Source organism: Verrucomicrobiia bacterium, from assembly GCA_035765895.1.
Taxonomy (GTDB): Bacteria; Verrucomicrobiota; Verrucomicrobiia; order Limisphaerales; family DSYF01; genus DSYF01.
The window spans coordinates 1-44,069 of sequence record DASTWL010000052.1 but is presented as its reverse complement, the minus strand read 5'-3'; the positions used below and the strand labels follow the sequence as shown (position 1 = coordinate 44,069).

The 44,069-nt window shown below is 63.1% G+C and carries 33 protein-coding genes and 1 pseudogene; 33 read left to right on the top strand and 1 reads right to left on the bottom strand.

What is annotated here, in order from left to right; genetic code table 11:
• From VFV96_10990 to VFV96_10870, 25 genes and pseudogenes are all read left to right on the top strand, one after another.
• On the top strand, window positions 1-762 hold a 762-nt coding region (locus VFV96_10990), incomplete at its 5' end, for a serine/threonine-protein kinase (GenBank protein HEU5070920.1).
• 54 nt (window positions 763-816) lie between these two features.
• A complete protein-coding gene (gene gatB, locus VFV96_10985; protein ID HEU5070919.1) occupies window positions 817-2,466 on the top strand; it encodes an Asp-tRNA(Asn)/Glu-tRNA(Gln) amidotransferase subunit GatB in 1,650 nt (549 codons plus the stop codon).
• A 2-nt stretch (window positions 2,467-2,468) separates the two neighbouring features.
• Window positions 2,469-3,263, top strand: coding sequence for an endonuclease/exonuclease/phosphatase family protein (locus tag VFV96_10980; protein ID HEU5070918.1), 795 nt, complete (start codon window positions 2,469-2,471; stop codon window positions 3,261-3,263).
• Window positions 3,264-3,437: 174 nt separating this feature from the next.
• Complete coding sequence (locus VFV96_10975) at window positions 3,438-4,223, top strand: prepilin-type N-terminal cleavage/methylation domain-containing protein (protein HEU5070917.1); 786 nt, start codon at window positions 3,438-3,440, stop codon at window positions 4,221-4,223.
• 24 nt (window positions 4,224-4,247) lie between these two features.
• Window positions 4,248-4,646 carry a hypothetical protein gene (locus VFV96_10970; protein ID HEU5070916.1) on the top strand — a complete coding sequence of 133 codons (399 nt, stop codon included), beginning with the start codon at window positions 4,248-4,250 and terminating at the stop codon, window positions 4,644-4,646.
• A 101-nt stretch (window positions 4,647-4,747) separates the two neighbouring features.
• On the top strand, window positions 4,748-5,161 hold the full coding sequence (ndk, locus tag VFV96_10965; protein HEU5070915.1) for a nucleoside-diphosphate kinase: 414 nt from the start codon (window positions 4,748-4,750) through the stop codon (window positions 5,159-5,161).
• Between the two features lie 135 nt (window positions 5,162-5,296).
• Window positions 5,297-5,437, top strand: a complete 141-nt coding sequence (locus tag VFV96_10960; protein ID HEU5070914.1) for a hypothetical protein — start codon at window positions 5,297-5,299, stop codon at window positions 5,435-5,437.
• A 12-nt stretch (window positions 5,438-5,449) separates the two neighbouring features.
• A pseudogene (locus tag VFV96_10955) lies at window positions 5,450-6,001 on the top strand (DUF3826 domain-containing protein).
• A gap of 379 nt (window positions 6,002-6,380) precedes the next feature.
• Window positions 6,381-7,079 carry a response regulator gene (locus tag VFV96_10950; GenBank protein ID HEU5070913.1) on the top strand — a complete coding sequence of 233 codons (699 nt, stop codon included), beginning with the start codon at window positions 6,381-6,383 and terminating at the stop codon, window positions 7,077-7,079.
• A 56-nt stretch (window positions 7,080-7,135) separates the two neighbouring features.
• Window positions 7,136-9,091, top strand: a complete 1,956-nt coding sequence (locus tag VFV96_10945; GenBank protein ID HEU5070912.1) for a response regulator — start codon at window positions 7,136-7,138, stop codon at window positions 9,089-9,091.
• 55 nt (window positions 9,092-9,146) lie between these two features.
• Complete coding sequence (gene kaiC / locus VFV96_10940; protein ID HEU5070911.1) at window positions 9,147-10,883, top strand: circadian clock protein KaiC; 1,737 nt, start codon at window positions 9,147-9,149, stop codon at window positions 10,881-10,883.
• Complete coding sequence (locus VFV96_10935; protein HEU5070910.1) at window positions 10,880-11,173, top strand: circadian clock KaiB family protein; 294 nt, start codon at window positions 10,880-10,882, stop codon at window positions 11,171-11,173. The genes kaiC and VFV96_10935 overlap by 4 nt, the downstream gene beginning before the upstream one ends.
• On the top strand, window positions 11,170-17,277 hold the full coding sequence (locus VFV96_10930) for a PAS domain S-box protein (GenBank protein HEU5070909.1): 6,108 nt from the start codon (window positions 11,170-11,172) through the stop codon (window positions 17,275-17,277). The genes VFV96_10935 and VFV96_10930 overlap by 4 nt, the downstream gene beginning before the upstream one ends.
• A complete protein-coding gene (locus tag VFV96_10925) occupies window positions 17,274-20,084 on the top strand; it encodes a PAS domain S-box protein (protein ID HEU5070908.1) in 2,811 nt (936 codons plus the stop codon). Before VFV96_10930 ends, VFV96_10925 begins: the two co-directional genes overlap by 4 nt.
• Window positions 20,081-20,473 (top strand): response regulator, encoded by a 393-nt coding sequence (locus VFV96_10920; protein HEU5070907.1) that lies wholly within the window; start codon window positions 20,081-20,083, stop codon window positions 20,471-20,473. Before VFV96_10925 ends, VFV96_10920 begins: the two co-directional genes overlap by 4 nt.
• Window positions 20,470-22,539, top strand: coding sequence for a response regulator (locus VFV96_10915; GenBank protein HEU5070906.1), 2,070 nt, complete (start codon window positions 20,470-20,472; stop codon window positions 22,537-22,539). Before VFV96_10920 ends, VFV96_10915 begins: the two co-directional genes overlap by 4 nt.
• Window positions 22,540-22,668: 129 nt before the next feature.
• A complete protein-coding gene (locus tag VFV96_10910) occupies window positions 22,669-24,270 on the top strand; it encodes a peptide chain release factor 3 (GenBank protein ID HEU5070905.1) in 1,602 nt (533 codons plus the stop codon).
• A gap of 148 nt (window positions 24,271-24,418) precedes the next feature.
• Window positions 24,419-25,024: a TetR/AcrR family transcriptional regulator gene (locus VFV96_10905; GenBank protein HEU5070904.1), complete on the top strand. Its 606-nt coding sequence runs from the start codon at window positions 24,419-24,421 to the stop codon at window positions 25,022-25,024.
• Window positions 25,025-25,114: 90 nt separating this feature from the next.
• A complete protein-coding gene (locus tag VFV96_10900; GenBank protein HEU5070903.1) occupies window positions 25,115-28,303 on the top strand; it encodes an efflux RND transporter permease subunit in 3,189 nt (1,062 codons plus the stop codon).
• Window positions 28,300-29,475 (top strand): efflux RND transporter periplasmic adaptor subunit, encoded by a 1,176-nt coding sequence (locus tag VFV96_10895; GenBank protein ID HEU5070902.1) that lies wholly within the window; start codon window positions 28,300-28,302, stop codon window positions 29,473-29,475. The genes VFV96_10900 and VFV96_10895 overlap by 4 nt, the downstream gene beginning before the upstream one ends.
• Complete coding sequence (locus VFV96_10890) at window positions 29,472-30,947, top strand: efflux transporter outer membrane subunit (protein ID HEU5070901.1); 1,476 nt, start codon at window positions 29,472-29,474, stop codon at window positions 30,945-30,947. Before VFV96_10895 ends, VFV96_10890 begins: the two co-directional genes overlap by 4 nt.
• Before the next feature lie 216 nt (window positions 30,948-31,163).
• Window positions 31,164-32,213 carry an ROK family protein gene (locus tag VFV96_10885; GenBank protein ID HEU5070900.1) on the top strand — a complete coding sequence of 350 codons (1,050 nt, stop codon included), beginning with the start codon at window positions 31,164-31,166 and terminating at the stop codon, window positions 32,211-32,213.
• A 68-nt stretch (window positions 32,214-32,281) separates the two neighbouring features.
• Window positions 32,282-32,503, top strand: coding sequence for a DUF433 domain-containing protein (locus tag VFV96_10880; protein HEU5070899.1), 222 nt, complete (start codon window positions 32,282-32,284; stop codon window positions 32,501-32,503).
• The gene (locus tag VFV96_10875) at window positions 32,500-32,832 is read left to right on the top strand and encodes a DUF5615 family PIN-like protein (GenBank protein ID HEU5070898.1); all 333 of its coding nucleotides are present in this window, start codon (window positions 32,500-32,502) and stop codon (window positions 32,830-32,832) included. The genes VFV96_10880 and VFV96_10875 overlap by 4 nt, the downstream gene beginning before the upstream one ends.
• Before the next feature lie 41 nt (window positions 32,833-32,873).
• Window positions 32,874-34,772 (top strand): ABC-F family ATP-binding cassette domain-containing protein, encoded by a 1,899-nt coding sequence (locus VFV96_10870; GenBank protein HEU5070897.1) that lies wholly within the window; start codon window positions 32,874-32,876, stop codon window positions 34,770-34,772.
• Window positions 34,773-34,917: 145 nt separating this feature from the next.
• Here the strand turns inward: VFV96_10870 and VFV96_10865 are convergent, their stop codons facing one another.
• The gene (locus VFV96_10865; protein ID HEU5070896.1) at window positions 34,918-36,345 is read right to left on the bottom strand and encodes an alkaline phosphatase PhoX; all 1,428 of its coding nucleotides are present in this window, start codon (window positions 36,343-36,345) and stop codon (window positions 34,918-34,920) included.
• Window positions 36,346-36,541: 196 nt separating this feature from the next.
• On the opposite strand from VFV96_10865, the gene VFV96_10860 reads away from it, so the two are divergent.
• The 8 genes from VFV96_10860 to VFV96_10825 form a co-directional block, all read left to right on the top strand.
• The gene (locus VFV96_10860; GenBank protein HEU5070895.1) at window positions 36,542-36,769 is read left to right on the top strand and encodes a hypothetical protein; all 228 of its coding nucleotides are present in this window, start codon (window positions 36,542-36,544) and stop codon (window positions 36,767-36,769) included.
• 23 nt (window positions 36,770-36,792) lie between these two features.
• Window positions 36,793-37,515 carry a zeta toxin family protein gene (locus VFV96_10855; protein ID HEU5070894.1) on the top strand — a complete coding sequence of 241 codons (723 nt, stop codon included), beginning with the start codon at window positions 36,793-36,795 and terminating at the stop codon, window positions 37,513-37,515.
• A 49-nt stretch (window positions 37,516-37,564) separates the two neighbouring features.
• Window positions 37,565-38,959 (top strand): argininosuccinate lyase, encoded by a 1,395-nt coding sequence (gene argH / locus VFV96_10850; protein HEU5070893.1) that lies wholly within the window; start codon window positions 37,565-37,567, stop codon window positions 38,957-38,959.
• A 7-nt stretch (window positions 38,960-38,966) separates the two neighbouring features.
• Window positions 38,967-40,247 carry a hypothetical protein gene (locus tag VFV96_10845; GenBank protein HEU5070892.1) on the top strand — a complete coding sequence of 427 codons (1,281 nt, stop codon included), beginning with the start codon at window positions 38,967-38,969 and terminating at the stop codon, window positions 40,245-40,247.
• Window positions 40,248-40,634: 387 nt separating this feature from the next.
• Window positions 40,635-41,081, top strand: a complete 447-nt coding sequence (tnpA, locus tag VFV96_10840; GenBank protein ID HEU5070891.1) for an IS200/IS605 family transposase — start codon at window positions 40,635-40,637, stop codon at window positions 41,079-41,081.
• A 491-nt stretch (window positions 41,082-41,572) separates the two neighbouring features.
• A complete protein-coding gene (locus VFV96_10835; protein ID HEU5070890.1) occupies window positions 41,573-42,700 on the top strand; it encodes a phytoene/squalene synthase family protein in 1,128 nt (375 codons plus the stop codon).
• A gap of 30 nt (window positions 42,701-42,730) precedes the next feature.
• Entirely contained in the window at window positions 42,731-43,264 is a 534-nt protein-coding gene (locus VFV96_10830; GenBank protein HEU5070889.1) for a hypothetical protein, read from the top strand.
• Window positions 43,265-43,346: 82 nt separating this feature from the next.
• A partial coding sequence (locus VFV96_10825) for an alanine racemase (GenBank protein HEU5070888.1) occupies window positions 43,347-44,069 on the top strand: 723 nt, incomplete at its 3' end.

The window sequence follows — 44,069 nt, the reverse complement described above, 5'->3', positions numbered from 1 at the left end:
GACGGGATTTTCTACTACGCGATGGAATACCTCGACGGCTTGAATCTGGCGGACCTCGTGGCGCGCTACGGCCCGCAACCCGAAGCGCGCGTGATCCACATCCTGCGGCAGGTCTGCGGCTCGCTCGGCGAAGCGCACGTGCTCGGGTTGATTCACCGCGACATCAAGCCTGCCAACGTGCTGCTCACCGACCGCGGCGGCGTGCCGGACAATGTGAAGGTGCTCGACTTCGGCCTCGTGCGGCATTTCGGGCCGAACGCCAGCGAGGCGAACCTGCCGGAGTTCGTCGGCACGGAAGGCATCGTGGGCACGCCCAACTTCATCGCGCCCGAGGCGATCGAGAATCCGGATGCCGCGGACGCGCGCAGCGACCTTTATTCCGTCGGCGTGCTCGCCTACTTCCTGTTGACGGGGCATTACATCTTCGAGGGCGCCACCATTGCAGAAGTGTGCCGGCAGCATCTCCACGAATCGCCGGTGCCGCCGGGTCAGCGCAGCGGCCGGCCGATTGAACCGCAACTGGAAGCGCTCGTGATGCGTTGCCTCGCCAAAGACCCGGCGGAACGTCCGCAATCCGCCGCGGAACTCAGCACGGCGCTGGCCGCGTGCCCCGCGGCGGAGCAATGGACGCCGGCCCAACGCTGCGCGTGGTGGGCCGCATATCGCGAAACGCCGCTCCCGCCGTCTCCCACTGCCGGCCGACCGGCGTCTTCAACGGCCGAGAAAACCGTGAAAATTGCCATCGACGACCGGACGCCGTAAGCGAAAATCCGTGTTTCATCCGTGTTTCATCTGTGGCTAAATCGCCGCGCCAACATGGAATACGAAGCTGTCATCGGGCTCGAAACTCACGTCCAGCTCAAGACCAAGTCAAAGATGTGGTGCGGGTGCGCCAACGCGTTCGGCGCGCCGCCAAACACCAACGTCTGTCCCGTCTGTCTCGGCATGCCCGGCGTGTTGCCCGTCGCCAATGAGGAGGCCCTCCGCCTCACCGTGCTCACCGGCTACCTGCTGAACTGCGAGATTCCCCGCTTCGCCAAATTCGACCGGAAGAATTATTTCTATCCCGACTCCGCCAAGAACTACCAGCTCACCCAATATGACAAGCCGTCCACGGCGAACGGCCATGTCGAATTTGAATTCAGTGGTAGCGGGACTGTTGTTCCGCCTGAACCCACCCCTTACCCCTCCCAGGAGGGGAACCAATCAGCGGGGGCGCCTAGCCCGGCTCCACTCCTTGGAGGGGGCGGGGGTGGGTCGGTTCAAGCTGAGAGGATTGGCTCTGGCCTTGCCCGCGTCCGCATCACCCGCGCACATCTCGAAGAGGACGTCGGCAAGAGCACCCATTTCGAGCGCAACAGCGGCGTGGATTTCAACCGCGCGGGCGTGCCGCTGCTGGAAATCGTCTCCGAGCCGGACATCACCAGCGCCGACATGGCCTACGAGTATTTGAATGCGCTGAAGGAAATCCTCCAGCAAGGCGGCGTGTCCGACTGCGACATGGAGAAAGGCATGGTCCGCTGCGACGTGAACATCAGCGTGCGGCCCAAGGGCACGAAGGAACTCGGCGCCAAGATCGAGATCAAGAACATGAACAGCTTCTCCGGCGTGCGCCGCGCGGCGGAGTATGAAATCGCGCGCCAGATCGCCGTGGTGTCCAAGGGCGGCAAGCTCATCCAGTCCACGCGCCGCTGGGACGACGTGGCGGGCATCACCGAGGAGATGCGCACGAAGGAAGACGCGCACGACTACCGCTATTTCCCTGAGCCGGACCTGATGCCGTTCGAGCCGACGGATGCGTGGCTCGCCGAGGTGAAGTCGCGTGTGGTTGAGCTGCCGCTGGTGCGCAAGCAGCGTTTCATGCGCGATTACCAGTTGCCCGCCGGTGACGCCGAAGTGTTCAAGGCGAACGTGGAACTCGGCAATTACTTCGAACAGATCGCCAAGCAGGCGAAGAATCCCAAAGCCGTCGCGAACTGGGTCATTAACAATTTGCAGGCGAAGATTGCTGAGAGTAGCAACCGACCCACCCCTGACCCCTCCCAGGAGGGGAACTCATTTGCGAGCACGTCCGATTCAGCTCCCCTCCTTGGAGGGGATGGGGGTGGGTTCGGGTTGGCCAGCCTGAAGTTCAAGCCCGAGCAACTACTGGAACTCGTCGGCTTGGTGGAAGCCAAGACCATCAGCAACTCCGCCGCGCAACAGGTCTTCGCCGAGATGTTCGAGACCGGCAAAGCGCCCGCCGCCATCGTGCAGGAGAAGGGCCTCGCCCAGGTTAGCGACGCCGGCGCCATCGAAAAGATTTGTGACGAAGTCATCGCGGCAAACCCTGGCCCCGCAGCCGACTTCAAAGCGGGCAAAGTCGCCGCGCTCAATTTCCTCAAGGGCCAGGTGATGAAACTCTCCAAAGGCAAAGCCAACCCCGGCGTCGCCGGTGAGATTCTGGAGCGGAAGTTGAAAGCGTGAGAATGTTTCTCAATTCCCTGCTGTTGCTGCTGGTGCTCATTGGACTCGCCGGCTGCGCGACCCAGACTCCCACGGCGCCGACCCCGCGTTTTCGCGTGATGACCTACAACATTCATCACGGCGAGGGCCTGGACGGCAAAGTGGATTTGGAGCGAATTGCCCGGCTCATCCGTCAGGAGCGCGCGGACATCGTGGCGTTGCAGGAAGTGGATCAGGGCGTGGCACGCACGGCGCGGCGCGATTTCCCGGCGGAACTGGCCCGCCTCACCGGCTTCACCTGCGTGTTCTCCAACAACTACCCTTTTCAGGGCGGCCAATATGGCAACGCCGTTCTCTCACGTTTTCCGGTGAAACGCTGGACAAACCGGCATTACCAGATGCTGCGCCCGAATGAACAACGCGGGCTGCTCCAGTTGGAACTCGACGTGGACGGGCGCGCGGTCGTGTTCCTGAACACCCACATTGACTACCGGGCGGACGACGCCGAGCGTTGGTCAAATGTGGCGGAGATCGAGGCGGTCGCGCGGCAATATGCCGGACGGCCGATCATTCTCTGCGGCGATTTCAACGACACGCCGGGCAGCCGGGTGTATCGGAGAATCAACCAGACCTTTGCCGACACCTGGGCGTTGGCGGGCCAGGGCGACGGCTTCACCATCCCGGCCGATGCCCCGCGCAAACGCATCGATTACCTCTGGATTTCCCGGGACGAATCCGTGGTGCCGCTCAAGGTGCGGGTGGCGCCGTCCGAGGCTTCCGATCACCGGCCCGTGGTGGCGGAATTTCAGTTGCGCTAAACCGCTTTCCGGCACCTGGGCCGCAGCGTTCCAGGCGTCAAGCCAGCCAGGCATCGGGGGGCAGAATTTTCCGGCAAAAGCGCCGGAACGAACGGCGTTGAAATGGATTTGGCGCTGTCCGTCAACTCCCCGCTTGTGCTCCCCTGACGGCAGGGGTAGCTTCCGCGTGTAGCCATGAAAACAAACCATCAGGCGGGGTGTCTTCCACCGTTTCGAGGCTTCACCCTCATTGAACTCCTGGTCGTCATCGCCATCATCGCCATTCTGGCCGCGATGTTGTTGCCGGCGCTTTCCAAGGCGAAGGACAAGGCGATGAATACGGTCGATTTGAACAACAACAAGCAAATCGCGCTCGCCGCCAACATGTATACCGGCGACAACGGCGAATTCCTGCCGAACAGCGGCTGGGGCACGGGCTCTCCGTGCTGGGCTTATGGCGCGAACATCACGCCGACCACCGGCACGAGCGCCGCCGGCTTCGCCAATGCCCTGGCGCAGCAGTTGACCTATTTCCGCCAAGGCCAGTTGTATCCCTATCTCAAGGCGGAACAGGTCATGATGTGTCCCGCCGACAAGGTGAACACGCTCTTTTATCAGCGCGGCATTTTGTTCACGAGCTACGTCTGGAACGGCGCCATCAATGGTTACGGTTCCTCAGCCGGAAAATCGTTCAAAATCACCCAGTTCAAACCGCTGTCCGTGTTGATGTGGGAAACGGACGAGCGCACGCCGTTCTACTTCAACGACGCTTCGAGTTTCCCCGACGAAGGCATTTCCGAGCGGCATGGCAAAGGCGCCACGATTGCCCTGTTCTCGGGCAGCACGGAACGCATCAACGTGAAGGGCTGGTATGGCAATGAATTCGCCGGCACGGCGGGCCAGCGCGGCGGCGGCATTCCCGCAACCATGCTGCCCAACCGCGCCTGGTGCAATCCCGCCACCGCCAACGGCCGTCCCTGAAACCGGTTTCATCTTTTTCCCACCGTGAAAATCAAAACGCTTTCCCATCGGTTGATCGTGGCCGGAGGCGCAATGTTGCTGCTCGCTGGCTGTGGCAAAAAAGAGGCCGCCGCTCCCATCCCAAGTCCAGATCAGACCGCCGTTCAGCCGGCACAACCGGAGGCTGCGGCGACGCCCGCGCCCGCGGCCGCGCCCGACTCCCGGTTGACGGAAAGCCAGAATGCCCTGGCAGCCCGTGACTACGACCGGGCGGCGGAGGCCTTGATTACCCTGCAACGCACACAATTGAATGAGCAACAGGCCGCGGCTGCAGCCGCGCAAATGCGGCAGCTCCAAAGCAGCCTCGCCGGTGCCGTGGCCGGAGGCGACCCCAAAGCCATCGCGGCCGCCCAACGGCTGCGGCAGGCTTCCATGGTTCGTTGATACCGCCCGCGCCCGGTTCGTCGGGCCATTTCGTTTCCCTCCGGTGGCGGCGCAGAGTTGACCTGCGTCCCCGTTTCAGGTAGCCACGCGCCCCAACATATATGGAAACGACTTTGATCCTGTTCAAACCTGACGCTCTCACCAAAAACCTCGTCGGCCAGGTGCTCACACGCTTTGAAAGTGCCGCCTTGAAAATCCGCGGCATCAAGATGCTCCAGTTCAGCGACGCGCTGTTGCAGGAGCACTACGCCCACATCGCCGCCAAGCCGTTCTTTCCCGAGGTCCAGAAATTCATGCAGCAAACCCCCGTCATCGCCCTCGCCCTCGCCGGTGACAACGCGGTGGCCCGCGTGCGCGAACTCCTGGGACCAACGGATTCCCGCAAGGCCGCCAAGGGCACAATCCGCGGTGATTTTGGCGTGGATGTGATGGTCAACGTCTGTCACGCCTCCGATTCCCCGGAAACGGCCGCCGCCGAGCTGAAGCGCTTTTTCCAGCCGGGCGAATTGTTCTGACGCCTGCGGGCTCGACCAAGGCGGGCCTTTGCCCCTGCTTTTTGCGGTCCGTCGCGGCCATTCGGACAGCCCTTCGGGCGAAAAAAGCATGGGGACGGGATTGCGGATTTCGCGGCCCCGCTTTGAATGAAGGGCATGAGAACTTTCCCCGCCCGTCTGGCCGCCTGGTTGACGTTCCTCGCGTTGGTCATCGCATCGCCCCGCGGTCATGCGGACACCCCGGCGACCAGCGCCGCCACCGACACGGACGCCGCCCACACCCGCACCATCACCTAACGTTCCGCGAAGATTGTGGCAGCACTGGCCCTGCACGACGCCGCCCAATCCAACCGCGTGCAATCGATCTTGGTCGGCCAATACCGCGCGCTCAATGCGTGGCGCAATGCAAACGATCCGCAGTTGAAGGCGCTCAATAAAACTGCTCATGGCGCCGATGCGGGCGCGGCGGCGGCGGCGCGCCAGGAAATGGACCGGCGGAAAGCCACGCCCTGACGGTGCACCATGCGTTCCTGAAGCAGCTCGCGGCCGAACTCAGCGCGGCGCAAGTGGAAGCCATCAAGGACGAGATGACCTACCACAAGGTCAAGGTGACCTACGACGCCTACTGCGAAATCGTCCCCCCAACTGACGGCCGAGGAAAAGGCGCACGTGCTGCAATTGTTGAAGGACGCGCGCGAACTCGCCATGGACGGCGGCAGCGCCGGGGAAAAGTCGGCGATTTTCAACCAATTCAAAGGAAAGATTAACAACTATCTCACCGCGCAGGGCCACAACGTGAGCCAGGTCTACAAGGATTGGCGCGCGCGCCAAAAAGCCAGGGCCGCGACGAAAAAGCCGTAGAACGCGCGCACACCTTCTGCCGGACGGGAAGCTCCGCAAGGCAACGCCTGGAGCGGTTCAACTTCAACCCAGTCACACGGCACCGACCATTGATGCGGAGGAACAATTCGCCGCCGCCGCCCGGGCCGCTGTATTCATGGACAGGCGGGGATTCACGAGCTAGCATGTCACAGACGCGCGCGCTTCCCCGTTGGATTCGCCAAACTTCTCGCTCCGGTGCGATGGCACGATCCGGGCTTGCTCAAGGTTGACATGCGCGAAAGACCCGGTTCCATTTGTTTGTGGCGCAAACAATTCCAAACGCCCCCAACTGTGTAATCGTCACTCATAGTCTGTTGTGCGGGTGCAGCGTTACTGGTTTCTTTAGCATGCAACATTTGTGAGCAGCAACGACGTAAGGATTCAATTTGGGAAGGAAGTCCGGGCCTGGCGGGGACGGCTGGGGATTTCACAGGAGGAGTTGGCGGAGCGCGCGGGACTGCACCGCACTTATGTTTCCGACATCGAACGGGGCGCTCGCAACGTCTCTCTGGGCAGTGTCGAGCGGCTGGCGCGCGCCTTTTCGCTGCCCGTCGCCACGCTGTTTGCCCCCAGCGCCATCACCAACACCCCGCCACCGCCCACGGATCCGCTCGACGGTCAGCTGGTGGACATCCTGTATGTGGAGGACAATCCCGACGACGTCGAGTTGACCTTGCGCGCCCTGAAAAAGGCGAACATCCAGAATCAAATCCACGTGGTTGGGGACGGCACCGCCGCGCTGGACTTTTTGTTTTGCACCGGACCCTATGAACAACGGCAGCGGACCAATCAGCCCGAGATGGTTCTGCTGGACCTGAACCTGCCCAAAATCGGCGGCGTGGAGGTGCTGCGCCGCATCAAGGCCAGCCCGCAGACCCGCGACATCCCGGTGGTCGTCCTCACCGTGTCCCGCCGGCACCCGGACATTTTCATCTGCAAGCAACTCGGTGCCGAGGCTTACATCGTCAAGCCGATCGACCTGAAAAACCTCGGTGACGTTGCCCAACAGTTATGCATGCATTGGGCCCTCATCAAAACCCGGACGCCCCGGCCTTGACCGCCGCCGGAAAAGCCGCGCGGACCAACAAAGGCCACGCTTGACTGTCCCGTCTCATGAATAGCGCTCCCAACTCCGCCGCCTGCCAGCCGATCAACATCTTGATCGTGGAGGATTCGTCCGACGATGCCCTGCTCCTGGTCCACGAATTGAAATCGTCGGGCTTCGAACCTCAGTGGCAGCGGGTGGACACTGAACCGGATTACCGCGCCCGCCTTGGCGAGCACCTCGACGCGGTTTTCTCCGATTTTTCACTGCCGGCCTTTTCCACGCCAAAAGCGTTGGAAATCCTCCGGGAAAGCCGGCTGGACGTGCCCTTCATCATTGTGTCCGGCACCATCGGCGAGGAGCGTGCCGTCGAATGTTTGAAGGCCGGGGCCGTGGACTATGTGCTGAAAAACCGGCTGAATCGGGTCGGTCCTGCGTTGGAGCGGGCCCTGCGCGAGACCCGCGAGCGCAAGGAGCGTCAGCGCGCCGAGGCGACGCTCCGCGAGAGCGAGGCCCGCTTCCGGCAACTGGCCGAAAACATCAATGAGGTGTTCTGGATCACCAACGCGGACAAAAGCGAGATGATCTATGTCAGCCCCGCCTATGCCACGATCTGGGGGCGGACTTGTGAAAGCCTTTACGCGCAGCCCCGGAACTGGATTGACGCCGTGCATCCGGATGACCGGCCGCGCGTGCAGCAGACGGCATTGACGCAACAGCGAACCGGCAACTACCAGGAAACCTACCGCATCGTCCGCCCGGACAATTCCATCCGCTGGATTCGCGACCGTGCCTTTCCCGTTTACGACAAGACCGGCCAGGTGGGACGGATCGTCGGCACCGCCGAGGACATCACCGAACAGATTCAACTCGAAGAGCAACTGCGGCAGGCACAGAAAATGGAGGCCATCGGGCAGCTCGCCGGCGGCGTCGCGCACGACTTCAACAACCTGCTCGCCGTCATTCACTGCAACGCCGAGCTGATGCAGATGGACGCGGCGCACTTGAAAGCCGAGGACATCGAATGCCTCCAACAGATCATCAACGCCTCCGAACGGGCGGCGGGGCTCACGCGGCAACTGCTGGCGTTCAGCCGCAAGCAAATCATGCAGCTCAAGCCGCTGAACCTGAACGACGCCATCGCCAATTTGACCAAGATGCTGCACCGCATCATCGGCGAACACATCCATCTTCAGTGCAAATATGCCGCCCCGCTGCCGCTCATTCAGGCCGACCTCGGCATGATCGACCAGATCGTCCTGAACCTTTCGGTCAACGCGCGGGACGCAATGTCGCACGGCGGCGATTTGACGATTGTGACATCGGTGGAGTCGATTGACCCGGAATACGTCCAGGTGTATCCGCAGGCCCATCCGGGCGAGCACGTGTGCCTGGCGGTCACGGACACCGGCTGCGGCATCCGGCCGGAAATAATGTCGCGCATCTTTGAACCGTTTTTCACCACCAAGGAGGTCGGGCGTGGCACAGGGCTGGGACTCGCCACGGTTTACGGCATCGTCCAGCAGCATCGCGGCTGGATCAACGTTTACAGCGAAGCCGGCCACGGCACGGTGTTCCGCATCTATTTCCCCGCGCTGCCCGAGGCCGGCGGCACGGCACAAAAAACCACCACGGCCGCCGCGGTGCGCGGCGGCAGCGAGACGATTCTGCTGGTTGAGGATGAAACCCAGTTGCGCGGCCTGGCCCGCTCGGTTCTTGAACGGCGCGGTTACAAGGTGCTTGAAGCCAGCTCGGGCGTGCGTGCGCTCGAAGTGTGGCGGGCGCACCGCGACCAGATTCATCTGGTTCTGACCGACATGATTCTGCCCGAGGGCCTCAGCGGCCGGGAGCTGGTGCAGACGCTGCGGCAGGAAAAGGCCCGCTTGCCCGTCGTTTACACGAGCGGTTATAGCGCGGGCGTGGATGGCAACGATTTCGCCGAGCAACAGCGCATGGTTTTCCTGCAAAAACCGTATTCCCCGACGACCCTGGCCGGGGCCGTGCGCAGCGCGCTCGATTCCTGAACACCTTGGCGGGTGCGGGCTTGCACCTCCCCACTCGCCGCCCCACAGTGGGCGCATGAAGCATTCGCTCGTTTCGGGATCGCTGACCAAGGCGGCCACTGGCATTGAGGGGCTGGATGAAATCACCCAGGGCGGGCTGCCGCGCGGCCGGGCCAGTCTGTTGATCGGTGGTCCGGGTTCGGGCAAAACCATTCTCGCCCTGCAAACCCTGGTCAACGGTGCGCGGCAGCACAACGAGCCCGGCATCTTTGTCACCTTCGAGGAGGATTCCCGCCGCGTCATCACCAACGCCGCCGGCTTCGGCTGGGACCTGCCCCGGTTGCAGCGCCGCAAACTCTTCTTCCTCGACGCCCGGCCCAAACCCGATCTCGTCACGGCGGGCGCCTTCGACTTGAACGGCCTGCTCGCCGGCCTGACCGCCAAGGTCCGCTCGTTGCGCGCACGGCGGATTGTGTTCGACTCGATTGACGTGCTGTTGGAATTGCTCGCCAACCCGGTGGCGGAGCGGCGGGAAATTTACCGGCTGCACAACTGGCTGCTCGAACAGGATCTGACCGCCATCATCACCGCCAAAGCGTCCGGCGAACGCGCGGGCCCGCCCGGATCGGCGCCGTTCGGCTTCATGCAATTCATGGTGGACTGCGCCATCGTGCTGAATCACGACCTGGTGCAGGGCGTATCGCAGCGCAATCTGCGCGTGGTCAAATACCGCGGCTCGGCCTTTGCCGAAAATGAATCCCCCTTCGTCATCGGCACGCAGGGGTTCGAGGTGGCCGGTGCGCGCGACCTCACGCAGCGGGTGACCCGGGCCACGACGGAACGCGTGTCGAGCGGCGTCGCGCGCCTCGATACGATGCTGGGCGGCGGGTATTTTCGCGGCGCCAGCGTGCTGATCACCGGCTCGCCGGGCACAGCGAAATCCACCCTGTGCGGCACGTTTGCCGAGGCTGCCTGCCGGCGCGGCGAACCCACGCTGATGGTGAGCTTCGATTCCGAGCCCTCCGAACTGGTGCGCAATCTGGCGTCGGTGAACATCAAGCTGGCCGGCCACCAGAAACGCGGGCGGCTGCGGGTCGTTTCCATGCGCAGCGGCGTCAACAGCGCGGAGGTGCAGTTCATGCACATCAAGGGACTCGCCCACGCCCACCGGACGCGCTGCCTCGTGATTGACCCGGTGTCCGCCCTGGCCAAGCAGGGAAACGAATTGACCGCGCACAGCGTCGTGGAACGTTTGACGGACTGGACCCGGGCCGCGGGCATCACCCTGCTGTGCACCAGCCTGCTGGACGGCGTGCGGCCGGAAAGCGAAAGCACCCCGCTCCAAATCTCGACCATTGCGGACACGTGGATTCACCTGAGCTACCTCGTGCATGCCGGCGAACGCAACCGCGCGCTGACCATCATCAAATCGCGTGGCACGGCCCATTCCAACCAGGTGCGGGAACTGGTCCTGGGCCATGACGGCGTCACAATGGCCGATGTTTACGCCGCCGGCGGCGAGGTGTTGATGGGCACCTTGCGCTGGGAAAAGGAGCAGGCGGAACGCCTCGATCAACGGCGCCGGGAAACCGAAGCCCGGCAGCGGCTCACGGAAATCCGGCAGGCCGAAACCGAGCTGGCCGGCCGGCTCGAGACGCTGGAGCGCGAGCTGGCCGCCCGCCGCGCCGAGCGGGAACGGTTGACGCGGGCCGAGAACCGACGCCAGAATCGCGCCGAGCTTCGCCACCGCCAGGTGCGCAAAATGCGTGGCGGCGACGTGCAGCCCAAGGAAACCAACGCCGACGAGCCATGAGCCGTTCTGCCGCCTTTCACTTCCGCCTTTATGTGGTGGGCGACGCCCCGAATTCCACCCAGGCCATCGCCAATCTCGACGCCCTTTGCCGCGCGTATCTGCCGGACCGGCACCGCATCGAAATCGTGGACGTATTGCGCGAGCCCGCCCGCGCCCTGGCGGACGAGGTGCTGCTGACGCCCACGCTCGTCAAGCTGGCGCCGGCGCCGAAACGCAAAATCATCGGCAATCTGAGCGAAACAGCCACCGTCCTGCAAGTGTTGGGCCTGCGCCCCCCAAAAACCGCATGAAATCGCCCAAGAAAAAAACGGCCCCGCGCGCGGGCGCCGCCCGCAGGGCCGCGCCCGCGCTGGACAAGGTGGCCGCGCTGGTCCGCCAGTTGCGCGAGGCGGAACAGCAGTTGCAGGAATTGACCGGCGGCCATCTCGACGCGGTGGTGGGCTCCGGCGGCCAGCCGTATCTGCTCCGCGAAGCGCAGGAACGCCTCCGCCACAGCGAGGCCGCGCAACGGCACCTGGCCGAAACGCAGGTGGCCATTCTGAACGCCCTGCCCGCGCACGTCGCGCTCCTCGATTCGCAGGGCTTCATCGTCTCGGTGAACGATTCCTGGCGGCGCTTTGCCGGGGCCAATGATCTTCAGGGCGAGCAATGTGGCGTCGGGCAGAATTATCTCGTCATTTGCGACGTCGCCACCGGCGCGTGCGCGGACCAGGCCCACGAGGCGGCCGCCGGCATTCGCGCCGTGCTGAGCGGCCAGCGACGGAGTTTTGCCCTCGATTATCCCTGCCATTCCCCGGCGGAAAAGCGCTGGTTTCGGCTCATGGTGTCGCCGCTGCACGAGCATGTTCCCAGCGGCGCCGTGGTGATGCACATCAACATCACCGAGCGGAAGCTGGCCGAGGAAACGTTGCGCGAAAGCGAGGCGCACTACCGGATTTTGTTCGAGTCCAACCCGCAGCCCATGTGGGTGTATGACCGGACGACGCTGCAATTCCTCGCCGTCAATCACGCCGCCATTGCGCACTACGGCTACTCGTATGACGATTTCCTCCGCATGACGATTGCGGACATCCGGCCCGCCGAGGATGTCCCGGCCCTGCACCAGGTCGTGAAAACATCCGGCCGGGGCATCACCTATTCCGGCGTGTGGCGGCACCGCGTGAAGGACGGCCGGCTGATCACGGTGGAAATCTCCTCGCACCCGATCGAGTTCGCGGGCCGGCCCGCGCAACTGGTGCTCGCGCTGGACATCACGGAACGCGCCGGCATGGAGGCCGCGCTGCGCGCCAACGAGGCCAAACTGCAAACCGCCCAGCGCATCGCTCACCTGGGCCACTGGGAACTGGACCTCGCCACCGGGCATTTGAGCTGGTCGAAGGAGGCCCACGCGATTTTCGGCGTGCCGCGGGAACAGTTCGGCGCGGATTACGCCGCCTTCCTGGCATGCGTGCATCCGGATGACCGGGCGCAGATGGAGTCAAACCAGTCCCGCAGTCTCCAGGAGCACAGCGCGCTCGACCTCGAACACCGCATCGTGCGGCCCGACGGCACTGTGCGCTGGGTGCGCGAGCGGGGCGAACTCGTGAAGGACGAGACCGGCCGGCCGGTGCGCCTGGCCGGCACCGCGCTCGATATCACCGACCTCAAGGAGGCGGAACTGCGCGTGCGCGAAGCGGCCGAACTGCTCGCCAGCGCGCAGCGCATCGCGCGCATGGGCAGTTGGGACATGGACGTGCCCCGCAACCGGCTGGCCTGGTCCGCGGCCACCTGCGATTTGTTCGGCATCACCCCGCCGGAATTCGGCGGCACCTTTGAGGATTTTTACCGCTTCATCCTGCCCGAGGATCTGCCGGATTACAACGCCGCCCATGCCCGCGTCACGCCCGACCGGCCGCTGTTGGAGGCCGAGTATCGCATCCGCCGGCCGGACGGCTCGGTGCGCTGGATGTTCGAGCGCGGCAACGTGGAGTTCGACGCCGCAGGCAACGCCGTGCGCCGCCTGGGCATGGTGATGGACATCACCGAGGAACACATCGCCCACGAGGAATTGGAGAAAACCGCGGCGCTCCTGCGTATCGCGGGCAAGGCCGCACACCTCGGCGGCTGGAGCATCGAACTGCCCGGGCGCAAGCTGACCTGGTCGGACGAAAGCTGCCGCATCCACGACCTGCCGCCGGGCTACCAGCCGACCCTCGAGGAGGGCATCAATTATTTCCCGCCCGAGGCGCGCGAGGTGCTCCGCGAGCACTTTGAGCGTTGCGCGCGGGACGGCATGCCCTACGACCTGGAGCTGCCGAAAATCACCGCCACCGGCCGGCGCATCTGGGTGCGCACCATCGGCGAAGCCGTGCGGGACGCCGACGGCCGCATCATCCGGCTGCAAGGCGCGTTTCAGGACATCACCGAACGCAAGCAGGCCGAACAGGCACTGCGCGAAAGCGAGGAACGCTTCCGCGAAATGGCCGAGAACATCGGCGACATTTTCTACAACTACGACCCCGTTCACGACCGCCTGCTCTATGCGAACCGCGCTTACGAGCGCATCTGGGGGCGGCCGCTCGAAAGAGTTTACACCAATCCCACGGCGCATCTGGACGACGTCCTTCCCGCGGACCGCGCCACGGCTGAAGGCGCGCTCCAGAAGCAGATTGCGGGCGAAGCCTCGGACGTGACGTTTCGCATCCGGCGCCCGGACGGCGAAATCCGCTGGGTGCAGGAGCAGGCCGTGCCGGTGAAGGACGCCCGGGGACGCGTCGAGCGGATCGTCGGGACGATGCGCGACGTCACCGAACGCGTGCAGGCCGAACAGGCGCTCCGCGACAGCGAGGAGCGCGTCCGCACCACGTTCAACGCCGCGGCCACCGGCATCGCCATTGCCGAGGCGGGCGGCCGTTTCCTGCTGGCCAATCCCGCCTTCTGCCGCACGGTGGGCTACACGGAAACCCAATTGCAGGGGCTCGAATTCGAGGCCATCACGCATCCGGACGACCGCGCGGCCGCCACGCAGTTGATCGCGGACCTGCTGGCCGGCAGACAGAACGAGGCCATTGTCGAAAAGCGTTACCTGAAGAAGAAGGGCGGCGTGGTCTGGGTGCGGGCCGGCCTGTCCGTTGTCCGCACCGGCGAGGGCCGGGCCGACCGGATTATTTCCGTCACGGAAGACATTACCGAACGCAAGGCCACCGCGGAGAAGCTCGCGCGCAGCCGGGCGTTGCTGGCCATTGCCGGGCGCGTGGCCCGCATCGGCGGCTGGTCCGTGGACGTGACGAGCCGCAGCATTCATTGGTCGGACGAAGTTTGCGCCCTGCACAACATGCCGCCCGGCTCAACTCAGGACGTGGCGGCGGGCATCAATTTTTACGCACCGGAATTCCGGCCCATCGTCAGCGCGGCCTACGAGGCCTGCGCGCGGGACGGCACGCCGTTCGACCTCGAACTGCAACTGGTGCCGGCCGGCGACGACGGCCGCCGCATCTGGGTGCGCGCCATTGGCGAGGCCCTCCGCGACCCGGCCGGGAAAATCGTCCTCGTCCAGGGCGCGTTGCAGGACATCTCGGATCGCAAGGAAGCGGAGGCGGCACTCCGCCACACCGCCGAGCGCCTCGAAACCACGCTGGAAAGCATCACCGACGCTTTCTTCACGGTGGATTCGGACTGGCGTTTCACCTACGTCAATCAGGAAGCCGAGCGGCTGTTGCGGCATTCGCGGACCGCGCTGCTGGACGGGAACCTCTGGGAAATTTTCCCCGAGACGGTCCAGACCTCCGTTTATGAGAACTATCAAAAGGCGATGCGCACCGGCGAAAGCGTCCACTTTGAAGTTTACTATCCGCCGTTTGATGGTTGGTTCGCGATCCACGCCTATCCTTCTTCGGAGGGACTGGCGGTCTATTTCCAGGACGTCACGGCCCAGCGCAACGCCCAGGAGGCGCTACGGGAAAGCGAGGAACGCTTCAAGAACGTGGCGCGCGCCACCGCCGATGCCGTGTGGGATTGGGACCTCAAAAGCAACGCGCTCTGGTGGAACGACGGCATCACCAAGTTGTTCGGCCACGCGGTCGAAGAACTGGAACCGGACGTTGCATCCTGGAAGAACCGCATCCACCCCGCCGACCAGGAACGTGTGGTGCAGGAGATTCATCGCGTCATCGACGGCCAGGGCGAATATTGGTCCGACGAATACCGGTTCCGGCGGCGCGGCGGTTCGTATGCCTACGTGCTCGACCGCGGTTACGTCATTCGCAACCGCGAGGGCAAACCGGTGCGCATGGTGGGCGGCATGACGGACTTGACGGAACGCCGCCAGGCGGAGGAGGCGCTGGCCCGCTCCAACCGCGCCCTGCGGCTGCTCAGCGCGGGCAGCGAGGCCCTGGTGCATGCCACCGACGAGGGGCAATTGCTGCAGGAGATTTGCCGGCTGGCCGTGGAACTGGGTGGCTACCGCATGGCCTGGGTGGGCTACACCGAAAATGATGACGCCCGCAGCATCCGCCCGATGGCCCACGCCGGCGACGAACGCGGCTACCTGACCGCCGTCAAATTGAGCTGGTCGGAGGGCGACCCGGCCGGCCGCGGCCCGGCGGGCACCAGCATCCGCACCGGCCAGCCCGCCACGTGCGGCGACATCACGGCGAGCGACGCCTTCTTCCGCTGGCTGGACGCCGCCCTGGAACGCGGCTACCGGAGCGTGATCTGCCTGCCGTTGCGGCAGGAACAGCACACGTTCGGCCTGCTGGGATTGTATTCCGGCGAAGCCGTCGAGGCCGGCCCCGAGGAAATCAAGCTGTTGCAGGAGCTGGCCGACGACCTCGCCTTCGGCATCGGCGGCCTGCGCACCCGCGCCGAACGCCGCCAGGCGCAGCAGGAAATCGCCCGCCAGGCCGCGCTGCTCGACAAGGCGCGCGACGCCATCCTGGTCCGCGATCTGGAGCACAACGTCACCTACTGGAACAAGAGCTGCGAACGGCTTTATGGCTGGACCGCCGCCGAGGCATTGGGCCGCTCCATCCACAGCCTGATTTACCGCGACCGGGCGGATTTCGACAAGGCCGTGGCCGAGGTGCTGGCCCGGGGTGAATGGGCCGGCGAACTGCACCAGCTCAGCCGGGACAAACGCGAGCTCACCGTCGAGGGCCGCTGGACGCTGGTGCGCGACGAACAGGGCCGGCCGCGCTCCGTGCTCTGCATCAACACCGACATCACCGATAAGAAGAAAATCGAGGCGCAGTTCCTGCGCACGCAGCGCATGGAGAGCATCGGCACCCTGGCCGCCGGCATCGCCCACGATTTGAACAACGTGCTCGCCCCGATCATGATGTCCGTCGAGCTGCTGAAACAGCAGGTGCAGAGCAACGAGGCCCGCACCATGCTCGCCACGTTGCAGGGCAGCGCCCAGCGCGGCGCGGACCTCGTCCGGCAGGTGCTCTCCTTCGCCCGCGGCGTCGAGGGCGCGCGGGTGGAGGTGAGCTGCCCGCACCTCCTCCGCGACATCCAAAAGATCATCCGCGACACCTTCCCGAAAAACATCACCTTCGAACTGCTGGCACCACGCGACCTCTGGCTCGTGACCGGCGACCCCACGCAGTTGCACCAGGTGTTCATGAACTTGTGCGTGAACGCGCGCGACGCCATGCCGCACGGGGGCCGTCTGACCGTCCGGCTCGAAAACGTGGTGCTTGACGAGGTGTATGCCGGCATGAACCCCGAAGCCCGGGCGGGCAGTTTTGTCAAAGTTGAGGTGAGCGACACCGGCGCAGGCATTCCGTCCGCCATACGCGACAAGGTCTTCGAGCCGTTTTTCACCACCAAGGAGATCGGCAAGGGCACCGGCCTCGGTCTCTCCACCACCCTGGCCATCGTCAAGAGCCACGGCGGCTTCATCCAGCTCGAGAGCGAGCTGGGGCGTGGCACGCGCTTTGAAATCTACCTGCCGGCGCAGGTCGCGGAACCGGCCGCGTCCGACAAGTCCACCGAACAAACCCGGCTGCCGCGCGGCCACGGCGAACTGATCCTGGTGGTGGACGACGAGGAGGCGATTCAGCGGATCGCAAAAAGGACACTCGAACGGTTCGGCTACCGCGTGCTGCTCGCCAATCACGGCGCCGAGGCGGCCGCCGTTTACGCCCAGCATCAGGACGAAATCGCCGCCGTCATCACGGACATGGCGATGCCGGTGATGGACGGCCCGGCGCTCATCGTCGCGCTCAAGGCCATGAATCCACGCGTGCGCATCATCGGCTCCAGCGGCCTGACCTCGAACAGCAGCGTGGCCCGGGCGGCCGGCACCGGCATCGAGCATTTCATCCCCAAGCCCTACACCGCCGAGGCCATGTTGACGACGCTCAGCACCGTGCTCAAAGCGGGGGCGGCACCCACCGGCACCATTCACCCATGAGCGATTCCCCCTCCAGCGTCGCCGTCGCACCGGCCGGTCCCGCCGACCGGCGCGCGCCGTTCGACGTGTGGCCGCTGCGCACGCGCGCGTGGTGGATTGTGGGCGGCTACACGCTGTTTGCCACGCTGTGGATTCTGTTCTCCGATGAGGCGCTGCGGCGGCTGATTGACGATCCGCGGCTGCTCATCCGCATCAGCATTTACAAGGGCCTCGCGTTCGTCATCGTGACCGCCCTGCTCCTGCTCGTGCTGGTATGGCGGGTGTTTGGCGCGATGGAGACGGGTTACGCGGCCCTGCGCGAGCACAAGACGGAGATTGAACGGCTCAACCGGCTCTATGCGGCCCTGAGCCGCATCAACCAGACCATCGTGCGCGCCGGTTCGCGGGACGACCTGTGCCAGAAAGTGTGCGACGTGCTGGTGCAGCAGGGCGGGTTCACCATGGCCTGGATTGGCCGGCCGGAACCCGAAACGCGCCGCCTGCTGCCCGTGGCGCGGGCGGGCGACGACAACGGCTACCTGCAGACCATTTACATTTACACCGACGACCGCCCCGAGGGCCGGGGGCCGACCGGCCGCGCGTTTCGCGAGGGCCGGCCCTACATCTGCAACGACATTTTCAACGACGCCATTACGCAACCGTGGCGGGCCGAGATGGCGCGGCGCGGCATTCTGGCCTCGGCGGCGTTCCCCATCCGCCACCGCCAGCGCATTCACGCGACCCTGACGGTTTATGCGAACACGCGCGGCTTTTTCCAGGACCGCGAGGCGGCGCTGCTGGAGAAGGCCGCGGGCGACATCGGGTTCGCGCTGGACAATTTTGACCGTGAAGCGGAACGCGCCCGCGCCGAGGAACTGGCGCGCCGCGAGGAACAGTTCTCGGCGGCGATGATCGAGAGCATGCCGGGCATCGTTTATTTCTACGACGAGCACGGCCGCTTCCTGCGCTGGAACCGGAACTTTGAAATCGTTTCCGGCTATTCGACCGCGGAAATCACGCAGATGCATCCGCTCGATTTTTTCGCCGAGGCGGACCGGGCGGTGCTGGGCGAACGCATCGCGGAGGTGTTCACGCGGGGCGATGCGTTCGTCGAGGCGCCGTTCCGCTCCAAGGACGGCCGCACCACACCCTACCTGTTCACCGGGCGCCGGGTGGTCTTCAACAATTCGCCCTGCCTTGTCGGCATGGGCGTGGACATCACCGCACGCACGGAGGCCGAGCAGCGCTGGCGCGAGGCGCAGGACCGCCTGGAAGTGGTCACGGAAAATTTGCGCGAGGGGCTGATCATCGCCACGGCGGACGGCGAACTCTTCCGCTGGAACACGGCGGCGCTGCGGATGTATGGCTTCGACAACCCGGAACAGGCGCACGCGCATCTGCAGGATCTCACGTCCGTGTTCGACCTGGCGACGCTCGACGGCGCCGTGCTGCCGCCCGAACAGTGGCCGTTTGCGCGGGTGCTCCGCGGCGAGGCCCTCGCGGGGCTGGAACTGCGGATTCGCCGGCGCGACCGGGACTGGACGCGCGTCTTCAGCTACGCCGGCTCGCGTGAGCGTTACCGCGACGGCCAGACGCTGGCGTTCCTGACCGTGCAGGACATCACGCAGCGGCACGCGGCCGAGGAGGGCCTGCGCGCGAGCGAAAAGCGCTACCGCACGACGCTCGAAAGCATGATGGAAGGCTGCCAGTTGATCGGCTTCGACTGGCGTTATCTTTACCTGAACGCCGCCGCCGCCCGGCACAACCGCCGGTCCAACGAGGATTTGCTCGGCCGCACCTTCACCGAGGCGTGGCCCGGCATCGAACCATCCGCGGTTTACCGGCTGTTGCAACGGTGCATGACCGAACGCATCCCGCTGCACGACGAGGTGGAATTCGCTTTTGCCGACGGCGGGAAGGCGTGGTTCGACGTGCGCACGCAGCCGGTGCCCGAGGGCATCTTTGTGCTTTCGCTCGACATCACGGAACGCAAACAGGCGGAAATGACGCTGCGGGTTTTGAACCGCACCCTCGAATTGCAGGTGGCCGACCGCACCGCGGAATTGCAGGCGGCGCTGACCCGCGCCGAGGCCGCCGACCGGCTCAAGTCCGCGTTCCTCGCCACGATGTCGCACGAGTTGCGCACGCCATTGAACTCGATCATCGGCTTCACCGGCATCGTGCTGCAGGGGCTGGCCGGGCCGTTGAACGCGGAGCAGACCAAGCAGCTCGGCATGGTGCGCGGCAGCGCGCGGCACCTGCTGGAGTTGATCAACGATGTGCTCGACATCTCCAAAATCGAGGCCGGCCAGCTCGAGGTGCGCGCCGAACCGTTCGATCTCGCCGCCTCGCTCGAACGCGTGGTGGCGTCAGTGAAACCGCTCGCCGAACAACGCGGCCTCGCGCTCACCGTGGTTGTTCCGCCGGCCCTGGGTGAAATGATCAGCGACCGCCGGCGCGTGGAGCAGATTCTCCTCAACCTGCTCAACAACGCCCTCAAGTTCACCGAACGGGGCGGCGTCTCACTCACCGTGGAACGGGTCCCGGATTTCCAGGCGGAGCCGGATGCGGCGCCACGGCCCGCCGTGCGCCTGCGGGTGGCCGACACGGGCATCGGCATCCGGCCCGAGGATCTCGCCACGCTGTTCCAGCCATTCCGGCAGATTGACACGGGGCTGACGCGGGAACACGAGGGCACGGGCCTGGGCCTGGCCATCTGCCGCCGGCTCGCGCTGTTGCTGGGCGGGACCATCTCCGCCACCAGTGTCTGGTCGCAGGGCAGCGAGTTCACCGTGCTGCTGCCGCTCCAACCCGCTCCCAAGCCATGAACCGCACCGTCCTGTTGATTGAAGACAACGATCAGAACCGTTACCTCGCCACCTACCTGCTGGAGCAGCACGGCTACCGCGTCGTGGCGGCGCCGGACGGGCTGCGGGGGATCGCGCTCGCGCAGGCATCCCCGCCGGATCTCATCCTGCTCGACATTCAACTCCCGCGCATGGATGGCTACGCCGTGGCGCGCGCGTTGCGGGAGATTGCGGCGCTCGACCGCATTCCGATCATCGCCGTCACCTCCTACGCGATGGTGGGCGACCGGGAGAAATCCCTCGCCGCCGGCTGCAATGGCTACATTGAAAAACCGATCAACCCGGAAACCTTCATTGCGGAAATCGAACGCATCGGTTTCCCCTCACCCGGCTCCCCGAATGCTTTATGACGCGCGTCCTGATTGTTGATGACAAGGAGGACAACCTCTACTACCTGCAGGCGCTGCTGGGCGGCCACGGCTTTGCCGTCGAAGCGGCCCGCCACGGCGCGGAAGCCCTGGTCAAGGCGCGGCAAAATCCGCCGGACGTGGCCATCTCGGACCTGCTCATGCCGGTGATGGACGGCTACACGCTGCTGCGCCACTGGAAGGCCGATCCACGGCTGAAGCAAATCCCCTTCATCGTCTATACCGCCACCTACACGGAGCCCGAGGACGAACGGCTCGCGCTCAGTTTGGGCGCGGACGCCTTCATCCTGAAGCCCGCCGAGCCGGACGCGTTTCTCGCCCGACTCCGCGAGGTGCAGGACCGGCCGACCGCCCCCCGGCCCGCCGCCCCGACGCCCGCGCCCGGGGATGAAAAGGAATTGCTCAAGAACTACAGCGAGACCCTCATTCGCAAGCTCGAGGAAAAAACGCTCCAGCTGGAGGAGAGCAACCGCGCCCTCCAGCAGGACATTGCCGGCCGGCAGGCGGCGGAGGAGCGGCTGCGGGAGAGCGAGGAACGCTTTCGCGCCACCTTCGAGCAGGCCGCCGTGGGCATTTCCCACGTGGACCTCGACGGCCGGCTGCTGCGCGTGAACGACAAGCTCTGCGAAATCACCGGCTACACGCGCGAGGAGCTCCTCGAACGCACCTTCCTCGACTTGAGCGCGTCCGAAACCCAGGCCGAAAGCGACGCCGCGCGCCGGGCCATGCTCGCCGGCCGCCAACACACGTTCACAACCGAAAAGCGCTACCAGCGCAAGAACGGCTCCAACGTGTGGGTCAACGTGGTCATCAGCCTGCTGCGCGACGAAACCGGCGCGCCCAAGTATTTCATCGCCGTCACCGCCGACATCACCGAGCGCAAAATCCTGGAGGAGCATTTCCTCCGCACGCAACGCATGGAAAGCATCGGCACGCTGGCCGGCGGCATCGCGCACGATTTAAACAACGTGCTGGCGCCGATCATGATGTCGGTTCAGATGCTCCAGACCAAGGTGACGGACGAGGAGGGACGTTCACTCCTGCGCACGCTCCAATCCTGCGCGCAACGCGGCGCCGACCTCGTCCGGCAGGTGCTCTCCTTCGCGCGCGGCATGGAGGGCCAGCGCGTGGCCGTCAACCTTCGGCATATCGGGCAGGACATTCAGAAAATCATCCGCGAAACGTTTCCCAAGCAGATCGAGTTCACCCTGCACACCGGCCGCGACCTCTGGCCGGTGCCGGGCGATCCCACCCAATTGCACCAGGTGCTCATGAACCTCTGCGTCAACGCGCGGGACGCCATGCCCGACGGCGGCCGGTTGACGGTGACGCTGGAGAACGTGGTGCTGGACGAGGTTTACGCCGGCATGCACCCCGAAGGCAAACCCGGCCCCTACGTCATGGTCAAGGTCGCCGACACGGGCATCGGCATCCCGCCGGAAATTCGCGACAAGATTTTCGAGCCGTTCTTCACCACCAAGCCGCTCGGCAACGGCACGGGCCTGGGGCTTTCCACGACCCTGACCATCGTGAAAAGCCACAACGGCTTCATCAACCTTTACAGCGAGCCGGGCAACGGCACCAAGTTCAAGGTCTATTTCCCCATCGAAGGCACCACACCAGTCGCTGACCCCACTCCCACGGACAAGGCCGGCCCGCCCCACGGAAAAGGAGAAACGGTGCTGGTCGTGGACGACGAGGAAAACATCCGCCGCGTGGCGCAATCGACGCTTGAACGGTTCGGTTATCAGGTGCTGGTCGCGGCCAACGGCGCCGAAGCGGTGTCCCTTTACGCGAAACACCGGGCCAAAGTCGCCCTCGTCCTGACCGACATGGCCATGCCTGTGATGGACGGCCCCGCCACCATCACCGCGCTGCGGGCCATCAATCCCACCGTGGCCATCGTGGGTTCGAGCGGCCTGGCTGACAACGCCGTGGTGGCCCGCGCCATGAACAACGGCATCTGCCATTTCGTGGCCAAGCCCTACACCGCCGAGGCGCTGCTCCAAAAAATTCACGACGTGCTCCAGGAAACCGGCCCGCGCTGAAGCGGCGCACGCGCCCGGTTGCCTGCCACCGCCGTCGCGGAGCCGAAGCGAAGCCCCGGCTGTCCCTGCCCGGCCGTTCTTTCCCGGCTTGTTCCGGTGCGCGGAAAGGCTATCCTGTCCGCCTTTGTTGTGGATATTGCCAAAGAAATCCAAAAACGGCGCACGTTCGCCATCATCTCGCATCCGGACGCGGGCAAAACGACGTTGACGGAAAAGCTCCTGCTTTACGGCGGCGCCGTGCAGCTCGCCGGCTCGGTAACCGCGCGCAAGAACCAGCGCGCCACCACGTCCGACTGGATGGAACTCGAAAAGAAGCGTGGCATCTCCATCAGCTCGACGGTGCTCCAGTTCGACTACGACGGCTACCGCATCAACCTGCTCGACACGCCCGGTCACAAGGATTTCTCCGAGGACACCTACCGCGTGCTGACCGCCGTGGATTCCGTCGTGATGGTGATTGATTCCGCCAAAGGCATCGAGCCGCAGACGCGCAAATTGTTCGAGGTCTGCCGCCAGCGCGGCGTGCCGATCTTCACCTTCATGAACAAGTGCGACCGGCCGATGAAAAACCCGCTGGAGCTGATTGATGAACTCGAGCGCGTGCTGGGCATCGGCGCGTTTCCGGTGAACTGGCCGATCGGCAACGGCTTCGAGTTTCAGGGCGTTTACGACCGGCATACGAAGCTGATGCACCTCTTCGAACGCACGGTCGGCGGCCAATATCGCGCGCCCGTCGAAGTCGGCGGCATCGACGCCCCGCTCATTCGCGAACGCCTCGACGAGGAAACCTACCGGCGCACGGTGGAGGAACTCGACATGCTCGAACTCGCCGGCCACGAATTCGACGAAGCCGCCGTCCTCGCGGGCAAGACCACGCCGGTTTTCTTCGGCAGCGGCATCAACAATTTCGGCGTGCAGTTGCTCCTGGATGGCTTTCTGAGACATTCCCCGCCGCCGAAACCCCGCGTCATGGCGGGCATCGAGATTTCGCCCGAGCATCCGCACTTCAGCGGGTTCATTTTCAAGATTCAGGCAAACATGGATCCCAAGCACCGCGACCGCATCGCCTTCATCCGCGTGTGCTCCGGCAAGTTCGAGCGCGACATGACCGTGCACCACTCGCGCAGCGAGAAAAAGGTGCGCCTCTCCAGTTCGCACAAAATTTTCGGCAACGACCGCGAAACCGTGGATGAAGCCTTCCCCGGCGACGTCATCGGGCTCGTCGGCCATGACAGCTTTGGCATCGGTGACACACTCACGACCGACCCGAAGATTATCTACAAGGAAATCCCGCGCTTCACGCCCGAAGCGTTCAGCTACCTGCACAACCCAAACACCGCCAAGTTCAAACAATTCCGCCAAGGACTGGACCAATTGTTGCAGGAAGGCGTCATCCAGGCGCTTTATCTGCGCAACTCGGCGGTTAAAACACCGCTGCTGGCGGCCGTCGGTCCGCTGCAATTCGAGGTCGTGCAATACCGGCTCGAAAGCGAATACGGCGCCGAGTCACGTCTGGAAGCCGCGCCGTGGAATGTCGTCCGCTGGTTGCCGCCGGACATCAGCGAGGAGGCGCTGGATGGCCTCACCGTGCCCAGTGGCGCGAAGTTCGCCTACGACATCGGCAAAAACCCCGTGATCCTGTTCGCCAACGAATGGTCCGCGAACTACTTCGGCGAGACCAACAAAGGCGTGATCCTCTCCGCGTTGCCGGTGCAAACGGCGCGGGAGTAACGTAATTTTCCCCGGGCAAAACGGACTCCACCGGCGCTAATCGCACTTTTTGCGATTTTAATTTGACCGTTCAGTCAATTTGCGTATTTTGCGTCGCGCCCGCCAAAACAGGGTGGGTCCATGGATCAAAAAGAGCTGACGCGACTTTATGGGACGCACGAGTGACGCCAAGGAACGGTTGTTGCAGGTGGGGTTCGACCTCATTTGGAACCAGAGCTACGGCGCGGTGAGTGTGGACCAAATTTGCGAGCGGGCGGACGTCAACAAGGGCAGCTTTTACCATTACTTCCCATCCAAGGCCGACCTCGCCGTGGCGGCCTACGAGGAGCACTGGCGCGAGAAGCAGCCGGAGCTGGATCAGATTTTTTCGGCACAGGTGCCGCCCTTGGAGCGCCTCGAACGTTGGTGCGCCTACATTCAGAAACGCCAGAAAAAACGGGCCGAAAAGTATGGCAGCGTGTGCGGCTGTCCCTACGGCAGCCTCGGCACTGAACTGGCCACGCAGGAGGAAAAAATCCGCGCCAAGACCCAGGAACTGGTGGAGCGCACCATTCGCTACGTTGAAAGCGCCCTCGCGGATGCGCAACGTCAGGGGCTGATTGACGTGGCCGATCCGCAGGTGACTGCCACCCGCGTTTACTCGACCGCGCTCGGTTTCCTGCTCCACGCCAAGATCCGCAATGACCTCGGGCTGTTGCGCGACCTGGAGCCAACCGTCATGGACCTGATTGGCGCCCGCGCGGTCACCGCGTGACGGTCCTTTTCCCCGGATTAAAACCAAACGGGAGCATCCAACCGCTGTTTATTTGACCGGTCAGTTAACCCAAAGCCGTAAAGAGATTGTATGTGGATTGTTCGATTGGCATTGCGCCGGCCCTACACGTTCGTCGTGGCGGCGTTGTTGTTGGTGCTGCTGACGCCGCTGATCCTGCTCCGGACGCCGACGGACATTTTTCCGGCCATCAACATCCCGGTCGTCAGCATCATCTGGCAATACACCGGCCTCGACGCCAAGCAGGTCGAGCAACGCATCACCTACGCGCACGAACGCATCCTGACGGTTACCGTCAACAACATCGAGCACATCGAGTCCACCTCCTACAACGGCATCAGCGTGGTCAAGGTGTTCCTCCAGCCCGGCTCGTCGGTGGACACCGCCGTCGCGCAAATCACCGCCGGCGCCCAGACGATTCTGCGCCAGATGCCGCCCGGCATGCAGCCGCCGTTGATCATTCAATACAGCGCCTCCACGGTGCCGATTTCGCAATATAGCTTCAGCAGCCCGAAAATGTCCGAACAGGAACTCTTCGACGCCACGGCCAACCAGGTCCGCGTCGGCCTCTCCACCGTGCGCGGCGCCATGATCCCGTGGCCTTACGGCGGCAAATCACGCGTGGTCTCCGTGGATTTGAACCTGCCGGCGTTGAAGGCAAAGAACATTCTCCCGCAGGAAGTGGTGGGCGCGATCAACGCGCAAAACCTCATCCTCCCCAGCGGCACCGCCAAGATTGGCTCCACGGAATTCAGCGTTACCGTGGATTCCAACGCGCGCCTGATCGATGATTTGAACCACCTCCCGATCAAGGTCGTGGGCGGCGCGACCATGCACCTGAGCGACGTCGCCCAGGTGCATGACGGTTACACGCCGCAGCAGAACGCGGTGCGGCAGGACGGCGTCCGCGGCGCGCTGCTCACCATCATGAAGGCGGGCAACGCCTCGACGCTCGACGTGGTGAAGGGCGTGAAGGCCGCCCTGCCCCGCGTCATGGCCGCCCAGCCGCCGGATTTGCAGGTGAAGGAATTCGCCGACCAGTCGCTGTTCGTGCGCGCGGCCATCAACGGTGTGCTGCGCGAAGGCATCATCGCCGCCGCGCTGACCGCCGCCATGATCCTGCTGTTCCTCGGTTCGTGGCGCAGCACGTTCATCATCGCCCTGTCCATTCCGCTGGCCGTGCTTTGCTCCATCGCCACATTGAGCGCGCTCGGCGAAACCATCAACCTGATGACGCTCGGCGGTCTGGCACTGGCGGTGGGCATTCTGGTGGACGACGCCACGGTCGCGATTGAAAACATCCACCGGCACATGGCCACCGGACAGCCGTTGGAAGACGCGATCATGGTAGGTTCGCAGGAAATCGCGATGCCGGCGTTCGTCTCGACGCTCTGCATCTGCATCGTGTTCGTGCCGATGTTCTTCCTCACCGGGGTTGCGCGGTATTTGTTCGTGCCGCTGGCCGAGGCGGTCGTGTTCGCGATGCTCGCGAGCTACGCGATTTCCCGGACGCTGCTGCCGACGCTGGTGATGTGGTTCTATCGGAACGTGCAATTGCACGGGGAACACATCGACGAATCCCGGTCGCCGTGGTGGGTGCGTCCTTTTGTGCGGCTCCAGCGCGGGTTCGAAAGCGGCTTTGAACACTTCCGCCGCGGGTATCGCGCGTTGCTGGCCAGTTGCTTCGCGCACCGGAAATCCTTTGCCCTGTTCTTTCTCGCGCTGTGCGCCGGCTCGTGGCTGCTGACGGAATTCCTCGGCCGCAACTTCTTTCCGAGCGTGGACACGGGCCAGTTTCTGCTGCACCTGCGCGCCCCGACGGGCACGCGCATCGAGGAAACCGAACGCCTCGCCGGCGAAGTGAACGCAGTGATCCACCAAGTGGTCCCCGCCCGCGAAATCGGCGGCATCCTGGACAACATCGGCATCCCGAACTCCTCGATCAATCTGAGTTACAACACCAGCGGCGTGATTGGACCGGGTGACGCCGACGTGCTGGTGACGTTGAAGCCTGGCCACGCGCCGACCGAGAATTACGTCCGCGAATTGCGCGAGCGCCTGAACCGCGAATTCCCCGGCACCTTGTTTTACTTCCTGCCCGCGGACATCGTGAGCCAGACGCTGAACTTCAGCCTGCCCGCGCCGTTCGACGTGCAGATCGTCGGGCGCGACCAGGTCAGCAACCGCGCCCTGGCCGTGCGGCTCGCCGAGGAAATCAAAAGGGTTCCCGGCGCCGTGGACGTGCGGGTCCAACAACCGAACAACCTGCCGCAGTTCAACGTCGAGGTGGACCGCGTCAAGGCCGCGGGACTGGGCCTGACGGAGCAAAACGTGGCGAACTCGGTGTTGCTTGGCCTGAGCGGCAGCAGTCAGGTGCAGCCCGCGTTCTGGCTCAATCCGAATGTGGGCGTGCAATACCTCATCAACGTCCGCGCGCCGGAATACGCCATCAATTCAGTGCAGCAGCTCAACGCCATGCCCATCAGCGCCAGCCTGCCCGGCGCGGCCAACGGCCAGATTCTCGCGAACGTCGCCCGCCTCAAGCGCGTCGAAGTGCCGCCGGTGGTTTCGCACTACGACGTGGTGCCGGTCATCGACATTTACGGCGGCGTGGACGGGCGGGACCTCGGCGGCGTGTTGAACGACCTTCAGCCTCTCGTGGAAAAGCTCAAGAAAGATCTGCCCCGCGGCAGCAGCATCGTCCTGCGCGGCCAGGCCGAGACGATGCGCACCAGCTATTTCGGCCTTGGCATCGGCCTGGTGATGGCCATCGTGCTCATTTACTTCCTGCTCGTGGTGAATTTCCAGAGCTGGCTGGATCCGTTCATCATCATCACGGCGCTGCCGGCGGCACTGGCGGGTGTGGTATGGGGACTGTTCCTCACGCAAACGACCCTGAGCGTGCCGGCGCTGATGGGCGCCATCATGAGCCTTGGCGTGGCCACGGCCAACTCGGTGCTCGTCATTTCGTTCGCCCGGGAAAACCTGGAACGCGGCATGGCGCCCGTCGCTGCGGCGCTCGATGCCGGCGTCCAACGCATCCGGCCCGTGTTAATGACCGCGCTGGCGATGGTCATCGGCATGGCGCCCATGAGCCTCGGCCTCGGCGAGGGCGGCGAACAGAACGCGCCGCTTGGCCGCGCCGTGATCGGCGGACTGGTGTTCGCCACCATCGCAACCCTGTTTTTCGTGCCGGTCGTTTTCAGCTTCCTGCACCGGCATCACAAACCGCAGTCCCAAACCGCTTCGACAACGCCATGAACACAAACGCATCCTCCTCGCCCGACGCACCGCCGCCCGTTCGTTTACGGCGGGTCGCGGAAGTGGTCGTCCTCCTGCTCGTCATCGGCCTGGCCGTTGGCCTGGTGCCGCGCTGGCTGGCGCACCGCAAGCTGATTGTCGCGGCGCGCACCGAATCCGCGCCGACCGTGAGCGTCATCACGCCGACGCCCGCGCAAGCCGCATGGGGCACGCCCCTGCCCGCCGACGTGCAGGCGTTCATTCAGGCTTCGATTCATGCCCGGGCCAGCGGCTATTTGAAGGCGTGGCTCGTGGACATTGGCGATCACGTCACCAACGGCCAGGTGCTGGCGGAAATTGACACGCCCGAACTCAATCAGCAGCTCGCACAGGCGAAGGCCGAGGTGAACCAGGCGAAGGCCGCGCTCGACCTCGCCAAAATCACCGCCGACCGCTGGTCGGAATTGCTGAAGACCGCCAGCGTCAGCGAGCAGGAGACGGCCGAGAAACAATCCGACTACGCGCTGAAACAGGCGAACCTCGCCGCCGCGCAGGCCAATTACAACCGGCTGGAGCAGTTGCAGAACTTTGCCCGCGTCACCGCGCCGTTCACCGGCACCATCACCGCGCGCAACACGGACATCGGCCAGCTCATCGCCGCCGGCAGCGGGCCCGAACTGTTCCGCATGGCCCAGACCGATCCGTTGCGCGTTTACGTGCGCGTGCCGCAGCAATACGTCCACGCGCTGGCGCCCGGCCAGAAGGCGGAGCTGACGTTTCTCGAACAGCCGGGCCGCAAGTTCACCGGCGAACTCACCCGCACGGCCGGCGCGATGGATCCCGCCTCGCGCACGTTGCAGGTGGAACTGCAGGTGAACAATCCAAACGGCGACCTCCTCGCCGGCAGTTACGCCCAGGTGCGCTTCAACGAGTCCGCCGCGCCGAAAGTGCTGACTCTTTCGGACAACGCCCTGATTTTCCGTGCTGAAGGCATGCAGGTCGCGGTGGTTGGCGACGACCACAAGGCGCATTTGCGTTCCGTCACGCTGGGGCGCGACTTCGGCAAGACGGTGGAAGTTCTAGCTGGCCTGAACCCCGGCGACCGTATCATTGACAACCCGCCTGATTCCATCACCGACGGCATGACCGTGCAGGTGGCGCAACCGGAAACCAGGAATCTGGCCGCGCAATGAAAACCCTCACCGTTCTTGGTGGCGCCGGGCTGGTGCTGCTCGCGGGCTGCGCCGCCGGCCCGGATTACCAGCGTCCCGCCGCGCTCCCAGCGCAGTCCCTGCCCGCCGCCTTTGGCGCCGGCACCAACGAGTGGAAAGTCGCGGAGCCCGCAGCGCACCTGCCGCGCGGGACGTGGTGGAGCCTTTTTGACGACGCCGAATTGAGCCGGCTGGAGACGCTCGCCACCAGCGAAAACCAGACGCTGGTCGGTGCCGTCGCGCGCTTTGACCAGGCCCGCGCCGAGTTCGATCTGGCGCATGCCGATTTGTTTCCGAATCTCGCCGCCACCGGTTCAGCGACGCGGCAGCGCACCAGTGTAAACGCGCCCCAAAGCGGCAAGGCCGCCGGGGTTGCGCACACTTACAACACTTTTGCCACCGCGCTGGAACTTGGCTGGGAAGTCGATTTGTGGGGCCGCGCCCGGCGCGAATCCGAATCAGCCCGGGCCGCCTTTTACGCTGTGGCCGACGATCTCGCCGCCGTGAAGCTCGCACTGCAAACAGAAGTGGCCGCGGATTATTTCACCCTGCGCGCACTCGACACCGAGCGGGCCCTGGTCGCGGACACGATTGAAACGTATCGCCGCTCGCTCGAACTCACCCGCAACCGACGCCAGGGCGGCATCGTTTCCGATCTCGACGTCGCACAGGCCGAAACACAACTGCGCACCGCCGAGGCGCAACTGCCGGCGCTGGAACTCCAGCGAACGCAATTGCTCCACGCCCTCGCCACGTTGTGCGGCCAGCCCGCCACGAGCTTCAACGTTGCGGTCGCTGCGACCACGACGACAGATCGCGCGCTGCCGAATTTGCCCGTCAGCCTGCCAAGCGAATTGCTCGAACGCCGGCCGGACATTGCCGCCGCCGAACGGCGCATGGCCGCCGCCAATGCAAACGTGGGCGTGGCGCAAGCCGCCTTCTACCCACGCATCCGCCTCAACGGCCTCGCGGGATTTGAATCCGTGGACGCCGGCAGCGCGTTCAACTGGCCGAGCCGGATGTGGTCGGTCGGCCCCTCGCTGGAGCTGCCGCTGTTCACCGGGGGGCGCAATCGGGCCCAGCTCGCGGCCGCCCGCGCCGGTTACGACGCCACGGTGGCGAATTACCGGCAGACCGTGCTGAGCGCGTTCGCGGACGTGGAGGATCAACTCGCCGCGCAACGCCTGCTGGCCGCGCAACTGGATTCCGAACGCGCCGCGCTCGCCGCCGCCGAACACACGCTGGCGATTGCCAATAACCGCTACAAGGCGGGCCTGGTGACGTTCCTCGAAGTCGCCACCGCGCAAAGCGCCGCGTTGGAGCGACAACGCACGGTGGCCCAATTGGAAGGCGAGCAACGCGTCGCCACCGTGGGTCTCGTGAAAGCACTCGGCGGCGGTTGGGACACCAGCCAGTCGCTCGCCAACGTGAAAGCGGAATCGCCGGTTCATTGACCGGCAGTGTTCCCTCGCGTCTTCAGGTTCCGCGTTCAACGGCGAGCCATCCGCAACGGCACGCCGGGTTCGAAGCCGGCCCCGGCCGTTCATGCGTTCGCCGGCCTGAACTTGTTTTCCACCGCGCTGAACGTCGCCGGAGCCCATGCCATTGGCGGCTTCCCTTTTCCCGGCGCGTGAACCACACTGCTCGGACATTTGGAATCGACACGTGACATGAGTTCACCGCAACACCTCTACCTCGGCACCGACAGCGGCGCGACGACCACCAAGATCAACGCCGTCTGGGAAAACGAAGAACCCGTCTCCCGGAAAGTTTTTCAGCGCCCCACCAATTCCCAGCAGGGCACCACAGCGGTCATCAGCGGCTGGATCGAATCCTGCAATATTTTTCTCCAGGAACACCACCTGACCTGGGCGCAGGTGAATGGCGTCGGACTCGCCATTCCCGGGCCGTATCAACGTTACGGCGTGCTGGATCGTTCGGCGAATCTACCGCCGAGTTTCGCGGGCTGGGATGTGCATGAGGATTACAGCCGCGCGCTGGCGCAGGCCGCCGGGCGTCCGATTCCGCTCGTGATGGGCAACGACGGCCAGTTCGGCGGCGTGGCCGAAGCGCGTTACGCCCGGAAGGACACGAAACACTCCGTGTTGATGCTCATGCCCGGCTCCGGCCTGGGCTGCGCTTACATTGATCAGAACGGATTGCCGCTGCCCGGCGACACGCTGGCGAGCATGGAAGGCGCGCACATGCCCGCGCCGCTGCAAATGCTGGGCGGCATCAAGCCGTTCCCGTGCGGCTGCGGCCGCGACTGGGGCTGCTTCGAGGTTTACACCACGATTTCCGGCCTGCCGCATTTGCTGGAGGAAAAGCTGAAGAAATTTCCGAACCACGAACTCGCCACCGCCACCGGCACGCCGAAGGAAAAGGCGCTTTCGCTCCGCGGCCGCGCCCAAAAGGGCGATGCGCTGGCGCTGGAAATCTTCGACTTCCAGGCCCGCGCCATGGGGCTGCACATCGCGAACCTCACGCTCGCATTCGACGCCGGCATCGTCATCATTGGCGGCGGCTTGATGGACACCGAGGCCACCACGCCCGAATTCCGCGAGCGTTACCTCAAAGGCATCCGCGCGGCGGCGGAACCGTATTTCTGGCCCGCCCAACGCAAAACCCTCCAGATCGTGCCCGCCGTGCTCGGCGAACTCTCGCAAGCCATCGGCGCTGCGCTGGTGGCGCTTTACCGGCATCGGGCGGGCGTGGAATAAGTCTGAACAACCAGTTGCCGGCAAAAGCCCAAAGCGGCATAATAAAGTCCAGTTGGGCGATCATGAACTTGAACTACCAACACATCATTACCATCGAACCCGGCAAGCGCGGCGGACGTCCGAGCATCCGCCGTATGCGCATTGCAGTTGCTGACGTGCTGGGTTGGCTGGCCGCCGGCATGTCACACGAGCAGATTCTTTCCGATTATCCAGAACTCACGGAAGAGGACATCCGTGCTTGTCTCGCTTTCGCCGCGGATCGTGAACGGCGCCTTCTCTCCGCTGCATGAAGCTGCTGTTCGATCAGAACCTCAGCTTCAAGCTCTGCAAACTTTTGGCCGACGTGTTTCCGGATTCCCAGCAAGTGCGGTTGCTGGGGCTGCATGAGGCCGATGATCGCACCATCTGGGATCACGCCAAACGCAACGGTTTCACGCTCGTAACGCAAGACTCGGACTTTGCCGATATGGCGGCGTTATTTGGTCCGCCGCCCAAAGTCATCCTGCTCCGCTGCGGCAATCAGCCCACAGCCGTCGTGGCGCAGGTGCTTCGGGATCAGGCCGGGGCTTTGCAAACGTTCGCGCAAGACCAGTCAGCCTCGTGCTGGGAAATCTATTGACGCACACTCGTCATCGGGATTTCACCGTTATTCATTGCTCCATGTCCACGATTATCAACGCCACCGACGTCACCGTCCGCTACAACGACCGCGCCATCCTCGACGCGGCCACGCTCGCCATTGACGAGGGGCAACGCATCGGGCTGGTCGGTCGCAACGGCTGCGGCAAGACGACGTTCCTGAAAATCCTCGCCGGGTTGCTGGTGCCGGATGCCGGTGACGTCACGCGGCGGCGCGATCTGGTGGTCAGCTATCTGTCGCAGGACTTCACGCTCGATCCGGCGCTCGACGTGCGCGGCAACGTGCGAGCGGGCGCGCAACGCACGCTCGACCTGATTGCAGAGTTCGAATCGCTGCCGCACGACTCGAAGCGGCACGAGGAACTGGAGCATCGCATCCAGACGCTCGAAGGCTGGACGGTGGATTCGCGCATCGAAACCGCGATGTCGCACCTGAACTGTCCGGCGGGCGACCGCGACATCGCCACGCTTTCCGGTGGCGAAAAGCGGCGTGTCGCGCTGGCACGGGCGATTGTGTCGCGACCGGATTTCCTAATCCTCGATGAGCCGACGAACCATCTCGACCCCGAGTCCATCGAGTGGTTGGCCGATTTTTTAAACGAGTTCAACGGCACGTTCCTGGTCGTCACGCACGACCGCTATTTCCTCGACCGCGTGGTGAACCGCATCGTCGAGCTGTGCGACGGCAAGTTCTGGTGGCACGACGGCAACTACACCGATTACCTGCTCGACAAGGCCGAGCGCCAGGCCGCCGACGCCACGGTCGAGCACAAGCGCCAGATGTTTCTGCGCAAGGAACTCGAATGGGTTCGCACCGGTCCACGCGCACAACGCAAGAAGGCGAAGAACCGCTTCGAGCGCTTCGACGACGTTTCCGCGCAGGAAGCCAGGCCGGTCGAGGAGGACATGGAACTCGTCATCCCGCCGCCGCCGCAACTCGGCAATCGCACGGTGGAACTGACCAATCTCGGCATGGAACTCGGCGGGCGCACGTTGTTCAGCGGATTCAACTTCGTCTTTGAGAACGGCCACCGGATCGGTGTGTGCGGGCGCAACGGCCTCGGAAAAACCACGTTGCTCAAAGCCACCATCGGCCAGCTCCTGCCAACGGACGGCATCGTGAAGATCGGGCAGCTGACGAAATTCAACTACGTGGACCAGGCGCGGCTCCAGTTGAATGACGAGGCGACCGTGCTCGACGAAGCCTCCGAAGGCAAAGACTTCGTGAACTGGGGCGAATCAAAGATTTCCGTCCGCGCCTATCTCAAGCGCTTCCTCTTCGCCGACGACCGCATCGTGACTCCGATCAAGAAGCTCAGCGGCGGCGAAAGGAGCCGTTTGCTGCTGGCGAAAATTCTCAAGGCCGGCGGCAACTTTCTTATCCTCGACGAGCCGACAAATGACTTGGATCTGCCGACACTACGCGTGTTGGAAGAAGCGCTCATCGCGTTCCCCGGTGTCGTGTGCGTGGTCAGCCACGATCGCTATTTCCTGAACCGTGTCTGCACAGACATTCTCGCGTTCGAAGGCGACGGCAAAATCCATCACAGCGTCGGCGACTACGATTATTACATCGAGAAGAAGGAACGTGCAGCCGCAGCGGCATCCCGGGAAAGCGCGGACATCGTCGCTTTGAACAAGGCAACCGCACACTCACGAGGTGCGGCTACAAAGCCGGCCAGGCCGCGCAAGCTCTCGTTCAAGGAGGCGCGCGAGTTGGAAGGCATCGAAGCACAGATTCAGGCTGCGGAAGCGGAAGTTGCGCGCATCGAAGGGCTGTTCGCCGACCCGGAGTTCTTCCGCAAACAGGGCGCCCAAGTCAACCAACTCACCGGCGAACTCGATGCCACCAAAGAAACCATCGCCACGCTTTATGCTCGTTGGGAGGAGCTGGAGGCTATCAAGGCGGCAAGCTCGTAGTCCTGCCTTTAGGCAGTCTCCGAGAAAACTCCGATTAACGCCCCCCAAAGGGACCGACTAAAGCCGGGACTACAAACTTGAAGGCAACAAAAAGGGCGAGGCCTGCTCGCGCAAGCCCCGCCATTGAGTCGGACTTTACGGAAGATTACTTTTCGCGACCGGGCGGGAAGTGCAGCAATTGCAACTGTCCGCCTTCGACCGTCTCGGAGTCGCCAGTATTGTAGTGCGCCTGAGTATCGAAGAGATACCAGCCTTCGCCCAGAATTTCATTCATCGGAATGATCCCCGAGGCTTCTTCATCCTGAGTCAGAAACTTTGAACCACCCACCGCAAAGCGGTTCGGATCATGGGCAGCGACTTGTTCAACGGTGTCTTTCGCAATGCTGTAACGCCAAATCTTGCCAATGTGAGGATTGTTGCCGACATCTTCGAGGATGAACACCGAACCACGCTTGGAGACGGTGATGTTGTCCATCATCTTCGGGCCTTCCCCTCCGGCGAGCAGCATATCTATGGTGCCGCCGAGTTCCGGCCGGCTCGCATCCACGAAGCGCAAACGCCAGAGCCGGCTGTTGCCGGTGAAGCTCGCCGTCGTCACGAAGTAAAAATCGTTCGGATTGCTTGGATCCCAGCAACTGTCCTCCGGACGATTGAAGCTGGTGACCCCATTCGTTTGGCTGTCGCTTTCAATCTGCGAACCCGTCTTCAACTTGACGTCGCCGAGGTTGACGCAGGTGAAGGCGGTCCCGGAAGGAATGCCAGTCGCCGCTGGCTCGGCCGCAAAGCCGGCGACCTTGATGCCGTAGAGCACGCCGTTGTCGAGGCCCGCCGCGTTGATTGGATCAGCAGAACTGGTTTTGGTGCCCGCATACATGTAAACCTGACCACCCGTGCCATCATCAGTGCCCGCAACAACGGTCTTGTCACCCGTGCCGGGATTGGCAACGACGTTTTCAAACGCCAGCTTCCCGACGGCAGGCAGTTCGTAGCTGTTGCCATCCATCAAGTGGGCCATGGCGCGGCCTTCGGTGCCGCTCTCTTCGCCGTCCATGAAAATGCGGCCATGGTAACCCAGCCCGCTGGCCGGATTGTAAAATGCCGTCAGCGCGGGAAGATCCGCGGAGCAAAAACGGTTGAACGGCTGGTTGGTATTCAGAACGTAACCGTTGGTTGTCCACGCCCACGCCTGCTTCATCAAATCTTCGCCATGCCGCACGGTGAAGTCTCCCTTGTCGATGATCCACTTGGAGACGAAGGCGCCTTTCATGCCATGATCACGGGCGACTCCAATCGTGCTGCCGAGTTCCTGATTCATCAACACGGTGAAAGTGCCGTCACCGTTGTCGAACGCACCAAGACCGTCCGGGATGCCCACCATGCGGTAAGGCGTCACACCGTCAGCCTTGTAGTTGACGGCATCGCCGACGGTGAGGACGGAAACGGTCACCACGCCGGGCTGGGAGCCGATGACGTAGGGCGATTGCGAGCTGCTGGGGCCGGTGATGCTGTTGGCGCAAGCAACGGCGGGGAACGCCGCGGCCAGCGCGAGTTGGAATACTTGATTCAGGTTCATGTGCTGTTTCGTGTTTGGTTTTTCCTTGTTCAAATCCGTTGAACTCAACGGAACGCAGAACTTCTAACGCGCGTCCGGCACAAACGAACGACGGGGAGGTTAAAAAGGCGTGACAGCGGAGGGTCCAGCGAACTGTCGGAAGAATCGTTTGCTCCGGGCGCCAAGCCAGCCTATTTTGCCTTGAGAAAATTTCGATATGTCGGAGCACGAGAAGACGATTCAACAGTTGGAGAGCCTGTTTCCAACCCTGTCAGGCGTCACGTTTAACGCGGCGCTCAAGCGGACGCTGGCCTCAGGCCAAAGCGTCCTGCAATCAGAAGATGGAGTGATCTACGAAGTGTTCCCCGATGGCACACGCCGGCGAATCAAGGAAATTGAACCTCCGATCCCTGTGGAACGTGGGAAGAAGATCGCCATTCAGTGAGCGACCCAACGCCACGTCTGCGCATGTTCGCCGGGCCGAACGGCTCGGGAAAAAGCACCCTCAAAACGGTCCTGCCTCCCGCGCTCCTCGGCGTTTACATCAACCCCGACGAGATCGAGCAGGAACTTCGCGTCACCGGCTCCTTGGACCTGACGAGTTACCACGTGTCGGCTGAGCCGGCGGAAGTGACTTCGTTTCTGCGAAATTCCTCGCTGCTTCAGCGCGCGCCGATATCCGCATTCGGTGCAGCCCTCGATACTTCCGGGAACAGCCTCTCGTTCGGCAGCGGTGCCGCCAACCCATATCTCGCCTCGGTGCTGGCTGATTTTCTGCGAAGAAAATTATTGGCCGGGAGAATTTCATTCACCTTCGAAACAGTGATGTCCTCAACCGACAAAGTGGAAATTCTGAAAACCGCCCAGCGTCTGGGCTATCGCACGTATCTTTACTACATCGCGACCGATGATCCGGAGATTAATGTTTCGCGCGTTCGCAACCGCGTCCGGCTCGGTGGCCACCCGGTGCCTGAAGACAAAATTGTCAGCCGTTATGCGCGCTCATTGAATTTGTTGAGGGATGCCATCGCCTACACAAATCGCGCCTACATTTTCGACAATTCCACCCACGATCAGGATCGAACCTGGCTGGCCGAGATCACTGACGGCCACATGCTCGAAATGAAGACCGATCAGATGCCTGCATGGTTCAAGCGGGCTGTTTGGGACAAGGTCACGCGGACTTCCTGAATCCCGTTTCCCACGTGACCCCACGCGTTTCCACCGATACATTCGGGCCATGAAACGGGTTGTCTCGCGCAGTGGACGGTTCTCCGGCGGTCCGGCCGCCGATGTCGCCGCATTCTCGGAATCCATCTCCTTCGACTGGCGGTTGTGGCAGCACGACATCCGCGGCTCCATCGCGCACGCCACCATGCTCCGGAAGATCGGCGTGTTGAAGCCGGCCGAACTCGCCGCCATCACGCGCGGCCTCAAGCAAATCGCTGCCGAGATCGCCGCCGGGAAATTCAAATGGAAGCCGGAACTCGAAGACGTCCACATGAACATCGAGGCGGAACTGACGAAGCGCGTGCCCGCCGGCGCGAAGCTGCACACCGCCCGCTCGCGCAACGACCAGGTTGCGCTCGACATGCGGCTCTGGCTGCGTGACGAGATCGCCGCATTGCAAGGCGAGTTGCGGCAGCTCCAGAAATCGTTCGTGCAGCTCGGCGCAAAGAATGCCGACGTCATCATCCCCGGTTACACGCATCTGCAACGGGCGCAGCCGGTCTATTTCGCGCATCACCTGCTCGCCTACGTCGAGATGTTGCAACGCGACTTCACGCGGCTGGCTGATTGCGCCGAACGCGCGAACGTCTGTCCGCTCGGTTCCGGCGCGATTGCCGGTTCCACGCTGCCGCTTAATCGTGAGTTCGTCGCTAAGTTGCTTGGCTTCGTGGATGCGCAGGGCAAGCCGCGCGTCACGCAGAATTCGATGGACGGCGTCAGCGACCGGGATTTCCTCGTGGAATTCTGCGCTGCCGCCGCGCTCATCGCTGTGCACCTGTCGCGGCTCGCAGAGGACGTCATTCTCTGGGCGGGCGCGGAGTTCAACTTCATCAAGATCGCCGACGCCTACACGACCGGTTCGTCGCTCATGCCGCAGAAGCGGAATCCGGATGTAGCCGAACTCACGCGCGGCAAGTCCGGCCGCGTCATCGGCAATCTTGTTGCGCTGCTAACACTGCTGAAGGGCCTGCCGATGACCTACAATCGCGACTTGCAGGAAGACAAGGAACGGCTGTTCGACACGGCGGACACCGTGAGGGCGAGCGTCCGGCTGATGGCCGCGATGCTGGCGAACACGAAGGTGAACGCCGCCGCCTGCGCCGCCGCCGCGCGCGACCCGCAATTGCTCGCCACCGACCTCGCGGATTACCTCGTGCGGCGCGGCATGGCGTTCCGGCAGGCGCATCACGTCGTGGGCGCCGTCGTCGCGCACAGCGAGAAGACGGGCAAACCGCTGGATCAACTCAAGTTCGCGGAACTGCAAGCCATCGACAAAACCTTTGGCCGCGATGCGCTCGGCATCTTCAAGCTGCAACGCGCGATGGCAAAACGAAACCTGACCGGCGCTCCGGGAACGAAGGAAGTGGCGAAGCAACTGGCAAGGTGGCGGGAACTGCTTCGGTGAAATGTTTATGAACAAACCTTTGATGCAAGACCTCGTTTCGAGGTTCCTCCAAAGTTATGATTCAGTTGCCAAGGATATGATTTGGCAGAGGCAAAGCGCCGCATTTCAACAATTCTGGTCCGAGCAAGTGCTTGCACAAGGACACGGCGAGATTCCAGATGAAACTTGCGACGAAATTATCCGCATTCTTGATTTCTGTGCAAAGGGCAAACCTAAAGGCAGTGAAGTTGTCGCCAAAGTAATGGTGCCGCAGAACGTCTGGCGGAAATTGTTCAACATTCTCCATTCAGATCAAAAACTGGCGCGTTTAGTTGACGCCATTTTCAAGGAAAGCAAAGCGGATCGTAAGGCCACATTGATTGATGAACTTTATGTTGAAAACGCGGACGGGAAAAACAGGCTTACCGGTGAAAGCGGGAATGTGCTTAACGCACTGCTTGCAGCTTATGACCCCGTTGAAAATCTTTCGGCGATTTCGCTCAAGCACCGGAAAGCCCAAATCGAATTTCTCGATCTGAAACTGCCTTTCGATTGGAATTCCGCCTCGATTGGAAACCGCATTGCGCACAGCAACGTGCTGATTCGCGAAGGGATTCGCGCGCTGGGCGTCGAGGGATCTGCGCGAACATTATCCGCGTTCTTGTATTCCATGATGGAGCTTTGGAACCCCGAGGACACCGTCAAGAGAGCGGATAAGGAAGTAACTGTAACCGTCCCGCAAAATGCTGAAATTGAAAAGACCGGGCAAGTAGATGCAAACGCACTGCGGGAATCGCTCCAAATGCAAGCTGCATTGGCTGAGATTGGCTCGCAGATGGGTTTCCAAATTTGGCTGCCGCGGGCTGATCGGACCAGGGTTCTTACCAAATGGAAACCGGAGCCAGGCGTGTTGCTTGAGAATCTTCCGGCCGGGTTCGACCGCGCTACGATGAAGACGATTGAGCAAATTGACGTTCTATGGCTCAAAGGACGGTCAATTGTGCGGGCATTTGAAGTTGAACACACGACCTCGGTGTATTCAGGAATCCTTCGCATGGCGGACCTGCTTGCGATGCAGCCAAATCTAAAAATCAAACTGCACATTGTTGCTCCCGCTTCGCGGCAAGAAAAAGTCTTTCAAGAAATCCGAAGGCCAGTTTTTGCACTTCTTGAAGGAGGAGCCTTATCAGACACCTGCACTTATCTTTCATACGACAGAGTTGCAGACCTGCTCGGGCAACAATACCTTGGGCATCTTTCCGACAAGGTATTGGAAGATTACGAAGAAAAAGTCCCAGATGCGGATTAACACCTGACACCAATGTCGGCGGACATATCGAACAAACTGCTCAATGCGGCGGCGTGCTCGTTGTTTGATTTGAAATGAAACCCGCCGCCAAAACCCGAACGCCCAAGCCCGCCCGGCGCAAGCCGGCGGTTGGAGCCGTGGCGGTCAAGGGTCACGCGCCGGCCTTCCGCAAACATGTTCGTGCCAAAGGCACAATCGGAAATTAGCAGCCAGCCACAAGGTGGCTGGTAACGACCATAAACATCCTCCCGTCCCAGCGGGACGGCGGAACCATCGTTGTATCCGTCTCAAACTCCCACCGTCCTTTCAGGACGTTTTTTCTTCTTGGCGTGACCAGACACTTCGTGTCTGGCTAATCTCCCGAGTCGCTCCGCGACACAAACAGGTATGCCATCCACGCATTTAAGCCTGCACTACCACATCGTGTTCAGCACAAAGGACCGGCATCCGTTCATCAACGACGCATGGCGAGGCCGTTTGCATGAATATCTCGGCGGTCTGGTTCGCACAGCGGAGGGAATCCCCGAAGCGGTCGGTGGAACGGCTGACCATGTTCATTTGCTGGTCGGTTTACGCGCGACACACGCCCTTGCCTCGTTTGTTCAAGACATCAAGCAAACCTCATCACGCTGGATTCACGAAACCATTGGGGTGAAAAACTTCGCGTGGCAGCCAGGTTATGGCGCATTCACGGTGAGTGTTTCCAATTGTGACGCGGTAAGGGAATACATCGCCAGCCAGATGGAGCATCACCGGACAAAGACCTTTCAGGAGGAGTATGTGGCTTTTCTTCAAAAACACCACGTGGACTACGATGAAGCTTATTTGTGGTGACATATCCGAGCATCCTTCCGGATTTTGAAATGAACCCCGCCGCCAAAACCCGAACGCCCAAGCCCGCCCGGCGCAAGCCAACGTCCGGAACCGCGGCGGTCAAGGGTCACGCGCCGGCCTTCCGCAAACATGTTCGTGCCAAAGGCACAATCGGAAATTAGCCAGCCACAAGGTGGCTGGTAACGACCATAAAAACCCTCCCGTCCCAACGGGACGGCGGAACCATCCATTGTCAATGCGCCCATTTCCACCGTCCCTTCAGGACGAATAACGTTCTTACTGTTACCAGACACTCCGTGTCTGGCTAATTTCCGGAGTCGCTTCGCGACATAAATCCCGCCTGTCCAGGGGATGGAGGAAATGCTGATGGCAGTTGCCTCCAAGCGTCCCTTCAAGTTGAATTCTCTTCTTGGCGTGACCAGACACTTCGTGTCTGGCTAATCTCCGTTGTCCCTGCGGGACAGCAAAATAAAAGCCGTTGCCCAATCAGAATGACTGGATCACTCCAGGAATTGCTCAAGCAAACCTCGCGCTCGTTCTACCTGACGTTGCGGGTGCTGCCGCGCGCCGTGCGGCCGCAAATCGGCCTGGCCTACCTGCTCGCGCGCACCACGGACACGATTGCCGACACGGAAATCCTGCCACTGCAAGAACGGCTGAATGCGCTGGCGCGGTTGCGGGCGCGGATTTTTGGCCACCAGCGTGAACCGATCAGCTTCAGCGCCATCGCCGTGCACCAAGGTTCGCCCGCCGAACGGACGCTGCTCGAACGGGTCGAGGACAGTCTGGCCCTTTTGCAAACGCTGTCCGCCGAAGATCTGAACTTGGTTCGCACGGTGATTGACACCATCACCAGCGGACAGGAAATGGATTTGATGCGGTTTGGCGGAGTGGCGAGGCAAACCGTTGGAACACCCACCCCCAGCCCCTCCAAGGAGGGGAGCTACATGTCCGGAGCGTCCAACAACACAGTTCCCCTCCTGGGAGGGGTCAGGGGTGGGTTGCCCCAGCAAATCATCGCCCTCCAAACCGACGCCGAACTGGACGACTACACCTACCGCGTGGCCGGTTGCGTGGGCGAGTTCTGGACGAAGATGTGCCGCGCGCATTTGTTTCCTGGTGCGCCGCTGGACGACGCGCAATTGCTGACCGACGGCGTCCGGTTCGGGAAAGGCCTTCAGCTCGTGAACATCCTGCGCGACCTGCCACGAGATTTGCGGCAGGGCCGCTGCTACCTCCCGACGGAGCGGCTCAAACGGGTGGGGCTGCGTGCGGCTGATTTGGTGCACACCAAAAATGAAGCTGTGTTTCGCCCGGTTTATGACGATTTGCTGGACCTCGCCACGGCGCATCTGGCCGCAGGCTGGAATTACACCAATACCCTGCCCGCCGGCCAGTGGCGCGTGCGCCTCGCCTGCGCCTGGCCCATCCTGATTGGCGTCCGGACGGTGGCACAGTTGCGCACCGGCCCCGTGCTGGACGCCGGCCGGCGCATCAAAGTGTCCCGGGCCGAAGTGCGGGGCATTCTCGTGCGCAGCCTGCTGCGCGTGCCCTTCCCGGGCTTGTTCCGAAACCAATGGCGCCCGCCCGCCCCCGCCGGGAAAGCTGTTGCTTCATAACTTGATTTGGCTTAGAAAAATCGCATGCAAATGTCCAAAACCCTCCTCGCCTGTGGTGCCGTGGCGTTCAGCCTCGTGGCTTTGAAAGCCTCCGCGGCCGACACCGCCACCGACGCAAAGCTCCGCGAGGCGCTCCACCAAAAAATGGAGGAAATGAACAAACCTGCGGCCCCGGCCCAAGCGGCCGCGCCCGCCGCACGCCCGGCAACACCCGCCCCGACGTCTGAGTCACCGGCCGCGGCTCCGGTGGTGGTGACCCAGGAAGGCGCCGTGGCTCCGCCCGCAGCCCAGGACGATGCCCAGACAGCCCGTTTACGGGCGGCCTTGCGGGAGGCTTTAACCAGCACGCCGCCTCCGGCCGAGTCCGCCCCGGCCCCGGCCGCCTCCGGCACGGCGGCGTCATTGCCCGCCGAGGTGCCGGCTCCGGCGATCATGACGGCGCCGCCCCTGCCGATCAGCGCCACCAAGGAAGAGCGCCTTGAAACCCTGCTCCAGCTCTACAAGGCTGACCGGATCACGCCGATGGAATACCACGAACGGCGCGCCAAGATCCTGGCTGAATAGCCCGCCCCGCTTTCCGAAACCCGCCGGCCTCCCGGCGGGTTTTTTATTGGCAGCGGAGGCTTCGCCCCTACACTGCGCGCCCATGCATAGTTTTCGTTACGTCGGCAACAAACTGTATTGCGAAGGAATTTCCGTTGAATCGCTCGTGAAGCAGTTCGGCACGCCGCTTTACATTTATTCCCAGGCCACGCTCACGGATCATTTCCAGAAGCTCGATCGCGCCATGGCCGGCGTGGATCACCTGGTGTGCTACGCCATGAAGTCGAATTCCAACCTCGCCATCCTGCGCACGCTCGCAGACCTGGGCGGCGGCTTCGACATCGTCAGCGCCGGGGAATTGCAACGCGTCATCGCCGCCGGGGGCGACCCACGCCAGTGCGTCTTTGCCGGTGTCGGCAAAACGGAGGCGGAAATCGAATTCGCCCTGCGCAAAGGCGTTTATTCCTTCAACGTCGAGAGCGAACCCGAATTGCGCCGCATCAACCAGGTGGCCGCACGCCTCAAAAAGGTCGCGCCGGTGGCCGTGCGCATCAATCCGAACGTGGACGCTGGCACGCACGCCAAGATCACCACCGGCACCTACGAGAACAAATTCGGCATCGCGTTTGAAAAGGTGGAGGGCGTTTACCAGCGCGCCAGCCGGCTGAAGAACATCCGGCTGCGCGGCGTGCAGATGCACATTGGCTCGCAGCTCACGGACGTGAAGCCGTTCGAGCTGGCCGTGCGCAAGGTCATTCCGCTGGTTGAGAAACTGAAGGCGCGGCACCAGCTGGAGTTTTTCAGCATCGGCGGCGGCATCGGCATC

What these genes read in the sequence shown, in the direction of transcription:
- VFV96_10860 (HEU5070895.1), top strand. Translation starts at nt 36,542, where the DNA reads ATGTCGGAGCACGAGAAGACGATTCAACAGTTGGAGAGCCTGTTTCCA.
- argH (HEU5070893.1), top strand. Translation starts at nt 37,565, where the DNA reads ATGAAACGGGTTGTCTCGCGCAGTGGACGGTTCTCCGGCGGTCCGGCC.
- VFV96_10845 (HEU5070892.1), top strand. Translation starts at nt 38,967, where the DNA reads ATGAACAAACCTTTGATGCAAGACCTCGTTTCGAGGTTCCTCCAAAGT.
- VFV96_10900 (HEU5070903.1), top strand. Translation starts at nt 25,115, where the DNA reads ATGTGGATTGTTCGATTGGCATTGCGCCGGCCCTACACGTTCGTCGTG.
- tnpA (HEU5070891.1), top strand. Translation starts at nt 40,635, where the DNA reads ATGCCATCCACGCATTTAAGCCTGCACTACCACATCGTGTTCAGCACA.
- VFV96_10975 (HEU5070917.1), top strand. Translation starts at nt 3,438, where the DNA reads ATGAAAACAAACCATCAGGCGGGGTGTCTTCCACCGTTTCGAGGCTTC.
- VFV96_10830 (HEU5070889.1), top strand. Translation starts at nt 42,731, where the DNA reads ATGTCCAAAACCCTCCTCGCCTGTGGTGCCGTGGCGTTCAGCCTCGTG.
- VFV96_10960 (HEU5070914.1), top strand. Translation starts at nt 5,297, where the DNA reads ATGAGAACTTTCCCCGCCCGTCTGGCCGCCTGGTTGACGTTCCTCGCG.
- VFV96_10890 (HEU5070901.1), top strand. Translation starts at nt 29,472, where the DNA reads ATGAAAACCCTCACCGTTCTTGGTGGCGCCGGGCTGGTGCTGCTCGCG.
- VFV96_10855 (HEU5070894.1), top strand. Translation starts at nt 36,793, where the DNA reads ATGTTCGCCGGGCCGAACGGCTCGGGAAAAAGCACCCTCAAAACGGTC.
- VFV96_10895 (HEU5070902.1), top strand. Translation starts at nt 28,300, where the DNA reads ATGAACACAAACGCATCCTCCTCGCCCGACGCACCGCCGCCCGTTCGT.
- VFV96_10875 (HEU5070898.1), top strand. Translation starts at nt 32,500, where the DNA reads ATGAAGCTGCTGTTCGATCAGAACCTCAGCTTCAAGCTCTGCAAACTT.
- VFV96_10870 (HEU5070897.1), top strand. Translation starts at nt 32,874, where the DNA reads ATGTCCACGATTATCAACGCCACCGACGTCACCGTCCGCTACAACGAC.
- VFV96_10980 (HEU5070918.1), top strand. Translation starts at nt 2,469, where the DNA reads ATGTTTCTCAATTCCCTGCTGTTGCTGCTGGTGCTCATTGGACTCGCC.
- gatB (HEU5070919.1), top strand. Translation starts at nt 817, where the DNA reads ATGGAATACGAAGCTGTCATCGGGCTCGAAACTCACGTCCAGCTCAAG.
- VFV96_10945 (HEU5070912.1), top strand. Translation starts at nt 7,136, where the DNA reads ATGAATAGCGCTCCCAACTCCGCCGCCTGCCAGCCGATCAACATCTTG.
- VFV96_10915 (HEU5070906.1), top strand. Translation starts at nt 20,470, where the DNA reads ATGACGCGCGTCCTGATTGTTGATGACAAGGAGGACAACCTCTACTAC.
- VFV96_10925 (HEU5070908.1), top strand. Translation starts at nt 17,274, where the DNA reads ATGAGCGATTCCCCCTCCAGCGTCGCCGTCGCACCGGCCGGTCCCGCC.
- VFV96_10835 (HEU5070890.1), top strand. Translation starts at nt 41,573, where the DNA reads ATGACTGGATCACTCCAGGAATTGCTCAAGCAAACCTCGCGCTCGTTC.
- VFV96_10935 (HEU5070910.1), top strand. Translation starts at nt 10,880, where the DNA reads ATGAGCCGTTCTGCCGCCTTTCACTTCCGCCTTTATGTGGTGGGCGAC.
- VFV96_10905 (HEU5070904.1), top strand. Translation starts at nt 24,419, where the DNA reads ATGGGACGCACGAGTGACGCCAAGGAACGGTTGTTGCAGGTGGGGTTC.
- VFV96_10885 (HEU5070900.1), top strand. Translation starts at nt 31,164, where the DNA reads ATGAGTTCACCGCAACACCTCTACCTCGGCACCGACAGCGGCGCGACG.
- VFV96_10930 (HEU5070909.1), top strand. Translation starts at nt 11,170, where the DNA reads ATGAAATCGCCCAAGAAAAAAACGGCCCCGCGCGCGGGCGCCGCCCGC.
- kaiC (HEU5070911.1), top strand. Translation starts at nt 9,147, where the DNA reads ATGAAGCATTCGCTCGTTTCGGGATCGCTGACCAAGGCGGCCACTGGC.
- ndk (HEU5070915.1), top strand. Translation starts at nt 4,748, where the DNA reads ATGGAAACGACTTTGATCCTGTTCAAACCTGACGCTCTCACCAAAAAC.
- VFV96_10865 (HEU5070896.1), bottom strand. Translation starts at nt 36,345, where the DNA reads ATGAACCTGAATCAAGTATTCCAACTCGCGCTGGCCGCGGCGTTCCCC.
- VFV96_10920 (HEU5070907.1), top strand. Translation starts at nt 20,081, where the DNA reads ATGAACCGCACCGTCCTGTTGATTGAAGACAACGATCAGAACCGTTAC.